The following is a 56,541-nucleotide window of genomic DNA, read 5'->3' as shown; positions in this document are numbered from 1 at the left end:
GTTCGGACAGCGCGCTTGCGCAATTTGCGTCCTTCAACGGCGGCAATATGGCGAAGGATCGCGACGGCCACCCTGTCTTCATGGCGCGATCGGCATGGGACGTCGGTTACCAGCAGGAAAAGCACCCCGACCTGAAATTTAGCGCGACAAAAGAACGGTAATTCCAGCCGTTAAATGGCGGCTGATCGCCAGACAGCGACACCAAAGGGTTCGATCTGGCGACCGCCGATTACGAATTCTGCGTCTTCGGATGCTGGAGCATGGGTAGATTCATCCGACAAGTTGAAGGCAAAGCTCAGATCGCCGCGGCGGCGTAAACGCAAGGTCGGCGGCAACGGCGTGACCGGAATATTCGCTTCGGCGCACAGCCGAACCAAAACGCTTTTCAGAAAAGCGTCATCGGTCAATGTCGCTATATAGGTGCTGCGGCCCGAACGAATGGCAGCAGGAGCACCATCTTCGTAGGTTGCCACGATTTCCGTATCGCCTGCTTCAATTGTTTCGCGCCAGCGACCGCTTTCGAAATGCTCGCCTTGATAATGAAGACCCCCGGTACAGTCCGGGCGCAATGTCTCTACTGCGATGACTTTTACAGGTACAAATTCCCGCAACGGGCCAGGCGGTAAACCGTCGCTAATGGAAAACTCCTGTGTCTTTGCGCCCGAACGCGGTCCGAAAAGAAGCAAGCCATCACTCGCCCGCAATGTCCCAACGGTTGTTTCATCCGGCATTGCAAGCGTCGGAGCGACGATCAACTTATATCCGTCCAGCGGCACATCGCCCGCAGGCAGGATATCCACATCCAGCCCCAAGGCCCGCAGCGCGCCATAATATTGGAACACAACCGCCGGATAACGATAACCCGCACCTTGCCGCTCGATATCGTCAACCCACGCCGAAGCGGGATCAACCAGCAACGCTACCGGCGCTTTTTCGGATACTGCCGACAGATCGCCCAGCAGTGCCATTTCACGCACAACCTGTTCAACTTCTGGCCATGCAGGTGCGCGCTGGTCATCGGGACGCAGCAATCCCGCATGCATCTGTTCCTGCGCAAAGGGCACCTGCCGCCAGCGAAAATAGGCCACGCAGGCCGCGCCATGGGCGAAGGCCTGCAACGTCCAATGCCGTATCATGCCGGGCGCCGGGCGTGGATTGTGGGGAGCCCAGTTTACCGGGCCAGGCTGTTGCTCCATCACCCACCAGGCCCCTTTGGAAAGCCCGCGCACCGAATCGAAATTCAACGCCGCCAAATCAGGGTGCCCCGTCCGCATGAAGGGCTGCCAATCCGAAGCCGGTGCCCTGGCCATCAACTGGTCTGAAAAGCCGAGCGGATAATTATCATAGCTTACAAAATCGAGACCGCGGGTCAGCCCGGCATTATCGACGCCGGTCGTTGCAGGCGGAATGATATTATGTGTGACCCATTGCCCCTCGCCTGCGTGCGCGCGGATAGCGGCAATCATGACGTCATGAAAGCGCACCACCTGATCCGATGCAAAGCGGCGAAAAGCGAGACGGTGTGCAGGATTTGTTTCGCATACCGTGAAGAATGGCAGCTCGATCTGGTCAAAGCTGTCATATTCCATCGACCAGAACACATTGCCCCAGGCGGCATTCAGTGCCTCGACTGTCCCGTAGCGTTCGGCGCACCATATCCGGAATGCATCACGCGCCGCCGGTGACGCGCTTTGCGTTGTATCATGGCAGCAGAGTTCATTATCGGTCTGCCATCCTGCGACATGGAGATGTGAGCCGTAACGCTGCGCCATCGCTGCGCTGATGCGTTCCGCCTGAACAAGATAGGTTTCGCTGGAAAAATCATAATGGCGGCGCGAACCGAAGTCACGGCGCTGGCCGGTGTGGGTATCTACCGGCAAAATGTCCGGATATTTTTCGCACAACCATTTGGGCGGTGTCGCCGTGGGTGTGCCCAGAACCACCTTCAGCCCGGCCTCTCCCAATGTGTCAATAGCGCGGTCCATCCATTCCCAAGTGAACTGGCCCTCGCTCTTTTCTAAACGGCCCCAGGCGAACTCACCGATGCGCACATAGGTGAGGCCCAGATCGCGCATCCGCTGCGCATCGCGAGCCCAGATCTGTTCGGGCCAATGTTCGGGATAATAGCAAACGCCTAACATGACGGTCTTGTTAATGGGCATCCCGTCAAGAGCAAGAGCTTCATGGACGCTTAATATCAAAAGCGATGGTCAGCCGCTCCCCCGCGTCAAAGGGAATGGTGCTGTGCCACATGGTGGACGGGAACAAAACCAGCCGCCCCGGGCGTGGCTCGACCGTTTGATAGGCTGGCAGTTCAAGCCCCAGTTCCGGCGGCGGCGTGCCCAGCGCGAAATGGCCAGACGGCGGTGGTCCCGGTTGGTCGGGTAAGGCAACATAAAAAGCCGAACTGATCCATCCGTTCACATGGCTGTGGCTGGCATGAAAGCCTTTACCCGTAAGTCGAACCGACCAGCTGCCGTCCAGCAGCATTGTGGAACGGTTGGCCCCCAGCAAAGGGTGCCGCGGATCAGGGGGGGGCAGCGCCTCCACAAAGCCGCGCACCGCATTCATGATCGTGCGACGTATGGCCTGCACCGCGGGATCGGGGTGAAAAAACAGCGGTCGGTCGGTTTGCGTGCCGCCGCGTACCGATTGCTCGGGATAGGGCGCCTGCAGGATATGCAAGCGGCGCAGCACATCCGCGAGATCAGAAACTTGCCTCGACGAAACGTCCAAATCAATGACAGACAAATAGGGCGGCGCACCATCCAGCCAGTGCGCCAGCGCATTGTCCGTCACGCGCCATATGAGCGACAGATAAGGCCAGAACATCGCGCCAACCGGCGTTCCGATATAACGGCGCGCGCATTCTTCTGCGGCACCCCAATGGCCCTTGCGCAGATGGTAACGCACCTTGCACAGATCCAGACCCGGATCGGCCAAGTTGGCAACATCGCCATAAGCAGCTTCGGCACCGGCCTCATCTCCCGACTCCGCCGCGAGATAGAAACGCGCGGAACGCAACGCGCTTTGTCCGGGATAGCGTAATTCTGCTTTGGCCAGAATCGACCTGACTTTATCCCAATCCTTTATCAAAGCGGCCTGATGGAACCAGGCGAGATGCAGCGAAAACGAACCATCCTGACGGGCGCAGGCGTCGGCGAAACTGCGGTCATAATTTGCAGCATCGCCCGCAGTAAGCCGGATGCGCGACAAGGTGCTATGCCCTTCCGACCAGACCGGCTGCCGCTGCAATTCGCGTTCGAGCAAGGCTTCGGCAGCGTCACGCTCCCCTTCCGATACCAAAGCCAACGCCTGATTGCGGCGAAGTTGCATATCTTCGGGATTCAGCGCCAGGGCGTGAGCAAAAAGGTCGGAGGACGGTCGCCAACTCTCATAATATAAAAGCGCGCGGACCGCTGCGATCTGGGGGTCATCAGGGGCCAGCCGCTGCGCATCGTCAATCGCCCCGATCGCGCTTTCGATATCCTGGTTCTGCCGCGCCTGACAGGCTGTCCGGAACAGCGCGGCGGCGTCCACGGTTTAGCTGCCTGCCTTGCAATGCTGGTCGATAAACTGCTGGTGGCTCGGCTGGCGCTCGGCTTCAAACTGCATCGCGCCTCGCAACTTGCCCAGCCATTCGCGTCCATCGATCCCGCGATAGTCGAACAGCGGATCGACTGCATCGGGAATATTGCCCTGTCCGATATGCACGGCGAGCCAACTGGGCGGGCCGAACAAATCCATGTCCCGTGCGATATGGCGGCCATAGCTTTTGAAATGGTCGATTTTGAACTGCAGCGTGTCGGGGATCTCCATATGCGCGCAATAGCGCCACAATTCACTGTCGTCGCGGGTGGTGAGTTTATAGTGCAGCACCAGAAAATCGCGGATGCGTTCAAATTCGGTCACCGCAATATGGTTGTATTCGTCGGCCAGCAGCGGGTTGAAGCCCTTGTCCGGAAACAGCGCCAAAAGTTTCGAAATGCCCGCTTGGATCAAATGTAGGCTGGTCGATTCGAGAGGCTCCATAAAGCCGCTCGACAGGCCGATAGCGATGACATTCTTGTTCCAGAATTTCTTCCGCCGACCCGTGGTAAAGCGCAAGCGGTTTGGCCCGGCGAGCGCCTCCCCATCCAGATTGCCGCGCAACGTTGCCTCAGCTTCTTCGTCCGATATAAACTGGCTGCAATAGACATAGCCATTGCCTGTCCGGTGCTGCAGCGGGATGCGCCATTGCCACCCGGCGGCGCGGGCGGTGGAACGGGTGTAGGGCGTAAACGCGCCACCCTTCGCACAAGGCATGGCGACGGCCCGGTCGCAGGGCAACCAATGCGACCAATCTTCGTAGCCCGTTTGTAAACTGCCCTCGATCAGAAGCCCGCGAAATCCGGAGCAGTCGATAAACAGATCGGCGGCAAAGACCTGGCCATCCTCCAGTTGAACCGTCTCGACAAATCCGCTTTCGCCATTTTGGGCGACTGAAGCGATTTTGCCTTCGACCCGTAAAACGCCACGCTCCTCGGAATAACGCCGCAGATGACGTGCGTAGAGCCCGGCGTCGAAATGATAGGCATAGTCAAAGGTCGACAGCACATTGCGCGGGTCTTGCCCGGGCCGCGTAAAGCGCCCTGCCCGCGCGAGTGCCCATGCCATGCAATGTTCGTCAAAGGCCGCCGTCTCTCCGGCCTCGCGCGCCTTCAGCCAATAATGGTGGAGTCCGACGATATCGAACGCCCGGCCATGTGGTCCGAAGGGGTGGAAATAGCGGTTGCCCAAATGGCCCCAGTCGACAAACTCGATCCCCAGCTTGAACGAGCCTTGGGTCGATTTGACGAACTCGCGTTCATCAATGCCGAGCATTTCGTTAAACGTGCGGATAGGCGGAATCGTGGCCTCACCTACACCGACGGTGCCGATATCGTCGGACTCGATCAGGGTGATCTTGCACCCCTGCCGCAGGCTGTTCGACAACGCGGCCGCCGTCATCCATCCGGCCGAACCGCCGCCGACAATTACAATCGATTCGATACGCTTGTCCGTCATCATTTCCCGTTACGCCCGCTACTTGTTTTTGCAACGAAAACGGGTCCGGAAGCTTGCGCCGCCGGACCCGCCTCTTATCCTGTCGAAGGTGTGACCCTTCGGTTTTGGTTTAGAAGCTGAAACGCACCGAACCGGTCAGCGTGCGGCCGATTACCGGTGTGCCGGTAATGCCGCCGCCAAAGGTTCCGTTGCCGTTACCGCGCGAGTCATAGGTGTTGAACAGGTTGTAGACATTGAGGCCCACTTCCAGATTTTCGAGCGGCATGACCTTCAAATTGGTGTTGAAGACCGTTTTGCCCGGATAGACCAACGCGCCGTCAAAAGTGCTCGACTGACCCACTGCGGTGACGCCGATGGTTGCAATTTCCATTACGTCATAATTGGCCGACAGCGAGTAGCTGAGGTCCGGAATGTTCAGCGCGCGGCCGAAATTGGCCGAGCCTGCCACTTGGGTCCCATTGCGGGTCGACGTGAACTTCTGCTTCGCCTTTGTGTAGGTTGCGTTGGCGATGAAGTTGAAACCGCCCAGACGCAGTGTGGCGAAGAATTCGGCACCCTGGGTCTTGAAGCTGTTGTCGATGACGCAACCGCCGCCGGGGCAGATACCGGTCGTGGTTGGTTCAAAGTCGCTACGCTTGAAATCGCCCTTCAACAGGGTGAACTCAACGGTGTAACGGCCATCACCCAAGTTGCCCCGGTTCTTCAAACCGATTTCATACTGGTTCACGAAGTCGACCGAAGGCGTAACGCCGTCGGTACAGGCCAGCGCGGTTGCCTGTGCACGGGTGCAGAGGCTGCCATCCGGGTTGAATTTTCCGCTGACGGTTTGACGATCGCTGTTGAAGCGGCCACCACGCGATGCACGACCGAAGATCGACAGATCAGGCGTTGCTTTCCACAAGGCACCTGCGGTCCAGCTCGTGTAGCTGCGGCTATAGTCAAGAACTTCGCGTGTGCCGTTGGCGGTCATCGTGGGGATGAGGATGCCATTGGAATTTACGTTGAACTCCGGGCCTCCGGCAATGGTGTAGCCCGATGCCTTGACCTTTTCAAAACGAACGCTGCCGTCCAGATTGAAGGTGTCATTGTCGAGCACCAACTGCGCATATGGCGCAGTGTTGGTGTAGGACAGATCATAATCACGTGCGCAGCAATTGCCCCAGTTATTGTTATAGCCAGAGATACCTTCTTGCGTGATCTGGTTGGCAGCTGCGGTCGATGTTGCGCTGTCAAACAGGTCAAGCTGCGAAGGGTTATTGCCGCTGAGTTCGCGCAGCGATTTGTTAACATGCCAGTCCATTGCGATGGTCTGGTCCATGTAGAAATAGCCGACACGCGCAGTCAGATCTGCAAAGCCCGTTTCAAATTTACCAGCGATGGTCAGATCGTTCACAAAGCTGCCCAGATCGCGGATATTCGTCTTCACATTCACGTTATTGTCGAGATAGGTGCCTGTGTAGAGCTGTCCGGCATTGGGTCCGCTCGCATAGCGGATTGCCTGCACGGTACGGCCATTGACGGTAGAACCCAGAACGCTAGCTGTTGTCGCGATCCCAAGGAAGGGCGATGCAAAGCCACCGCTCAGATCGGAATAGCGGGCGTTGTTGTCGACAGTGATATTGTCACTCAACTCATAGTGGAACGAGGCACCGATTGACTTCTGCTTGGTGGTGATCCCGTCCATTTTGACGCGCTCCAGCGTGCCCTGACGGTTATAGATCAGGAAGCTCTGATTATAGAGCGAGTAGTTGGTGTCCGTGCGGCCATCAAAGCCAGGGAAAGGACGCACATTGCTGACCTTGCCACCACTGATTGTCGCCAAGGCTGGTGCACCTGTGTAGTTGGGTTCTGCCGTATCGGCATATTTGAACAGCAGGCGGAAATAGCCTTTGCCATCGCCAAATTCCTTGGTGACATTCGCCTTTACCTGAATGCTGTCGCTAAGATTATAGCCAGCGTTGAGCGGGCCGCGACCGCGCTTGAAAGAACCACCAACATGGAAGTTCATGCTGTCGGTCAGTGCGCCGCCATAGCGGAAGTTCAACTGGGTTTCGCTGTAATCGATACCTTTTTTGAGCTCGACATAGCCGCCTTCTTCACGGCCATAATTGCTGATATAGTTGATAACAGCGCCTGGGGCCTGCGATGCAAAGGTCGTGGCAGAACCGCCACGTACAGCTTCGATGCTGGCGACCGACGGGTCAAAACGTGTCCAATAGTCGTTATTGCCGAACTGGATATCGCCGAACAGAACAACTGGCAGGCCGTCTTCCTGCAATTGCACGAAAGGAGCACCACCGGTAGCAACCGGCAGACCGCGCACCGCGATATTGGAGTTACCACCAGGGCCGGATGTTCCGGGCACCTGAATGCCGGGAATCAGTTTGAAGACTTCAGCTTCGGAGCTCGGCTGAAAATCCTGGATAAGCTGGGCGTCGATGCTGGTAACAGATACCGAGGTTTCGATCTTGGTCTGGTCACGGCCCGAGGCGGTCACCACAATTTCGTCAAGGCTGGAAACTTCTTCATCAGCAGCTGCGGCCTCATCCTGCGCAAATGCCGGAACGGCAACCAATGCCGTGCACAACGCGATCGCTGATGCATAACCATGCAAACGGGATATCTTCATATCATCCTCCCCTAAAAATCGTAAATGGGCGCTGTTTTACGCCTCCACTGCGCTTGATAGTGATTTGGAAATCGTTTGCAAGAATTTTTCGCAAACCTTTGCATAAAATTTTATCCGAGGCTTTTCTGTGGCATTATCGTCACAATTTTCCGGACTTTAGGCCGTTCAGGGGGTACCTAATTCGCTATCCTTCACTCGCATAACCGCAATTGCTGCGCATATCAGCAATGCACCCGCGAGTACCAGCGCATTGCGGGCATCGCCCCCGAGCCAAGGTTCATAATAGAAGGGGAAGGTCGCGGCGTTCAACAGCATGGGGATTACGATCATCATGTTGAAAATCCCCATATAGACCCCGGTCCGGCGTGGCGGAATGCAGCTGGCCAGCATGACATAGGGCGTTCCCATGATACTGCCCCAGCAGATGCCGACACCAATGGCGGCCGGGAACAACATAGATGTTTCGGTCATCTGGGGAATGGCCATCATACCAAGACCGCCTGCCACCAGCGCCACGGCATGCACCTTGCGTGCACCCATTTTCCGGATCAAAGGCATCATCACCAGCGCCGCCACAAAAGCCACGGCATTATAAAAGGCCGCCATTGTCCCGTTGGTCAGCACGGCGCTGCGGAAACCGTCGCTGACCGGTTCGCTGGTGTTGTAAACCGATCGGGCAATCGAATAGGTCACATAGGTCCAGTAAATGCCCATCGCATACCATTGGAACAGCATCATCACGCCCAGCTTGCGCATGGGCCGTGGCATTTCCATGATCGCCGAACCAATTTCCTTGAAGGTTGCAGAAGCAGTTTTTGGCTGTGCCGCAATCTCGGTCTTTTGGCTTTCCGTCAGAGGCAGCTCTGGTACGCGAATGACAGACCATAATATGGTGGAAAGCGACAGAACGGCTCCGATGGTAAAGACAACATAGACCGTATCGGGAATATTGTTGGCGCCAATGGCATCCTTGTTCATGCCAAACAGACCGACCAGCAGCGCTGGCGTTCCGAGCGCAAGACATTGGGCCAGCCCGGTAAAGGCACTCTGGGTTAAAAAGCCGACATTGTGCTGGTCTTCATTCAGACGGTCGCTGACATAGGCGCGATAAGGCTCCATCGTGATGTTATTGCCAGCGTCCAGGATCCAAAGCAGGCTCGCTGCCATCAATATGCTTTGCGACAGAGGCATGAACAGCAGGCCAAGCGAGCATAATATTGCACCGACAATGAAATAGGGCGTGCGTCGCCCCCATTTCGAATTTGTACGATCGCTCATTGCGCCAATGATAGGTTGCACGACCAATCCGGTAATCGGACCCGCCAGTTGCAGAATCGGCAGGGAAGCCTCGTCCGCGCCGAGATAGGAATAAATCGGCGCCATATTGCCCTGCTGCAGCCCAAAGCTGAATTGCAGGCCCAAGAAGCCTAGATTCATTTGCAGAATTTTGGACAAGGACAGATGTGGCTTGGTCGCCGGTTGTGACATTTTTCTCTCCTGTGCGGAACAATCCGCCACTCTCCTCATTATCTGCTAACGCTTGGGGAAAATATTGCAACAAACGATTGCATAACACGGGACTGTTATTTTCTTTCCTCTTGCCATGGGGGCAAATCGTCCTCAATATTAAAGGGGTCTGAACCCGGTATTAGGAGCAAAAATGGACGGTCAGGGGCGGGTTCGGAATATCACAGATTTGGCGCGTTTGGCCGGGGTCTCTCCCGGAACAGTTTCGCGCGCCTTGGCAGATTCCCACCTGATTGCCAAAAAGACCCGCGAGAAAATCCAGCAGCTCGCCCGCGAACATGACTTTCGGCCGAATGTCATGGCGCGCAACCTGCGGATCAAACGCGCTGGCGCCATCGGCGTACTGATTCCACTCGGCCATGAAACCGGGCAGCATATTTCCGACCCGTTCTTCATGACCATGCTGGGCCATCTGGCCGATGCGCTGACCGAGAGGGGGCATGATCTTCTTTTGTCACGCGTTATTCCGAAAGATCCGGACTGGCTGAACCGCGTTGTTGATTCCGGTCGTGTGGACGGCGTCATATTAATTGGCCAGTCGGACCAGATCGATGTCATCGAAAAAGTTGCCAGCCGCTATCTTCCTTTGGTCGCTTGGGGGGCAAATTTGCCGGGCAAGAATCACTGCTCTGTTGGCTCGGACAACCGAAAGGGTGGCGAAATCGCCGCACAGCATCTGATTGACCGGGGATGCCGCAATTTTGCATTCTTTGGCGATCCGGTCGCGCCCGAAATTGCCGAGCGGCTTGAAGGATGCCGCGCCGCTCTTTCGTCGGCAGGTCTGGGAGACAATCTCAGCATCTTGCCGGCCCATCTGACCGCCGAAACCGCGCACCCTGCCATCAGCAAATGGTTGGATGACACACAGTCGATCCCCAACGGCATCATCGCCGCATCCGACGTGATCGCGATGAGCGCGTTACGCGCGCTCGCCGAACATGGCGTTAAGGTGCCGGGTCAAGTTCATGTGGTGGGCTATGATGACTTGCCCTTTGCCAATCAGACGGTGCCAACACTTTCGACAGTGAAGCAGGACCTTGCCGCTGGTGCAGGACACCTCGTTGACCTGTTGTTCCGGCGCATTGCAGGTGAAGCGACGCGGTCAGTGGTGCTAAAGCCCGAATTGGTCATCCGTCAATCGAGCTAAGTGCTCTTAAATAGTCGACGTCAGAATATCCTGCGCCAGCGCCAATCCGCCGAGTAATCCGGCTTTGTCGCCAAGGCCGGGCGCCACGATAATGTCGGATGCCCTTCCGCGGAAATAACCCCCGCCCAATTTGTCGGCCTGCGCGCGAATCCGGTCGAGCAACGCAGGCGTTCCGGTCACGCCTCCGCCCAGGATGACACAGCCCGGCTCCATGATCGATTGGAGCGTCACCACCATGTGCGCCAAATACCAGGCGACGATATCATGCGCTTCGTGGTCGGATGGCAGTTCGGACAAGGACGCGCCCCACCGCGCCTTGATGGCGGGGCCACTGGCGAGACCTTCCAGGCAATCGCCGTGAAACGGGCAAATACCGGGAAATGCCGTATCCAGCGGGTGGCGGGGAACGCGGATATGGCCCATTTCGGGGTGGGATAGACCCTGAAGAGGCTTGCCATCGACAATGGCGCCGCCGCCAATACCGGTGCCGATCGTAATATAAACACTGGCAGGCTTTCCTTGCCCGGCGCCCCATCGGGACTCGGCAAGTGCCGCGCCGTTCACATCTGTGTCGAATCCAACAGGCAAGTCGAGAGCACGGCCGATCAATCCTGCAAAATCGGTGTTGCTCCACCCCTTTTTCGTTGTCGCGGTTATGTGCCCCCAGTCGGGTGCTTGACGATCCAGTTCCAGCGGACCGAAGCTTGCGATGCCGATTGCGGCTAGTGCGCCATGGCGGTCTTGCGCCGCGCGCAACCAATCGAGCGTTGCGCCGATTGTTTCCTGCGGTGTAGTCGTATCGAAGCGCGCGGTTTCGCGAATATCATCGGGGCCCGCTACTATGCCGGCCACAAATTTCGTTCCGCCGGCCTCGATACAGCCAAAAACGGTGCGACTCATGCGAGACCCAGAAGCTGTGTGGTATTCCCGTCGATAGCGATCTTTAACACAGGTGCGATAGTGCCCCCGAATTGGTCGCGCTGCAATCGGGGATCAGTAAAAATGTCGCGGCCTTCCAGTCCCCAATGGTCGATGAAGCTATATACTTCCAGCGTGTCCAGAACTTGCCAGCAATATGCCTGCCTTGGCTCGGCTTCAGGGTTCGCGATGACAAGACCTGTACCGTTCAGCGGTGTATAGGGTCCAGTCAGCGAAGGCGCGACCATGCCGTAAAGCCCGCTTGGCCCCTTGGGACCATCAGGGGCAAATACGGCGTTCTGCGAAGACCAGAAGAGATAATAGAGGCCGTCCTTCAGGACCAAATGCGGACGTTCCATTTCGTTGCAAACACCGTCGGCGGTAATGATAGGTGGCAACAGGCGGAATCCGTCCTCACCCATTGCGGAATGCGCCACCGCCAGTCCCACGACGCCATTATGGCTGGACTGTGAACCCGGTTGAGACCCGGTAAACAGGATATAGGCATTGCCATCGACTGGGTCGCAGAACCAATAAGGATCCCGGAAACCCTTGATATTTCCGGGTACGCCCTGGTCGACGGCTACATCGACATACAGGCTGCCATCATTAACAACGATGGGGCTTGCGGCGGACCAGTTGGAAATGGTCGGGCGGCTGCCCGAAAGGTTGAGTTGTCCTGTTGTCTGGAACAGCCGTTGTTCAAAACTGGGTGTGGGGTCGCTGCGACGGCCTGCTGCCGTGAAATAGGCTGTCACCTCGCCGGTTTCCGCATTGAAACGGGCCGAGCCGGACCATTCACGTGTTCCGGGATTCAGGTCATCTGGAAACAGGAGGCCGCAATCAACCCATGTCCGTCCTGTCCGGAAGAGCAGCCGCGTACGTGCAATGTCATGGCGCAGGCCGGGGTCTGGCAAACGGGGGGCCGACAACACCATCCAAAGCTCACCGCCCGTGATGTTCGCAACCGTGCCGTCGGCATTCTGCAGGGGCCACAGGTCCCACAAATCCTGATCCGGAACGACGGATACGACATCTTCTGAAGTGATGAAGGGTGCTTCGGGCAATGGATGCCTGGCGATATCCGCGACATGCTCCGCAGTCCATTGGGATGCCGGCCAGCCGCGATCATCGGAAATATAGTGCGCTGAAATCGACATTCGCTGCTCTTGCCCCTCTCTTCGGGCCTGTCCCTATAACGCCTGTCGGCAAATTACAACAATCGATTGCATTAATAAGGGTCAGCGAAATTTCCCAGCCATATTTGGCCTTTTTTGCCATGATATCGCCATGACTAATGCCTATCTGGAAGGCTACGATCCCCAATGCGAAACTTGCAATATGACTGACATGACCTTCTCCCCAGCCGAAGCGGCGCGCGAAACAGCGTCCGACATCGGCGTTGCCGCCCGTGCCGAGCGCCTGAAACGCGTGCCCGACGACAAGGCTATGCTGCGCGCGGTCGCTGAACTGACGCGCGATCTTGGGACCGCGAACCCGCGTATCTTCTGGTCGGATTTCCTGTTCTCAGCGTTTCTGGGTTATGCCGCGCTCGCCGTTGCCATAATGGCCGCCCCGCTTTGGTTGAAGCTCGTGGCCGCGGCCGTTTCGATACTCGCGCTCTACCGGGCGGGGGGCTTTATCCATGAAGTCACCCATATGAAGCATTCATCGGTGCCGGGTTTCCGTTTCGGCTTTAACGCTGTCATTGGCGTGCCGTTGCTGGTGCCGTCCTATATGTATGAGGGCATTCACAATCTGCACCATGCGCGCACCCGTTATGGAACCGATCAGGACCCTGAATATCTCCCGCTTGCGCTGATGAAGCCGTGGACCCTGCCGGTCTTCATCCTCGTATCGATCCTCGCGCCCTTCGCGCTGCTGTTCCGCAATGCCGTTTTGGCGCCCTTATCGCTGTTCATCCCGCCGCTGCGCAGGCTTGTGGTGGAACGTTACTCCGGCCTGGTCATCAACCCCGCCTTCCGCCGCCGTCCGGCCGAAGGCGAGGCGCGCCGTAACTGGATCTGGCAGGAAACCGCCGCCAGCCTCTGGTCGATTGCGCTGCTGACCGGTGTTTTCACCGGAATCATCCCGCTGAACGCGTTCCTGATCTTTTTGGCTATCGTATCGGCAGTCGCCGTGCTGAACCAGATTCGCACATTGGTCGCCCACCTGTGGGAAAATGATGGCGAACCGTTGAGCGTCACCGCGCAATTCCTCGACAGCGTCAATGTACCGCCGCCAGGGCTGTTGCCCGCATTGTGGGCGCCGGTTGGCCTGCGTTACCACGCGCTACACCACTTGCTGCCAAGCGTGCCCTATCATGCACTGGGCGAAGCACATCGCCGCCTCAGCGCTGAACTTGCGCCGGATTCCGCCTACCACAGCGCCAGTTACAAGGGCCTACCCGGCCTCGCCTATCGCCTGGCGAAAAGCACAATGGTGCGCGGGGCCTAAGCGGCCTTATTATTCGGAAGTCTTTGAAAAAACTGGAGCGGGCGAAGGGATTCGAACCCTCGACCCCAACCTTGGCAAGGTTGTGCTCTACCCCTGAGCTACGCCCGCTCTGGCGGTCGGGACATGTGATTGACCTAGTGGCCATCTCGATTCCCCGACAGGTGAGGCGCGCCGTTAGCATGGGGTATTTCCCCCCGCAACCCCCAATTACATGCTTTTTATGCAAACGGGTGATTGCCTGTCTTGTATAAGGCGTGACTTTGCGCACATAGGGCAGGTACGAATCCGCTTACAAAGCACGGAGAATGACTTTGGCAACGATGGGCCTGACCACCGAAGAGCAAAAAGCAGTCGAGCAATTCCGCGAACAGGTGGTGACGCCGTCGATGGACAAACTCGTCATATTGGATTTCTGGGCTGAATGGTGCGGCCCATGCAAGCAGCTGACGCCGGTGCTGGAAAAGGTTGCGGCCGATTATGCCGACCGTGGTGTCGTTCTGGCCAAGGTGAATGTGGACGAGAATAAATTCATAGCCGCGCAATTCCAGGTCCGGTCCATCCCCACCGTCTATGCCATTTACCAAGGTCAACCCATTGCTGACCTGACCCCGGCCCGGACCGAGCCGCAATTGGCCCAAATGCTGGACCAGATATTGGAAAAGCTGCCCATACAGGCGGGAGACGGGTCACCCGACCCTGCGGCGCAGATCACGCCCTTGCTGGACGCGGGCGAAGAATTGCTGGAACATGATGGCGCAGAGCAGGCCTATAACCTGTTTATCGACGCGCTCGCTATTGCGCCCGAACATCCCGGCGCCCTGTCCGGACTGATTCGCGCCTTGGCAGCGCTGGGCCGCGCGGATGAGGCGCAGGCCATTTATGACAGTCTGGACGAAACGCTGAAGGCGGACGCCGCCTTGGTACGGGCCAGCTCGGTTTTAAGCATCGCGGCAGCCGCCGTGGCACCGGACGAGCTCAACACACTCAAAGCCGCGGTCGAGGCTGCGCCGGACGATCATGCCAAGCGGATTGAGCTTGCCAACGCGCTGATGGCTGCTGGCCAGCGGGATGAAGCCGCCGACGCGTTGCTGCAAAGCATCGCAGCAGATCGTGCGTGGAATGATGGTGCGGCCAAAGCGCGGTTGCTCGAAATATTTGCGATGATCGGCCTGGAAGACCCCTGGGTTTCGGCGACACGCCGCAAATTGTCGGCCATTTTGTTCGGATGACCATTCGCCGCATCTCGATCTTTCCCCTCACCGGCGCGATTTTGTTTCCGGGCATGCAATTGCCTTTGCATATCTTCGAGCAACGCTACCGCGATTTAGTCGGCGATTCGCTCGCACGCGACCGGATGATCGGCATGGTCCAACCAAAGGGACAGGGTAATGGTTCCGCATTGTTCGAAGTTGGTTGCCTGGGCCGGATCGGCGATGTGGAAGCAATGGAAGACGGCCGTTACAACATCATATTGGAGGGGCTGCAGCGCTTTACGATCCGCAAGGAGCTCGACGTCAGCACCAGTTTCCGCCAAGTCGAAGCGGACCTATGGGAAGAAGACGAGGCATCCGACGCACTGTCGATTGCCGAACGTGCGTCGCTTGAAATCGAGTCCCGCCGCTTTGCCGACATTCAAGGCTATGCCGTGGATTGGGGCGCGGTCGGACAACTGGATGATTATTCACTGGTCAACGCCATCGCCCAGATAGCGCCATTCGATTATGCGGCCAAGCAAGCCTTGCTAGAGGCACGCGGCTTATCGGCGCGAGCCGATTTGATCGTTCAGTTGATGCAGTTTTTCGGTCGGCACGATGGTTCGGACGACCGCGTTACCTTGCAATAGCATTCGATCAAATCCGCTTACAAAAAGCTTTCGCGCAAACCATCAATCACAAATTGTGCGGCCAACGCACCCAACAATACGCCGAGCAGCCGGGTAATAACGGCCTCCGCCTTGGCACCCAGCACCCGCATCAGCGGACCCGCCGCGAGCAGCGCCAACAGCGTTAGAAGCAGAACAGCCGCAAGAGCAGCCAGAATGATCCCGGCCCGATCCAGACCGTCATTCTGCGCCATCAGAAGCATGACCGACGCGATTGACCCCGGCCCCGCAATCATCGGCATAGCCATGGGGAAGACGGATACATCTTCGATCTCGGGCGTATCGATGATTTTCTGTGCCCGTTCTTCGCGGCGTTCCGTGCGCTTTTCGAACACCATGTCGATGGCGATCAGGAACAGCATGATGCCGCCGGCGATACGAAAACTGTTGAGTTCGATATGTAGCGCCGCAAGCAATTCTTCGCCGAAAAGCGCAAATACCAGTAATATTAGCGACGCTACAAATATGGCGCGAAACGCCATATTGCGGCGTTGTGCCGCATTCGCCCCCTTGGTCAGGCTGGCATAAATCGGCGCGCAACCCGGTGGGTCAATGACGACGAAAAATGTGATGAAGGCGGAAAGGAACAGGTCAGTCATTTAGATGCCGCGACCTGATCCAAAATCACGGTTTCGGACATTTGCCCGTTCCACAATTTCACCTCGACCGTGCGGCTGCCATCAGGTTGTACGACCCATGTGTAGCTCAGCGATTGGTCGCGCGAAAACCCGCTTTTCATTTGCGCACCTTCGGCAGGGGCGGTTAGCAGCGCGGGGGCGCGGCCCTTGCAGCTTGCTACCTTTGTCTCGATCATTTCCTTGGGCACGCGCGGTGTCGACAGCGCATCGCCATGGTCAACCACCCATTTCCATTCGCCGTCGCCACGTTCATTCTTCTGAATGAACTGCCATATGGTTGTGAAATAACCGAATGTGCCATTGGGCCGCTGCCATGCGCCAGTTGTTGCTCCGGTTTTGCCATCACATGACATGAATGCCTTATGCGCCTGCCATTTGACCGCAGCGGGCGGGTCTGCGCGGCCTTTAAGCCAGGCCTGCGCCAAATTGGGCTCCGGGTCGAACATTACGGCATCCTTCGCCGCTGTTTCGCGAAAGGCGGTCCACTGCCCCTTTTCCTGTGCCAGTCGGGCAAAGGCTATTTCAGCCGAGATGATCGCGCTCGGATTGGCGATGCGCGGTTCGAACCCGGCCGGTGCGCGCGGTCCCCCGACACAGGCCGAAAGAACCAACAGGGCTGCGCCAACTAGGCCAATCCGCATCATCGCATCAAAATCCCTTTGGCCGTGGCAGGTCGGCACGGCGATATGCCGCCACCAGTGTATTGCGTAACAAACAGGCGATTGTCATGGGGCCAACCCCTCCCGGCACCGGTGTGATGGCGGCAGAATGCACCGCCGCCTCGGCAAAGGCAACATCGCCGACCAGACGACCTTTGGTTTCGCCTTCGGCTGGCGCGAGCCGGTTGATTCCAACATCGATGACGACCGCTCCGTCCTTGATCCAGTCGCCTTTCACCATTTCCGCACGGCCAACAGCTGCTACGATGATATCGGCACGGCGCACGACATCAGCCAGATCCTGTGTCCGGCTGTGCGCGATCGTGACGGTGCAATTTTCGGCCAGCAATAGTTGCGCCATCGGCTTGCCTACAATGTTGGAACGACCAATCACTACGGCATTTTTGCCTGACAAATCGCCCAACCGGTCCTTGAGAAGCATCAGACAGCCCAAAGGCGTGCAGGGAACAAAGGCATCTTCGCCCACGGCAAGCCGTCCGGCGTTGACGACGTGGAAACCGTCCACATCCTTGGCTGGATCAAGCTCGGCAATCACGGCCTTGTCGTCCATATGCGAGGGCAAAGGCAATTGAACGAGGATGCCATCAACCTGTTCATCGGCGTTGAGCCGTTCGACCAAAGCAATCAGGTCGGCCTGTGCGGTATCTTCGGGCAGGCGATATTCGAAACTGGCCATTCCAGCTTCAATCGTCGCCTTTTTCTTGGAGCCTACATAGACCTGGCTTGCGGGATCGTCGCCGACCAGCACAACGGCCAGCCCGGGCTTGCGACCGCTATGTGCCACGAAGTCCAGCACAGATGCCGCAATACGTCCGCGCAGATCTGCCGCGAATGCCTTGCCATCAATGATATTATCGGTGCTCACATGCCCGCCGAAGCAATGTCATTGGCCAGACCCATCAACAGCATTTGCAGGATGCGTAAACCGATCAGCAGCACCATGGGAGAAAAGTCGATCATACCGGTATCCGGCATAATCTTGCGGATCGGTTTTAGAAACGGATCCAATATCATGTTCAGGGCATGCCAGATCGAGGATACGAAATTGTTCGACAGGCTAACCACATTGAAAGCGATCAGAAGGCTAAGGATGAATTGAACAATGACGACGGTCGACAAGATCGTCATCAAATAACCAATGATCGAAATAAGCGCGAGAAGCATGGGTTTCTCCGATAGAAGACAGATAGGTGCGATTAGCCGAGGCGGCGCGCTGTATCAATCACCTAAAACACTATTTGTGGATCAGCGTACCCGCACCCTTGTCCGTGAACATTTCAATTAGCATCGCATGGCTTGCACGTCCGTCCAAAATAACGGCGGCGTCTACTCCTGCCTCCACTGCATTAACGCAAGTTTCGATTTTGGGGATCATCCCGCCGCTGATCGTGCCATCGGCCTGCAGTGCAGCAATGGCTTCGGGGTCGAGATCGGTTAGCAAGTCGCCTGCTTTGTTCAATACGCCGGCAACGTCTGTCAACAGGAACAGGCGCGAAGCCCCCAAAGCGCTTGCCACAGCACCCGCCATGGTATCTGCGTTGATATTATAGGTGTGGCCATCTTCGCCTACGCCGATCGGGGCGATGACGGGGATCATTCCGGCGCCGCTGATTGTGTCGATAACACTGCGATCGACCTTCTCTGGTTCGCCCACAAATCCCAGATCGATATTGCGTTCAATATTGCTGTCGGGGTCTTTCTGCGTCCGCTGCACTTTGGTTGCGGTTACAAACCCGCCATCCTTGCCGGAGATTCCCAAAGCCCGGCCACCGGCGGCATTAATCCAGCCGACCAGTTCCTTGTTGATCGCGCCCGAAAGAACCATTTCGGCGACCTTGGCGGTTTCTGCATCGGTGACCCGCAGGCCATCCACAAATTCGCTTTCGACCCCCAATTTCTTGAGCATTGCGCCGATTTGCGGGCCGCCGCCATGCACAACGACCGGATTGATACCGACCGCCTTCAGCAAGACGACATCCGATGCAAAATCGCGTGCCAAAGCCGCATCGCCCATCGCATGGCCGCCATATTTCACGACGAAGGTCTTACCCGCATAACGCTGCAGATAGGGAAGGGCTTCGGTAAGCGTTTCCGCCTTGGCGAGATTGATAGGGTCGATGCTCATCGTCAGGCCGCCGCATCCAGTTTGCGGCCGATACGCACTACAAGCGCAATGACCAATGGAACCATCACCGCCGACAGGACGATTTTGGCGATCATTTGACCCATCATGAGTTCGGCAATGGGGCGGACTCCATAGAAGGAGACAGTGATGAAGATCAACGTGTCGACAATTTGCGAAAGCGCCGCTGCAATGAAGCCGCGTATCGCGAGGAACCGCCCCGATGTCCCTTTCAGCCGCGCAAACAACCAGACATTCAGGGATACCGAAACGCCATAGGCCAAAATGCCTGCCGCCATCATGCGGCCGCTTTGGCCGACGATGATGGGGAAGGCTTCCTTCGCGGGTTCGTACATGCCGGCATCGGTCGGCAGTTGCAGCACGAAATAGGATAGGCCAATCGCGATAAACAGCGGAACGAAACCATAGCGGACCAGCCGATCGGCAATGTCCCGCCCGTGCAATTCGGCAATGGCGCTCGATACCGCGATCAGTGTCAGGAAGGGAAAGATCCCGGCTTCGACAGCCAGGGGACCAATTGCCACCTGCTTTGCCCCCAGAAACCCACCCAAGGGAACCATGCCGCCGTAAAAGATCGCAAATACAAAGAGCGAGCGCGGAATGGCACTCAGAGAAGTGCCCGATGTGGTCTGTTCAGTCATGGACACTGACTAGCGTCTAATTTTATTGGCGCAAGACCGAGGTTGACGCTAGGTGGAGTGTAAAGTGCTCGGGGTCGGGAGTTTTTCATGCAAATTTTGTTAAGCCTTGCAGGCATGGTTGTGATTTTGGCGATTGCGGTTGCGCTTTCGTCGAACCGCCGCGCCATCAAGTTTCGCGTCGTCGGTGCCGCCTTTGCGTTGCAGGCTAGCCTGGCTGCGCTGGTGCTCTATGTGCCGTGGGGCAAGACGGTGCTGGAAGTCATGTCGAACGGTGTGTCCAATCTTCTGGGCTATGCGGCAGCGGGAACCAACTTCATCTTCGGCCCGCTGGCATCACCCGAAATTGGCGGAAACAGTTTTGCGATTGCGGCCTTGCCCGTCATCATCTTCTTCGCGTCGCTGATCTCGATCCTCTATTATCTGGGCCTGATGCAATATGTGATCCGCTGGATTGGCGGTGGCTTGCAGAAGGTAACGGGTATTTCCAAAGTCGAAAGCCTGTGCGCCGCCGCCAACATCTTTGTCGGCCAGTCGGAATCGCCGCTTGTGATCCGTCCCTATCTGGCCAGCCTAAAGCCCGAGCAGCTATTTTGCGTGATGACAGTCGGTATGGCCGGAGTCGCAGGCACCATATTGGCGGCTTATGCATCCATGGGCATTCGCATCGACTATTTACTGGCCGCCGCTTTCATGTCGGCACCGGGCGGCATCTTGATGGCCAAGCTGATGATGCCCGACGTGCCGCCCATGCCGGTCAGCGAAGGCGACCCTGCCCTTGCCAATCCGCACCCGGATGAAGAGCCCGTAATCCTTGCCGACGATGGGGAAGAAAAACCTGCCAACATCATCATGGCCGCGGCCCAAGGCGCGCAGACCGGGGTCAAGCTGGCCGTTGCCGTTGGTGCGATGGTGCTCGCCTTTGTCGCGCTCGTCGCACTCGCCAATGGCATTTTGGGAGGAATCGGCGGGTTGTTTGGCCAGCCCGATCTCAGCTTCCAGCAGATTGTCGGTTATGTCTTTGCGCCGGTCATGTTTTTGCTGGGCGTTCCATGGGGCGAGGCTTTGCAAGCCGGCGGGCTGTTCGGAACCAAGATCGTCCTCAACGAATTTGTCGCTTTCATTGATCTGGGTGCCCTGAAGACCTTGTCGCCGGCCACGGTCGGGATCGTGACGTTCGCCTTGTGCGGTTTCTCCAACTTCTCGTCGATTGCCATCCAGATGGCCGTGACAGGTGGACTGGCGCCCAACCAGCGTCCCGTCATCGCAAAGCTGGGCCTCAAAGCATTGGCGGCCGGATCCCTGTCCAACCTGATGAGCGCGGCATTGGCGGGACTGTTCCTCAGTTTGGGCTAGGGCTAAATCACTCCTCACCCGCCGCGCGCTTGAGCTCATAAAGCAAGTCAAGCGCGGCCCGGGGACTCAGGGAATCGATGTCGAGGCCGTTCAGCTTGTCCCTCAAAACATCTACCCTAGCTTCAGCCAAGTTAAGAGCGGCGCTAAAAAGTGGCAAATCATCAAGGCCAGCTGCCAATCCACCTGTCTCAGCCCGACCCTTCTCAAGCTTACTGAGCACCGTTTGAGCCCGAGCGATGACCGACGGCGGCAGTCCCGCCAATTTCGCAACGGCAATGCCATAACTGCGATCAGCAGGACCTTCTGCAAGTTCGTGCAGCAAAACAAGATCGCCTTTATATTCCTTCGCCCGAACGTGGTGGAGCGAAAGCGCATCCAAACTTTCCGCCAATCGAATCAGTTCATGATAATGGGTAGCAAAAAGGCAACGACAGCGGTTTTTTTCGTGAATGCCTTCGACAACGGCCCAAGCGATGGCGAGGCCGTCGTAGGTAGAAGTGCCGCGTCCAACTTCGTCCAATATCACAAAGCTGCGCGGCGTTGCCTGTGCCAAAATGGCTGCCGTTTCGACCATTTCGACCATGAAAGTTGACCTGCCCCGGGCCAGATTGTCGGACGCCCCGACGCGGCTAAACAGCCGATCGACGAGTCCCAACCGGGCTACTGACGCAGGAACATAGCTACCCGCCTGCGCAAGCAGGACGATTAGCGCATTTTGCCGCAGGAATGTTGATTTACCGCCCATATTAGGGCCGCTAACGAGCCAAAGCCTACGGTCCGGAGTAAGGGTGCAATCATTCGCGATAAATCGGTCACCCGATTTGGAAAGCGCGCTTTCCACAACCGGATGTCGGCCGCCATCGATATGTAGTTCCGGTGAATCTGAAAAAGTCGGACGACACCAACCGCCTTCGACGGCACGTTCCGCGAGTGCAGCAGCAACGTCGATTCGAGCTAACGCTTCGGCGCTCGCAGATATCGCGTCACGGCGATCAAGTACATAGACTATCAACTCTTCCAGATGGGCCGCTTCTGCCGCAACCGCATGACCGCTAGCCTGAGTGATGCGAACTGCTTCTTCATGTAGTTCGGGTGAATTGAAACGCACTGCGCCCGCCATTGTCTGACGGTGAGTGAATCCGCTTCCGGGCGCCAGAAGTGCATCGCCATATTTAGCCGGAACCTCGACGAAATAACCCAATACCGCATTGTGTCGGATCTTGAGCGCCGAAATTCCGGTCAAAGCACGGTAGCGCGCTTCCATTTGGGCGATGGCATGCCGGCCATCACGCCCGGCAAGGCGCAGGGAATCAAGCGCTGCGTCATAGCCTTCGGCGATGTAGCCTCCCTGCCCCGTGTCGGTGGGCGGGGCGGCGACCAGCGCGCGGGTGAACAGATCCACCATCGCCCCGTGCCCGTCAAGCGAGGGTAGCAACTGGTCAAGCAACAGAGGCCGATCATCCGCATTGCCAAGTCTTTCGCGCAAGGTGCGAGCACCGTTTAAACCGTCGCGAATTTGTCCGACGTCCCGCGGACTTCCTCGTCCCGCGACCACGCGGCCAAGAGCACGGGCGATATCAGGCAGTTGGCGAAGTGCCATGCGGATAGCGTCGCGCAACAGTGGGGCATCGTGGAACCATTGTACCAATGAAAGGCGCGCGTCGATTCGTGCTTTGTCCATCAAGGGAGCGGCCAAATCCGTCGCCAACTGTCTCGCCCCTGCGCCGGTAATTGTCCGGTCCACTTCCGCAAGCAAAGAGCCCGCACGACCGCCTTTAGTACCACTGTTAACTTCCAGACTGTCGCGGGTAGCCTGATCGATTAACAGGTGGTCATGTACTTCACGGTGCAAAGGCAGTTTCAAGAACGGCATAGTACCTTGGCCAACATGACCAAGATAGGCGAGCAATCCCCCCGCCGCAGACAGCTCAGCGCGAGTCAAGGCGCCAATAGTTTCTAACGTCGAGAGCATGAAAAGCTGCTTCAGACTCTGCTCGCCGGCGAGACTATCAAATTCTGCGTTCGGTCGCTGGATCGCTCCCAATGGCGCGCCTATAAATCCATCTGTGACTATAATCTCGCTGGCGGCTAGCCGTGCCAATTCGGCTTCGAGCGCACCGTGAGGCACATTAACCAGTTCAAAGTGGCCTGTTGATATATCAGCCGCGGCGATGCCGACGGAATCACCGATCGCCGACACTGCCACAAGCATGTTGGATGCCCAACTATCAAGCAAGCTGTCCTCGGTCAGCGTACCAGCGGTGACAAAGCGGATGATGTCTCGGGCAACAAGTGTTTTGGACCCGCCACGTGCACGTGCTTCCTCCGGGCTTTCGGTCTGCTCCGCAATGGCGACTCGATGCCCAGCCTTTATGAGCCGCGCCAGGTAGCCTTCAGCGGCATGCACCGGAACGCCGCACATCGGAATCGGGTTGCCATCATGCTCCCCACGCGATGTGAGCGCAATATCAAGTGTTGCCGAAGCTACGCGAGCGTCGTCGAAAAAAAGTTCGAAAAAATCCCCCATCCGGTAGAAGAGCAGGCAATCGCCCGCTTTCGCCTTCAGACCCAGATATTGCACCATCATCGGTGTCGGTTTGTTATCGCCCGCCATATAGCTGCGTTAGCGAAGGCAAGACTATGGGGCAATGCTTGCTCTAACGTCGCCAGCAGGTTAGGGGCAGTGTAAGTCGACAATAAAGGGTCAGGGCCAAAAAAATGAGTGAAAGCGATGTCCAGTTCACCGCGCAAGAGGCCCTAGATTTCCATTCACAAGGACGTCCGGGCAAAATAGAAATCATCGCCACCAAACCCATGGCGACACAGCGCGACCTGAGCCTTGCCTATTCGCCTGGCGTCGCGGTTCCTGTCCAAGCGATCTATGACGATCCAGCCACTGCCTATGACTATACCGCCAAGGGAAATCTTGTTGCGGTTATTTCAAACGGCACTGCGATACTGGGAATGGGTAATTTGGGGGCTCTCGCATCCAAACCCGTGATGGAGGGCAAGGCGGTCCTATTCAAACGTTTTGCCGACGTGGATTCCATTGATATTGAAGTTAAGACCGAAGATGTTGACCGCTTCATTGACGCGGTCGAACTACTTGAGCCGACTTTTGGCGGGATCAACCTCGAAGACATTGCAGCGCCATCCTGCTTCATTATTGAACAGACTTTGCGTGAGCGCATGAACATACCTGTATTCCATGATGACCAGCATGGTACCGCAATTATTGCGGCGGCAGGCCTGATCAACGCATGCGAACTGACGGGTCGCTCACTAAAAGACGTCAAAGTCGTGTGCAACGGCGCAGGCGCAGCAGCTATTGCTTGCACCGAACTGATTAAGGCGATGGGCGTCCCGCACGACAATGTCATCATGTGCGATCGCACCGGTGTGATTTATCAGGGCCGGGCCGAAGGCATGGACCAGTGGAAGTCGGCACATGCTGCGAAGACAAGCACCCGCACGCTGGCTGAGGCTATTGTCGGTGCGGATGTATTCTTGGGCTTATCGGCGGCTAACGCGCTCAGTGCGGATATGGTACGGTCGATGTCAGGCCAACCGATCATCTTTGCAATGGCAAATCCCGATCCGGAAATTTCGCCACCCGTAGCGCGCGCGGCGCGCGCAGATGCAATCATCGCAACCGGCCGTTCGGATTTTCCCAATCAAGTAAATAATGTCCTCTGCTTTCCTTTCCTTTTCCGCGGCGCGCTAGATGTCCGCGCGACGACCATCAACGAACCAATGAAAATTGCCGCTGCAAATGCACTGGCGCAACTCGCCCGTGAAACTGTGCCTGAGGAGGTTGCCGCCGCCTATGGCGGTATGTCGCACAAATTTGGCCGCGACTATATCATTCCCTCTCCATTTGATCCGCGCCTGATGGAAATCGTCGCCTCCGCTGTTGCCAAGGCCGCGATGGAATCGGGTGTAGCGCAAAAGCCGATAACGGATATCGCAGCCTATCGCGCCCAGCTGCGCGCCCGCTTGAACCCGACCAATTCGGTGTTGACCCAAGTATATGAAGCCGCACGAGCTAAACCACGCCGTGTCATATTTGCGGAAGCTGAAGAGGATGTCGTCTTGCGCGCAGCAGTCCAATTCAAGCAAGATGGCTATGGCGTGCCGGTCCTTGTCGGGCGCGACGCGCGCGTGAAGGATATGCTGCGCGAACTTGGCACTGACCCGGAAGATTATGAGATCCACAATAGTGCGCAAAGTCCGCTAGTGGAAAAGATGGTCGACCGCCTGTATAACCGGCTGCAACGGCGAGGTTATTTGCGGCGTGATATCCAGCGCATGGTAAACCGGGACCGCAATATATTTGGCGCATTGTTGTTACAGATGGATCAGGCCGACGCCATGATTACCGGCGTCACGCGGACCTTCGGCCAGACGTTACGCGAACTACGCCGTGTGCTTGACCCCAAAAAGGGTGAGATATCCTTTGGTATTCACGTGATGGTCGGAAAGACCCATACTGTTTTCATTGCAGATACCACTGTAAACGAACGACCCTCTGCGGAAGAATTGGCGCATATTGCCGAGAAGACCGCCGCCGTCGCCCGGCGAATGGGCCATGTACCGCGTGTGGCGTTCCTGTCCTTTTCGACTTTCGGCAATCCGCACGGAACATGGCTAAACAATATCCGTGATGCGGTTGCAATGCTCGATGCTCGGCGTCCGGACTTTGAATATGAAGGTGACATGCCACCTGACGTGGCTCTTAATCCCGCACTGATGAAAAATTACCCCTTCTGTCGCTTGTCCGGGCCAGCAAATGTTCTAGTGATGCCTGGCTTGCAATCCGCCAATCTGTCGGCAAAGCTGCTCCGCGAATTAGGCGGTGATCAGGTGATAGGGCCCATGTTGATCGGAATGGAAAAGCAAGTGCAGGTCGCCACGATGGCGTCAAGTACAAGCGATCTGGTCACACTGGCGGTATTGGCAGCGGCGGCAGTTACGGAATAACCCGTATTTCTCGTCGCTAAATTCCTACTTAATTGGGGCTGTTGGGCGTACTACCCTGACCAGTGCCAGCACCAACGGACCCGATGTTTCCAAAAATATCTTCGAAGAAGCTCTTATTGCGACCTAAGGTGGGTGTCTTGTCGCCTTCGGGGCTGATCTTGGAGATCAATTCCTTACCGGTCTGCGTTACGGAGGCAACGTTCCCCGCTGAATCAAACCGGACTTTCAACACATATTGCTCAGTCGCGGCAGGCTGGGCAAAAGCTAGTTGCCGTGTGTCGCGCGCGTAATAATACCAGTCATTTTTGTCAAACTGACCAACAAATGTCGGACGTCCCAACGACGCTTGCACCGAATCTTTGTTATCCACTCCCGGCTGGACAGAGGACAGAAGGGTCTGGTCACCGATATAGCCTTGATGCGCACGCAGGCGTGTACAGCCCGACGACATTACCAACGCGGTAACAAGGGTGCCCAAAACCATAATTTGCGACTTGCGCATATACTTCTCCGCTTTTCACGAAACTAAGGCGTTGCCATTGCATCGTTGGCCAGCAATATCAATATGCAATGCCAGATGAATGCTGGGTGAGTGCAATGGGAACGAACGCGGATGACTTTTTGGAAAAATATCTGGAGATCTACTCAGGCCGATCCCAAAGTGCTGGTTATTCCACTCTATAACCAGATCGTGGCCAAGGCTCGCGAGCCACACTGGTACGAAACGGGTCAGGTACCCGATAGCATTGATGGCCGGTTTGATATGATTGCAACGCTGTTTTCGCTGGTTTTGTTAAGGTTGGAAAAAGAGCCTTCGCAGGCAGGAAATATGGCGCGCCTGACAGAGGTTCTGGTGGACGATATGGACGGGCAACTGCGCGAAGTAGGTGTCGGCGACATGATCGTGGGTAAGCATATCGGTAAGATAATGGGTTCAGTTGGCGGTAAAATCACAGCTTTCCGGGATGCGCTGGCCTGTAAGGATAAATTGGACGATGCAATTGCGCGCAACCTATATCGCGGCGAAGCGGTAAACATCTCAGCAGCGGTGCATGTGAGGCAGGGTCTGTTGACAATCGACCAGGCACTCTCAGAGATCGCTCCAAACGATCTAGCCGCAGGAAAAGCTCTATGGTGACTCTGAGCGAATTCAGCCACGAACTGAAAATATCGGAACTGGGAGGGAAGATGCGCAGCATCCATCTTTCCGCAGATGCATCTCAACGTGCAGCCTTGGCCAAACGGTTCGACCTTGCCGCACTGGACCGACTGGACGCCGATTTGACAATGACCACCGAGAGATCGGATATATTCGCAACGGGCGAGCTTAACGCCGTTCTGGCGCAGACTTGCGTTGCCACCGGTGAACCTGTACCAGTCACAGTAAGCGAGGCTGTAACTATCCGCTTCATTCCCGAACCGCGTATAAACGAAGAAGCCGAGTTCGAACTCGCCGAAGAAGATTGCGATGTTATGTTCCACGATGGCCAGCTGATTGATCTAGGTGAAGCTGTTGCCCAATCATTGGGACTTGCGCTTGATCCCTATCCACGCAGCCCCAATGCCGATGCGCTTTTGAAGTCGGCAGGTGTAAAGGGGGAAGATGAAGCAGGTCCTTTCGGCGTACTCGCCTCGTTAAAGGAAAAGCTAGAAAAAAAATGATGCGCGATGTTTGATACGCAACTGCGTTTGCTGGTTGATCGGCCACTGAACTTCGTGGCTGTTCGCGTGGCCCGCGTTGGACCGTCAGCAGATTGCCTGACTCTTTCCGGCGCGATGGTGGCAATAGGCGCAGCGGCGGCAGTTGCCGGTGGATATATGCCTCTAGCTCTCGCCCTTATTGTGGCAAGCAGGGTTTTTGACGGACTGGACGGCGCAGTCGCTAGGATTAATGGGCCAACCGCATGGGGAGGCTATCTCGACAGTATCGCGGATTATGTGTTTTACGTATCAATCCCTGTCGCCTTTGGTCTCGCGGATCCTGACAATCTTCTGCCAGCACTGCTACTTGTCGCAAGCTTTACAATCACGGCGGTTAGCTTCCTTGCGTTTGCTGCTATCGCGGCACTTCGGGTACAGGATAAGAACGATAACCTGCCAAAAGCTTTTATCTATTCGACCGGTTTGATGGAGGGAGGCGAGACGATCGGTTTTTTCGTGCTCTTTTGTGTGTTTCCGTCCGCATTTCCGGCCCTCGCCTTTACGTTCGCAGCATTGTGCCTACTAACGGTTATGCAACGCGTTTGGCTTGCCTCCAAACAGTTTGCTTAACTTCAAAAACCGATCTTAATTTTATCCCCGCTGCCACCGAAACCAGCGCTCAGCCCATTTAAGCAACCCTATCGGCTTTCTGGCCAAACCAAATTGGCCGGCAGCATATTTTGTCGCCTCGGACCAAGTGGGATAAGGATGGATAGTCGCCAAAATCTTACGAAGACCCATCTTGTGCTTCATGGCGAAGGTGATTTCCGTCAAGATTTCGCCAGCATGTTCACCGACTACCGTGGCTCCTAATATTCGGTCGCTACCCTTGGCGGTCAAAATCTTAACGAAGCCACAACGCTCACCCTCGGCAATAGCACGGTCAAGATCATCAAGATCATAACGGGTCACTTCGAAAGCCACGCCTTTCTGAAACGCCTCCGCCTCCGTCAATCCCACGGAAGCAAGTTCGGGTTCGGTGTATGTGACCCGCGGTAGAACGCGGTAGTCGGCTTGGTACTTCTTGAACGGGCGGGCGAGCGCATTAACGCTGGCATACCAGGCTTCGTGGGATCCGCCGTGGGTTAACTGCTGCTTGCCCGCGACGTCACCCGCACAGAGGATATGCGGGATGTTGGTGCGCAGGAAGCCGTCAACGGGTAATTTGCCGTCAGCGACCAAACCCAATTCTTCAAGACCAAATCCGGCAATACGTGGTTTACGGCCAACGGCGATAATCACATCTTCAAAAGCAAGCCGTCGCTCGCCTTCTGGCCCTTCAACCATGAGACATTTATTAGTTTCGAAACGGACTGCTTTGTGTCCGGTCAATATCTCTACTCCATCCGAGTGCAGGCGTGCAGTAACAAGTGCGGCAGCGGCAGGGTCTTCCTTAAGCAACAGCCGTTCGGCCATTTCTACTATGGTGACTTGCGCGCCTATCCTCTGAAAGGATTGCGCCAATTCGCAACCGATGGGGCCGCCACCTAAAATGACTAGACGTTCGGGCGGTGCCGGACGCTTTGCAAATTCTTCCCATAAGGTTTCGCTTGTGAGGTAACCGCTATTTTCGACACCGGGCAGAGGAGGGATTAGCGGCGCTGCGCCAGTAGCGATGATGAATGATTGCGCCGTCAGTCGGCTATTCCCATCAATTTCCACAGTCCAAGGATCGATGAAACGGGCATAGCCCTGTACGCATTCGACTCCGAGTCCAGTAAAGCGTTCTACACTGTCATGTGGTTCGATTGCAGCAATGACCTCTCGAATCCGCTGCATGACAGCTTGGAAGTCCACAGTCGGAGCGGACGTTTTTATGCCAAAACGCGCGGCTTCTGAAACGAGATGCGCTACTCGTGCGCTTTTAATAAGTGCCTTGGACGGTACGCATCCGGTGTTGAGGCAATCACCACCCATTTGATGGGCCTCAATCAGTGTGACTTTTGCCTGCACCATTGCGGCGATATAAGCCGAAACCAAACCTGCAGATCCGGCACCTATGACAATTAGATTGCGGTCAAAACGCTTGGGCTTTGTAGCTCTATTGACCACGGCGACTGTTCACAACTGCTAACAAACCTCTGGCTGCCCATGGGAACAGCGCCAACAACACAAAAGATCCGATTAACGTCGGCGACAGAAGACCGGCTGTTGATTCAACCTGGCTAATCTGCGTACCGGCATTGACGTAAACAATAGTTCCAGCAAGCATCCCCAATTGGCTTACCCAGAAAAAAGTCCAGGTCCGGATTCTGGTAAGACCCATCAATAGATTGATTACGAAAAAGGGGAAAACCGGAATCAGGCGGAGGGTAAACAGATAAAAGGCACCGTCTTTAGCCAAGCCATCGTCGATGGCCTTTAGCCTTTCTCCAAATTTCGACTGCACCCAATCCCGTAAAACATAGCGCGACCCCAAAAAGGCGAGAGTCGCGCCGATCGTCGACGCGAATGATACAACAACTATTCCGATCACGAGACCGAAGAGTGCTCCTGCAATCAGTGTCATGATCGCAGCACCGGGAATGGAAAGTCCGGTTATGGTGACGTAAGTCAGGAAAAAACCGGCGATAAAGATAAGGGGATGAGCATTTTTCGCAGCGAGAATTTCAGCCTGTTGCGCTTTGAAATTTTCGAGGCTGAGATACTGGCCTAAATCAAAGACAAAATATGAAACCAGCGCTGAGACAGCAAAAAGAACTAACAGAGCTTTTTTCATAATCGTCCCCGTTCGTTCAAACAGCTGCCTCCGTCACCCTACGCCGATCTTAGAATGGCACGTCGTCGTCAAGATCATTGTCAAAGTCTCCGCCGCCAAAGCCTGACGACCCACCGCTCCAGTTGCCGCCACCTTGACCGCTGCTACCGCTGCCTTGTCCACCTCCCGACGAACCACCCGACCAACCGTCATTGCCGCTGCCTCCGGATCCACCACGTGCGCTATCCAGCATCACAAGCTTCCCGTCGAAACCAGCTACCGAAATCTCGGTTGTGTAACGATCGTTACCCGATTGATCTTGCCATTTGCGGGTGCGCAATTGGCCTTCGATATAAACCTTGCTGCCTTTCTTCAAAAAGCGTTCGGCAACGCCGACCAGCCCGTCGCTCTGTAAGACGACGCTGTGCCATTCGGTCCGTTCTTTTTTTTCACCGGTGGTGCGGTCTTTCCAGTCTTCGGATGTAGCGATGCGCAAATTACAAATGCGCCCACCATTTTGAAAGGATTTCACTTCCGGGTCGGCCCCCAGATTGCCTACGATTATTACTTTGTTGACGCTGCCCGCCATGTTCCTGCCCTTTGATTTTCGAATTGATATTGGTGTCGCTATAAGCCGAAGGACACTGCTGTCCAATAGGTTATACCCGCCGCCGCATAAGCGAGAGCAAAAAGATAGACGACCATGAATATGGGCCATTTCCAGCCATTGGTTTCGCGCCGGGTGACGGCAATTGTGGAAATACATTGTGGCGCGAAAATAAACCACGCCAGAAAGGCCAAGGCAGTGGCAAGCGACCACTTTGCAGCCAATTGCGGGCCGAGACTCATTGCGGCCTGCTCCTCATCTTCGGCATCAATAGCATAGGCTGTGCCGAGCGCAGAAACCGCGACTTCGCGAGCAGCCATGGCTGGAATCAAGGCAAGTGCAATATCATGATTAAAGCCGATCGGACGGATAATTGGCTCAATACCATCGGCGATACGGCCCGCAATTGAATATTCCACTTGGCTTTGCGTGCTATTCACAGGCACTTTGGGAAAACTCAACAGCGCCCATAATATGACCGTCGCCACAAAAATAATCGTTCCGGCACGGCGAAGGAAAACCCAAGCGCGTTGCCATAGACCGAGAGCAATGTCGCTTGGCCGCGGCAATTGATAGCGCGGCATCTCGATCAGGAAACTGCTGCTGCGGCTTTGAGTAACGAATCGCTGAATCACCGCTGCGGCCAACATGGCGCCGACGATCCCAAACAGATAAAGCGCAAACAGTACCAGACCCTGCATACCAATGCCTGGGCCAATATTCTGTGCGGGAATAAAAGCGCCGATAATCAGCGTATAAACCGGCAGGCGCGCCGAACACGTCATCAATGGAGCGATCAAAATCGTCGCTAAACGCTCTTTTTGATCCATGATGCTGCGAGTCGCCATGATGCCCGGAATTGCGCAGGCAAAGGAGGATAGTAACGGAATAAAGCTGTGCCCCGACAGACCGACAGCAGCCATCATTCGATCCATGACGAAAGCGGCGCGGGTCATGTAACCGGTCGCCTCCAACAACAATATGAAGAGGAACAATATCAGGATCTGCGGCAAGAACACGACAACAGAACCCACTCCTGCAATAACGCCGTCAGTCAGGAAAGACCGCAGTATGCCATTAGGCATTTGCGCGTTGATCGTTTCAGTTAATGCGGAGAATCCGCTTTCGATCCAACCAATAGGCGCTTCGGACCAGCCATACACCGCCTGAAACATGACAAACAACAACGCCAACAAAATCGCAACTCCACCCACGGGGTGAAGCAGTATGGCATCCAATCGCTTCGTCCATTGCCTCCCCTGAGTTTCACTGATGATTGCGCGCTTTGCTATTCGGTGCGCACGGTCGGTGATTTGTTTGCGATTTTCCGGCGCATCGACTTCATCAGGACGAGATTGTGAAAGCACTTCACTCAGCATGCTCAGCAACCGTTCCAGCCCGCGCTTGCGAACTGCAACGGTCGACACTACAGGAACGCCGAGTTCGTCCGCCAAAACGGTTGGGTCAATTTCCAACCCGTCTCGTTCGGCAAGGTCCACCATGTTAAGCGCGATGACGACCGGTAGCCCCTGCCCGATTAATTCGATAGCAAAGCGCAAATGATTGTCCAGATTGCCAGCATCTACGACTATCACGAGCGCATCAGGGCGACGTTGACCTGCGAATTTACCTAGTACGACATCGCGCGTCACCGCCTCGTCTAAGCTGTCAGGTTGCAAGCTATAGGCACCGGGTAAGTCAAGCAATTCGACCGGACGTCCATCGGGCAATGCTGTGCGACCCGATTTTCTCTCTACGGTCACACCAGGATAGTTAGCAATTTTCTGCCGCGCACCGGTTAACGCGTTGAAAAGCGAGCTTTTGCCGCTATTCGGGTTACCGACCAGCGCAACTAGCGGTACCGTTCCACTCACTTAGATAACTCGCAGAAAATGGCCGAGGCGACTTTCCGACGCATCGCAATCCGCATACGCCCAACGCGTACGGCGATAGGGTCACGCCAAAGCAGTATACCCTTATGTAGGGCCTCAACTTCCACGCCTTCCTCTAACCCGAGCGAACGCAGCCGATGGCCTTCGCTTTCTGGGATCGCAGCCCAATCTATGGTGCGAACCCGTGCTTGGCTGTTGAGGGGGAGATCGTCTAATTGCACCAGTGACATTTGCAACCGATTCGCAATAACATCAAGTGCTATTCGTTTTTACGCAGGATAGCGAAGGCGTCCAATGAAGCGTGAAAGGCTTGGGGCGTATTCCTTACGCGCGCGTGCCTGCGCCTTCACCTTTTCAAACTGCATCACATTTTCGATCCGCCGGTCAAGAAAGGCGCGGGTATCGATAAAATCAGGACTCTCGTCATTAACAAAGACGCTGATTGTGCTTCCATATACGGCCGAGAGTGTTGCACGTTTGGTATAATGGTTGAAATCGCTGGCCGTATCCCCCGCCATGCGCCACATCCGGTCGGCGGAACGCCAGCCAACTTTCGTACCGCGGACAATATTCTGAGGCATTGCCATAATTGCCATTGCACGGCGCAGGGCTTCACGGTCAGGATTCATAATCTCTAGCCGGGTCGCCAGCAATATAGTGATGCGATCTCTTATCTTCAGCGCATTTAACCTACTCGCTGTCAGGCGGCGGGCAAGTTCTTGATCAATCGAATCGATCCATGCGTCCACCATCCTCATGGCATTGCCATTAAATGCCAATGCTGCGACATCGGGTTCGATTTCCAGTTCAACCGCAGCCGAGTCCACTGCGGCGTAGCTCCAACCGTCAAAGGCCGCATTGCGTGCAATAAGTGGCGCGAGCGCGGCGCGGATTTCGTCAAGAGTCGGATCGGTCGGAAGCTTTTGGTCGGTCATCCCGAAAATGTAGGCGCAAGATGCCATCATTAAAAGAGCTATTGCTTCCGCACGAGCACCAGCGCGATCATGACAAGAAAGCTGCCTGTAAAATCAAGCAGCGTCAGAGCTTCTCCAAATGCCAACCAACCAGCAGCAGCGGACAAGGCCGGTTGCAATAGCAGCGCTAGCCCGATGACAAGTGGACTGAAATGCGGAAGGGCATAGGTCAAGCAACCCTGCCCAACAAACTGCGAAGTAAAGGCAAGTAACAGCACCGGCCACCAGATCGATGGAACCACCTGTTCGCCTGTATAAAGAGATGCCGGAAGCAAGACCGCCGCTGCAACAGTACTGGCCATCGCCAGAGCGCCCCAACTTTCGGTAGTTTCGCGAACACGCATCATCATTAAAAGATACACCGTGTATGTCAGGCCCGCGCCAAGACAGAGCAGGTCCCCGGCAAAGTGTTCCGGCGAGAGTTCTAGACTTTGACCCATCAAAAGTGCCGCGCCAACAAACGCCAGGACCACCGACGCGATCTGCCAAATTCCCGGCATTTTACGCGCAACTACTACTCCGTAAATCACCAGCAGCATGCTGGCGCAATTGGCAAACAGAGTCGCGTTACCCAGCTTTGTTTGAAAAATGCCGATATGCCAGGCAATGATATCTATCCCGAAAAATACCCCTGCTGTGAGAATGAAAACAAATGTCTTCATAGGGACTGACTTTAGGCGAAATCCGAATCGATAGCCCACCAGAAACAGGAAAGGTGTAGCCAAAGCCAGCCGCCAGAATCCTGTAGCAATCGGTCCGCTATCGGCATAGCGCACAAGCAGGGGACCAAAAGCAATCGCGATATTCCCAGCAATCAACGCCAGAAAAGCCAAAGCCTTGGGGCTTTGCTGAAGGAAAATATTTGTCGGCATAAACCCCCGTTGCAATTTGCAACGCTTATCCGCATCTTGGCTGCAAACCAAAGCCTTAATGACAGGAAGATTTATGACTGCAACTTTGTTCGACCCCATTCAGCTTGGCGCAATCAGCGCAAAGAACCGCGTGATCATGTCGCCTTTGACCCGGGGACGCAGCACGACTGGCCATGTACCCATGTCCGATCTGAAAGCCGAATATTATAGTCAGCGCGCAAGCGCAGGCCTGATCATCGCGGAGGCGACGGGCATTTCGCAAGAGGGTCTAGGCTGGCCATCCGCACCGGGGGTTTGGAACGATACGCAAGTTGCTGCGTGGCAGCCGGTAACGGAAGCCGTGCACGAAGCCGGCGGACAAATCATCTTGCAATTGTGGCATATGGGGCGTCTCGTGCATCCCGATTTTCTGGGCGGCGCCCAACCCGTATCGGCATCGGCGACAACGGCCCCTGGAGATGCTCATACCGCCGAAGGGAAAAAGCCGTATACCGAAGCACGAGCGCTTGAAACGTCTGAGATTCCACGCATTATAGAAGACTATGTCAACGCTGCGAAAAACGCGATTGCGGCTGGATTCGACGGTATACAAATCCACGCCGCTAATGGCTATTTGATTGATCAGTTCCTGCGCGATAATGCCAATTTCCGGACCGATCAATATGGAGGTTCGATCGAAAATCGTATCCGCTTGCTCCGCGAAGTAACGCAGGCAGTAGTCAATGCTATAGGGGCCGACCGCACATCTGTCCGCCTGTCGCCGAATGGCGAAACGCAAGGTGTAGACGACAGCAACCCCATACCGCTGTTCACGGCTGCCGCCGCTGCATTGCAGAATATAGGTATCGCGTTCCTTGAACTGCGAGAAGTGAAGTCCTACGGTAATTTTGGTCGAACAGACGTACCTCGTGTTTCGCCGCAAATTCGTGAGGTGTTTAAGGGTCCGCTCGTTCTGAACCAAGAATATACAAAAGAACTGGCCGATGCGGATCTTACCTCTGGCCTTGCAGACGCGATTAGCTTTGGCCGTCCTTACATCAGCAACCCGGATCTTGTGGAACGGCTACGGGTCGGTGCCGAACTGACGCCCGACAACTATAAGACATGGTATACCCCAAGCGCCGAAGGCTATACAGATTATCCATTCCTCGAAAGAACCGACGCGTAAAAGACATGATTGAGGCGGGGCTGGGTCTTTATGCGATATCTATCCCCGCCGCTTTGCTGATCCTGTTTTCGGTAGCTGAATGGCTGTGGCCACGCAGTAAAAGGGCGTTGCCGCGAAAGTATCGCTGGCTCACCCATATGCTATTTTTCCTCACCAACGCGGCTTTAGGTCGGTTGCTTGCCTTATTTGTTGTCGTAGCCAGTGCCGCAGCATGGGCAGACAGTTACAGCTTCGGCTTGCTCCACCAAACCCATTGGCCGTTATCGTTGGAGGCGGGGCTCGCATTTATTCTGCTTGATCTCGCGGTATGGGTGCAACATCGGGCGATGCATCGGCTCCCCGTCTTATGGCGGATCCACAAGGTCCACCATAGCGACCGCGATCTGGATACCACGACCGCGCTGCGTTTTCACCCTTTCGAGCTTTTGACTTCCACCATTTTTAAATCGGCTTGCGTCACCTTGCTGGGAGTTCCCGTGCTGGTGGCGCTTGCGTTTGAGCTATGGCTGAATTGCAATGCTCTCTTCAACCACAGCAATATTCGCCTGCCGCGTTCCATGGATCGAGTCTTGCGGATGATCTTGGTCACGCCGGATATGCATCTGGTGCACCACAGTACGGATCGTAGCGAACAGAACTACAATTACGGCTTTGCCTTGACGTGGTGGGATAGACTGTTTGGCACCTATGTCTATGAATCCGCCATGGGTCGTGATCAACAAACTATCGGCCTGGAAGAGATGGCCGACGATCGACCAGCCCATTTCTTTTGGAGTATGAAGCTGCCTTTGACGTAGCGTCATTGCGGCCTTTACATGGAGCACTTGACGGACCCAGAAATCCGGAGCAATTTTTAACGCAGGAGTGGGGGAAACATGCCAAAAAAACGTACCATTATTCTGGGAGCTGTCGCGGTCGGTGCCATCGGTGTCGGATTAACTTATGGCTGGCGCCATTGGCAGGAAAAGTCGATCCTCGACGATTCCCACATTGCACAGATCGCATCTGACAAGGAAGTTACTTCCGGACCAGCCATGAAGCTTCTGTGGGGCGACACCCATTTACATACATCAAATTCCATTGATGCCTTTGGTTTTGGTGTAAAGCTAGGGCCTGAAGAAGCGTTGCGGTTTGCGCGAGGAGAGGAAATCACCTCGACCTGGGGCCTGAAGGCAAAATTGGAACGCCCGCTTGATTTTCTTGTCATCGCTGATCACTCAGGCGGGCTTGGCGCAACCAAGGCGCTGTATGATGCACCGAGCTTTCTTATTCGCGATCCGGTGTTACGCCGCTGGCATGATGAGATGCACAAGGGACCCGAAGGCATGCAACGGGTCACTGCGGAATTGATCGACAGGGTAGGCCGTAACGACCTACCAAAATCACTGACCGATCCAGAAAAGCAGCGCAAAACCTCGACAAACATTTGGACAGGGCACAGTAGCCTGATAGAGCGTTATAATGAGCCGGGGAAATTCACCGCCTTCATGGGCTTTGAATATACGTTGATGCCCGGCGGTAACAATCTGCACCGTGTGGTCATGTTCCGGGACGGCAAAAGCCGCACCGATCAAGTACTCCCTTACGACCCGGGACAAGGCGATTCACCCGTCAGCCAGCTGTGGGACTATATGGACAATTATGAAAAGCGGACGGGTGGTAAAGTGCTCGCAATTCCGCATAACAGCAACCTGTCCAACGGTTTGATGTTCGAACTTGTCGGTCCGGGTGGTGGACCAATGACTGCCGAATATGCCCGTCGTCGCGCTGCGCGTGAACCTGTCGTTGAAATTACCCAGATCAAAGGTGACAGCGAAGCGCATCCATTCCTGTCTCCAAATGACGAATTTGCAGGCTATGGCACTGCAGGCTGGCAGTTAGGTAATTTGACCATGCAGGCTGCCAAAAAGCCACAGGATTTTGCGGGGGAGTATATTCGCGAAGCGCTGAAGCGAGGGCTGTCTATTGAAGCAAAGACGGGTGCGAACCCTTACAAGTTCGGTGTTATTGGTTCCACAGATAGTCACACCGCACTCGCCACCGCAGATGAAAATAACTTTTTCGGTAAACATTCAGGCGGCGAGCCCAATGGCAAACGGGCATCTGAACCACAAAATCTAGGTACCCGTGAAGGTCGCTTTGGATGGCATTATCTCGCTGGAGGATATGCAGCCGTGTGGGCAACAGCAAACACAAGAGCGGCGATATTCGATGCTATGATGCGGAAGGAAATTTACGCGACCACCGGGCCACGTATGACGGTCCGTTTCTTTGGCGGTTGGGATTTCAAGTCCGATGATTTGACCGGGAACTGGGTGATGGCCGGGTATAAACGCGGCGTGCCTATGGGTAGTGACCTTAAGCCTGGTAAGGGAGCGCCAAGTTTCATTATCTCTGCGCTGAAAGATCCGATCGGCGCCAATCTCGACCGCGTTCAGGTCGTAAAAGGTTGGGTGGATGCATCCGGCCAGATGCAGGAGAAAGTTTTCGATGTGGTTTGGGGTGACGCCGACAAAAGGCAGCGGAGTGCCAATGGTAAGATTCCGGCGGTAGGAGACACAGTCAATATCGCGAAGGCAAGTTACAGCAACAGCATAGGCGATCCCGAGTTACAGGCGGTATGGAGCGATCCAGAATTCAACGCGAGCCAAAAAGCTTTCTACTATCTACGCATTCTCGAAATCCCAACCCCGCGATGGGTTCTATTTGACGCCATCCGATACGGCGCAAAGCTATTGCCCGGCACCGAGTTGAAGTCGCAGGAAAGGGCCTATTCGTCGCCGATCTGGTACAACCCGACCAAGGCAAGCTGAGTATATACGGTCGTGAGATAGCATACACTTACTCTGCCTCGATCTCCGCTAAAATGGGGTCAGGGTCCGCAACACCCATCAAACGACGCATAGCCAAGCGGGCTAGGCGTTGGGTTTCAGTCTTTCGCCGCGCCGCTGCGAGCGGAACGAGTGCAGCGGGGCGAGCGATTTCGGCGTCATAAGCGTCGGCGATGATAACGCCTGCCCGTTCAGGCATGAATGTCTCCCCGTGCAACGGTCCGATATCGAACCCGGCCGGGACAGCCCAGAAAAAGCGATCGCAAAACTCAAGATACTCTGGCCATTTCTGGTCACCCAGCAAATCGCTACGGGCACATTTTATCTCGACCAGGATAATTTCGCCCTTCGCATTGATGCCCATCAGATCTGCGCGCCGGTTGTTACGTAACGACACCTCCGGTTGGACCATGATCTGGTTACGCAAAAACAGGCGTGACACGCCACGCGCAACAGCGGCAGCGGCTGCTAAAGGAAGTGGGAATGGTTTCAGATTAGCGACATCAGCCATAGCCGACTCTATAGAACGTAAGTAGAACAAAATAAAGGCCCCATTTCGGGGCCTTCATCTCCTAACCAGTTTCTGCCATATTCAACGGTAGAAAATATGATTGTCAATCGATCCGAGCCGGGTCAGCCGCCAACCCGGCGAAACGTGGCGGGCATGAAAGAAAAGCGCGCCTTCAACAGGGCTTTTCCAACTGTTGTTAAGGGCAATTCGGCTTATCGCTACAGCATTGCTCCAATGCGCACTGCCCGTTGCGATAGGTGGCATACCGCCGCCGCGTACGAACGAAAATTGGCTCTTCTGATACACCACACCACACAGGGTGGTAGGAAAGCGCCCTGACTTAGCGCGAGCGATAACAACACGTGCAACGGCTAGCTGGCCAGCGAGCGATTCGCCTTTGGATTCAAAATAGACGGCTCCAGCGAGGCAGCGCACTTCGCTATCGAGCGGTTCGCTAACGTCCTGCATCCGAACCAGTTCGGACAGCGAAGATGCGGCAACACTCTCTTCGCGAACGTCATCTACATATTCTGAGCGGGAGTCGGTGTTGACGGGTTGACCGCTACCTGGAATGAAAATGATATCACCATTTTCCGCAAGCCTTGTCGTCACTTCACCTGATTTCAGGCGTTCGACATTTTGCTTATCTGCTGTGATCTGCGCAGCATCGACTACGATGGCGGATGCGCTAAGCGCTGTGCTTTGGTCATTCCCAAAAGCAAAACCGGCATCGGCGGTTAGAACGGCGGATGCCAGCGTACAAGAAATGGCCACCACGGAGGCAGCCCGAACCATTTTCAACATTAATCGTACATTAGTGCGGCGGCACCAGCAGATGAGCCTCTAATCTTATGTTCTGGCTCTTCGTTTGTTGCATCCGACTCGCGTGTTTGTCTGGTCACCCCATTTGTGTCCCGCGTGACAACCTTCGCTACTCGTTGCGCGCCCATCTATTGTGCATTGCAGCGCAGTCAAGAGTCGGCGGCCAAAAGTCCGTCCAACCGTTCTTTCGACGCGACGTCCAGTTCGAGAACCCACAAATCAGGATCGCGTTTAATGCGTGATTTCCAATATTTTGTAGGTTCTGTCTCATCGCCCCCTATCGCTTGTGTCACCTGATGCCAGGAGAAGGAACCGTCAAGTTCGGGGTAACGTTCGTAAATTACGGGATTGCGACCTTTAATCTGCCCGACAAGCAGGATAGCACCCGATAGTTGGTCGCCTTTGCGCAGTACGGCAGCAAATCCGCCTTCGGCCTCGGCGAGTTTTTGAAGCGCCGAAACGCGAAACTGGCTGGTGAGCCTAGCAGAACTCAAGCGGCGTTGCGCTCTTCAGACAAGGTCAGCAACGCGAACATTGCGCCCGCATCTGCTGCGCCACGCAGCTGCGTGCGGAATTTTTCGTCCCGGAACAGACGCGATACCTCGGCAAGAGCCCGCAAATGCGATGCACCATCTTGTGCCGGCGAGATTAGTGCGCAAACCAAGTCTACAGGCTCGTCGTCGACGGCGTCGTAGTCTACAGGCTTTGCCAGACGGGCAAAGACAGCTACCGGCACGTCAATACCCGACACTTTACAATGAGGAATCGCCGTACCACCACCAAAACCGGTGGGGCCTAAACGCTCGCGCTCAATAAGGCCGTCAAGAACGGCGCTTGGGTCGAGCAAATAATTTTCGGCAGCGAGGGTCGAAAGGCGTGCGAGAAGGTCGGATTTGCCCGCGCAAACCAGATTCGCAACGACAGCTCCCTCAACGAGCCTTGTAGAAATTCGAATCATATCTTGTTCAATTGCACCCGGTCGGGAACCGGGGAGCAAACCCCAAATATCTGAATATGTTTACATATATGTCGTGATGCTGGCCGAATTCTAAGGTGCCGATTTTGGTTCAACCCACCCGATCGTGCCGTCTTCGCGGCGGTAAACCATATTATGGCGACCAGTGCCAGTGTTTTTAAACAGCAAAGCAGGCGTGTTGCGTAAATCCATGAGCATGACGGCGTCTGAGACGGTGGATTCTGGAATATCGACACTCATCTCTGCGACGATCACGGGCGCTTCGGGTGGCGGGACGTCTTCAGAGAAGTCGCCACCGTCAAAAACGGTATAAGCGGCCTCTTCCTCGCGCAGAGCGTGCGCCGACTGTGCATGGCGGTCCTGTAGACGGCGCATGTAACGGCGAAGTTGTTTTTCAATCCGGTCTGCTGCTTGATCAAGCGCTACATGTGCATCCTGCGCTTCGCCTCGGCCTTTTAGAACAAGACCTTGCATCACATGCATTACAATGTCGCTGGTAAAGCGTTCATGTGGTCCACGGCCAAAAGTGGCATGCGACGACAGCGCTTTCGAAAAATATTTGTTAGCGATCGCGCCGAGGCGCTTTTCGACATGGCTCTGCAGTGCTTCACCGGTTTCGACCTGATGTCCTGAAACCCTGATATCCATTGCCTGTCTCCTTTTCTAAAGTGCCGACTCGGATTCGAGCCAAAGCGCGTCTTTGATTTTAGCGATAAATTCACTGTGTAGCGCCAATTCTTGGGGTGTAGCGCTATGTGGACGAGCTTCACGATATGGACGGACTCGCACCAAATGGCGGGTACCACCATCGTCCGATCCGGCTACGGCCGCCCTGTCGTCCACCAAACCAAGACCGATTTGCCGGCCGCCCGTCAGCTCAATATAAAGTTGCGCAAGCAATTCAGCATCAAGCAGGGCGCCATGTTTGACACGGTGGCTGCGGTCAATGCCATAGCGCGAGCATAATGCATCGAGCGAGAGCTTCGCGCCCGGATGCTTCGCGCGTGCGAGTGCTACCGTATCGATCATCCGATCAAGCGAAATCGGGTCAAGCCCACACAATTGAAGTTCCGCATTGAGAAATCCAAAGTCAAAGCTGGCATTATGCGCGACAAGCGGACTGTCGCCCAGAAACGTCAGTAATTCTTCGGCCTTATGCGCAAAGAGCGGCTTATCTGACAGGAAGCGATCCGATAGGCCGTGCACCTGTTCGGCAGCTGCAGGCATCGGTCGCAGCGGATTGAAATAGGCGTGGTAGGTTTCACCGGTCATCACCCGGCTAACCATTTCGATGCACCCTATCTCCACCATCCGATCCCCGGTAAGGGGATCAAAGCCGGTCGTTTCGGTATCGAAAATTATCTCTCGCATTCTGTGTTGAATGTGAGCCTGTTTTAAGGGTTATGCAAGACCCGCACGCAGCTTTTTGACAAGTTCGTGGACATTAAGTCGTGTTTCAACCAGCGACTGGCCGGTTTCAATTACAAAATCAGCCCGAGCACGCTTGTCTGCATCATTCGTTTGCAATGTGACAATATGGTCGAATTTTTCCTCTGTCATTCCAGGCCGTGCCAGCACCCTTTTCCGCTGGACTGTATAAGGCGAAGAAACCACGACAATAGTGTCGACCCCTCTATACCCGCCCTTTTCGAACAAAAGAGGTATATCGAACAATACTATATCCGCATCAGCGTGGTCGCGCAAAAAGACAGATCGCTGCTTTGCTACCGCAGGATGAACAATAGATTCCAATTTTGCCAGCTTGTCCCGATCTCCGAACACCGCCGCGCCTAACGCCTTTCGGTCTACACCGTGCGGGCCGGTTGTGCCGGGAAACGCTGTCTCGATTTCAGGTACCAATGCCCCACCCTCTTTTTGCAATTCGTGTACCACAGCGTCCGCATCAAATACCGGAATCCCTTCATCGGCGAACATCGCTGCGACGGTCGATTTGCCCATACCGATAGACCCAGTTAGTCCGATAATGCGGGGCCTGTTCATCTCAGCAGCAACTCTCGCAATGCATTTTCCTCATCGTCTGGTGGAGCGACGCCGAAAAACAGTTCAAAAGCAATTGCCGCTTGACCCACCAGCATCTCGAGCCCGTCGACTACCTCTAACTCCCGCGCCCGCGCCTGTTTAAGCAATGCAGTTTCAATAGGTGCGTAGACCAAGTCGTAAACGACCGCATGTTCGGGTAATGGCGTAAGATCGATTTCAAGTAGCTCCTGCCCTTTCATGCCTAAAGGACTTGCGTTCACCAATAACGCCGAATCGGGCAGCCGTGCGGTGAGCGGCAACACCCGCCCCTTCAGACCGAAATGCGAGAGTAATCCTGCCGCTTTAAGACCATTGCGTGCGAACAAAACAACTTCGCCGATATCCGCCTGCCCCAATGCGAACAGCACTGCCCGCGACGCCCCGCCAGCGCCGATCACTACTGCGGTCTCCCCCGCAAGTGGAAGGTCAGCAATAGGGCCATAAAAGCCGCCTGCATCAGTATTCGTCCCGACCAAGATACCATTTGCACCTCGAAAAACGGTGTTGATCGCGCCGATTGAGCTCCGTACATCGCCCAGATCTGTGACATGATCGAGCGCTGCAATCTTATGCGGAATAGTCACATTGCATCCACGCCATTCAGGGTCGGCGGCACGCTCACGGAAATAGTCATCCAAATGCTCTGGCAAGATATCTCGTGCTTGATATTCGCCAACAAGCCCTAGTTGGTTCAACCAGAACCGATGAATGAGTGGTGATTTGGAATGCGATATCGGATGCCCGATGACTTCGGCATAATTGGTCATGACGGCAAAAGACCCCTTAGCCTTAAATAGTCAAGCACCGGCAGCAGCGGTAAGCCGATGATGGTGAACTGACTGCCGCTTACACTTTTGAACAATTGTGCGCCTTCAGCCTCTATACGATAACAACCAACACAATGGCGGATATCTTCCCAAAAGTTCGAGACATATTGTTCGATGAACGTCTCACTCAAATATCGCACTGTCATCTGAGCACTATCGACAACTCGCCAAACCGGCTCACCCGCTTCGCATATGACTGCCGCGCTTATTAAGCGGTGATTGTTGTCCGACAACTGTGCCAAATGTACGCGGGCGTCAGAGGGACTGTCGGGTTTATCCAAAATCTTCCCATCGGCGGTAACTACAATCTGGTCACAACCCAATACCAATGCTGTTGGATATTTGCGCGAAACCTTCCGCGCTTTGACTTCGGCGAGCGCGTCGGCAATATCGCGAGGCTTGGCATTGTTGGCTATTAGCGAGCCCTTGATACTAGACTCATCAACCAGTGCAGGCACCGCTTCCAGTGAAACGCCTGCTCCCCGAAGCATGGCCACCCTCCCGGCGCTTTGAGACGCCAAAATCAGCGTCACGACATTTGGACCTGATGCAATTCGCGTTCGTTAAAAAGGTTAATGATCGCCGCTGCTGTTTCTTCAATCGAGCGCCGAGTTACATCAAGAACCGGCCAGCCGTTGTCCGCAAACATCCGCCGAGCATGAGCGACCTCTGCCTTGACCTTTTCTTCGTCGACATAATCTGTATCGGGAGACTGGTTCAGTGACAGAAGACGATTACGCCGGACCTGAACCAGTCGTTCAGCGCTTGTCACTAGTCCGATGACCATCGGATGTTTCAACGTAAAGAGAATAGGTGGCGGCGGTGATTCCGGGACGATAGGAATATTCGCCGTCTTGTACCCACGGTTTGCTAGATAGATGCTGGTCGGTGTTTTGGACGTCCGTGATACACCGGCTAATACAATGTCTGCTTCTTCCCAATTTTGAGCGTTGATCCCATCGTCATGCGCTATGGTGAACTGGATTGCGTCTACACGTGCAAAATAGGCGGCATCCATCGCATGTTGCCGACCGGGCCTTGCCTTTGCTTCTTGCCCCAACATGTTAGACAACGCATCGCTAACGGCATCGAGGGCAGCAACTGCTGGCAAACCCAAGGCGCGGCATCTGTTTTCCAATTTGCGCCGTGTGTCGCGGTTAACCAAGGTGAATAAAACCAGCCCCGGATTGGCCGCTACATCAACCATGATACGGTCCAAATGGCTTTCAGAACGCACCATTGGCCAGAAATGTTTGACCACATTTTCAACACCGTCAAACTGAGCTAGCGCAGCTTTAGCGATATTCTCTAGGGTCTCGCCTGTGGAATCCGACAGTAGGTGGAGGTGAAAACGATCCATGAGCATAGTCTTGTTGGCAGGCTGGGGATAAATCAAGGGACAAAGTTTTCACCTCTCCAACTTCCCCATTGTCAGGCTTTTACCTTTCGATTCGGTAACAGCCTTTCCACAGGAGCAATTTATCATCCACAGGCTGTTAATAACGTGGATGAAAATTGCGAATCCAAGATTCTGCTTTGCTTACTTCCGGTCAAGTTGTTGGCAATATCCGCAAAAGCTTTTAAGGCTGGGTATATCAACAGCACATCATCTTTCATCATCCTTATATAATAATATATTTGATTGGATTCCTTGCCCCAATGACAGCGCCTAGCCCAAAAAAACTGCTCAACGTCCTTAGGGGCGATCAGGAAGCAATTCCTCCAATGTGGCTCATGCGCCAAGCTGGGCGTTATTTGCCTGAATATCGTGAATTACGGGCGCAAAAAGGCGGTTTTCTTGAACTTGCTTATGACAGTGAAGCGGCTACCGAAATCACAATTCAGCCAATCCGCCGTTTCGGCTTTGACGCAGCGATACTCTTTTCGGACATTCTGGTCATCCCGCACGCCATGGGGCAGGATTTATGGTTCGAAACTGGCGAAGGTCCGCGCTTAGCTCCGCGGTTGGCGCAATCAGCGCTAGAGGATTTCATACCTGCACCCGAACGTTTGCGGCCAGTGCTTGACACTGTACGCAAGGTTTCAGCTGTCCTACCCCCGGAGACGACATTTCTGGGCTTTGCAGGTAGTCCCTGGACGGTGGCGACCTACATGGTGCATGGGCAGGGAAGCAAAGATCAATCCGAAGCGCGGCGCATGGCACATGCAGAACCCGAACGCTTTGGTGCACTTATCGAGGCGATTATTTCTGCTACCGTTGACTATCTGGCTGGACAGATTGAAGCAGGCGTCGATGCGGTGCAATTATTTGATAGTTGGGCTGGATCTCTGTCACCTGTACAATTTGAAAAATGGGTCATTGCACCTAATGCCGAAATCGTTCGTCGATTAAAGGCCCGCCACCCTGACGCGCCTATCATCGGATTTCCGAAAGGTGCTGGTGGAAAGCTTGCGGCGTATGCTGATGGTACCGGTGTTGATGCGCTTGGTCTGGATGAAACCGTAGATCCGCACTGGGCCAACCGTGAATTACCAAAAGACCTACCCGTACAGGGCAATCTTGACCCGTTGGCGCTAATTGCAGGAGGCTCCGATTTGATTAGTGCGGTTGAAAATATCCTGTCTGCTTTTGCCGATCGCCCCCATGTCTTTAATCTGGGCCACGGAATTTTACCCGACACGCCTATTGAACATGTGGAAAAGCTGCTTACTCTCGTCCGCAAGGGATAAACGGGGACAGCCGCCATCATGACGGATATCATCGCAATGCTCTATTTCTGGCTAAAGTCCGCGCACATCATCTTCGTCATATTCTGGATGGCCGGGTTATTCATGATTCCGCGTTTTTTCGTTTACCATCAGGAAAGCCTCGAAGGTTCTGACGAAGCCGCTAAATGGGTGGAGCGCGAGGCAAAGCTGATCAAGATCATTCTAAATCCCTCGATCATTGTTGTCTGGGTCGTTGGCCTGCTTCTCGCTTGGCAAATCGGGTCGTTGGCTGATGGCTGGTTCCACGCAAAACTGCTTTTCGTCCTTGTCTTGTCGGCTTATCATGGTTGGGCTGTGGGATACGCGAGGAAATTGGCACGAGGCGAACGAAAGCTAACCGGAAAACAATTGCGATTGTTCAACGAAGTACCCGGAATTGGGGCAGCAGTTATCGTTATATTGGTAGTGGCAAAACCATTTTGATTAATCGGCGTAGGTTGAGATAACGCAAGTTGGTTGACCTTTTTTGCTATCCGCATTATCCATCCGATCAAGCCCGTCCTGGGCGTGAGGCACGAACTCTTTTAACAACGTGCCATTCAAACTTCCTTTTTTACCGGTTGTCTTTTTTGAAACCGGTTTCTTAACAGGGCCGCAGGTCCATTTGCCAAACGGGCAAGCATGCCCATCAATGGAATTTTCTATGCATTTGAAAGAGCTGAAAAGCAAAAATCCCGCCGATCTTGTGTCTATGGCCGAAGAATTGGGGGTCGAGGGCGCGTCGACCTTGCGCAAGCAAGACTTGATGTTTGCCATCTTGAAAGAATTGGCTGAAGATGGTGAACAGATCATGGGACTTGGCACTATTGAAGTGCTGCCCGACAGTTTTGGATTTCTTCGTTCACCCGAAGCCAACTATCTCGCCGGCCCTGACGATATTTATGTGTCTCCCAATATGGTACGTCAGTTCGGTTTGCGAACCGGTGACACGGTGGAAGGCGAAATTCGCGCGCCGAAAGACGGCGAGCGTTATTTTGCGCTGACCAAGGTGATGAAGATCAACTTTGACGATCCCGATGCAGTACGGCACCGCGTCAATTTCGATAACCTTACGCCGCTTTATCCTGACGAAAAACTGACGCTCGATTCCCTTGATCCCACGGTTAAGGACAAGTCGGCACGCGTTATCGACATCGTCAGCCCGCAGGGTAAAGGCCAGAGAGCGCTGATTGTTGCACCGCCGCGCACCGGTAAAACTGTGTTGTTACAAAATATCGCTCGAGCCATCACCGATAACCATCCAGAAGTATTCTTGATCGTTTTGCTGATTGATGAACGACCAGAAGAAGTGACGGACATGCAACGTTCGGTTAAGGGCGAAGTTGTTTCCTCCACTTTTGACGAGCCGGCAACACGGCACGTTCAAGTTGCCGAAATGGTCATTGAGAAGGCTAAACGTCTCGTCGAGCATAAACATGATGTTGTCATCCTGCTCGACTCCATCACTCGTCTTGGCCGAGCCTATAATACAGTTGTGCCGAGCTCCGGAAAGGTGCTGACGGGAGGTGTTGATGCGAACGCACTGCAGCGGCCCAAGCGCTTTTTCGGTGCCGCACGGAACATCGAAGAAGGCGGTTCGTTGTCGATCATCGCCACTGCGCTGATCGACACTGGTAGCCGCATGGACGAGGTTATTTTTGAAGAGTTCAAGGGTACGGGTAACTCGGAAATCGTGCTCGACCGTAAGGTTTCGGATAAGCGGATATTCCCGTCTCTCGACGTCGGAAAGTCCGGCACTCGTAAGGAAGAATTGCTGGTCGAAGAAGGCAAGCTCAAGAAAATGTGGGTGCTTCGCCGCATTCTCATGCAGATGGGTACCGTCGATGCGATGGAGTTCCTGCTTGATAAGATGAAGGATTCGAAGACTAACGAAGATTTCTTCGATTCGATGAACCAGTAAAACAGAAGGCCGGATAGAATGTTTGAATTTCTGATTGCCACCGCTGGCGCCGCGACGACTTTGGGTGGTCCAGCTGACATTTGGGCTGCGATAGTCAAAGACTTTTCGAACATCGGCGAACCCGCTGCTTTTGCCGCCTTTATACAGGTACTTTTAATCGACCTAGTTCTTGCCGGCGATAATGCGATCGTTGTCGGTGCGCTCGCGGCAGGACTACCTGCAGACCAACGGAAAAAGGTCATCCTGATTGGTGTATTGGCCGCACTCGTTTTGCGGATCATTTTTGCACTGATGGTCACATGGCTTCTTGGGATTGTCGGACTGGTTCTTGCTGGCGGTTTACTGCTGCTGTGGGTTGCATGGCGCATGTACCGCGATATTGCAGGTCATGCAGGTGAATCGACGGGGTCACCAGAAATCTCAGGTGACGAACACTCCGGCCTTAAATCTACCAAAACCTTTGCCGGTGCAGCGTGGGGCGTTGCAGTTGCCGACGTCTCAATGAGCCTCGATAATGTGCTCGCAGTTGCTGGTGCGGCCCGTGAACATCCCGGAATTCTGATCGTAGGACTTGTTTTTGCAGTTGCCTTGATGGGTGTCGCAGCCAACATTATTGCTCAATATATCGAGCGGTATCGCTGGATTGCCTGGGTCGGCTTGGTCGTGATCGTTTATGTCGCGGGCAAAATGATCTGGGAAGGTTGGCATGAGGTGCAACCCCATGTCCTAGCAATTACAGGAATGTAAGAATTGAGGGCCCCTTGTTGGAGCCCTTTTTCTTTTTAAATTAGATGTATGGTAAAGAAAGCTGCCGTTCACGAATCCGCTAAAGTCGTGCCAGCATCATCTCAACGTTCGCCCATCTCGGCAGCAAAGCCATAGTCGAGACCGGCATAATCGTATGACGTCACTTTTGGATGACTATCCAGTCCGGCATGGATCTTCGCGTACCCCGCAATACCTGCGCGAATGGCTTGGATAACTGCCTCAGTATCCCTGACCCCATAATTGGGGTCATATTGGCTGTAACAACCGGATGCCTATTGCGACTCAGCCTCCACATCGGGGTTTAGCTGTGCGCTTGGAGCAAAGCGCCAGCATAGGTCGGCGCGATGGCTAGATAGCCGTCGATAGCAAGTTTATCGTATTTTTGCCGAATCCCTTGATTTACGCCGACGATCTCTGGGATTACGACTATTGCGGCTGCCGGTGTAGCTATATAGGCATCAAACAAGGCATCCTCGTCCAATGCGTTGATCTTCACTATATCACCCATAAACTGTCCTTTGCTCGGCAATTGCTTGATTCGGCTTTGGCTCTATAGTGACGTCTGTTCGAGGGAAAAGGAAGGAGGGCAAGGGCCCATGAAGATGAATATAGAGATAGATTGCTCGCCCGAAGAAGCGCGCGCTCTGCTGGGTTTACCCGATGTGACTGAAGCCAATGAAGCCTATGTGCAGAACATCACGAAGTTGATGAATGGCGCAGGCGGGATTGAGCAATTGCAGGAATTGGGCAAGCAAATCGCACCGATGGGGCAGATGGGCCTTCAACTGTTTCAGCAGCTGATTGAGACAGGAGCAAAAGCTGCCTTTTCCGGTGTTACGCCGAAAGACAAGAAATAACCCCAAAATATGCCCGCCGCTGACACGATTTTTGCGCTGTCGAGTGGCGCACCGCCGGCGGCTATTGCGGTGATGCGGATTAGTGGTCCCGATTCTGTTAACTCGGCTGAAGCTTTGGCGGGGTCTGCCCTGGCGGCGCGGCGGGCTTCTTTGCGGACTTTGCGGGATGCTTCGGGCGAGGTGTTGGATCGGGCGCTGGTGTTGGTTTTCCCCGGGCCTGATAGCGCGACGGGGGAGGATCTGGTTGAATTGCACCTGCATGGCGGACGGGCGGTGGTGCGCGCCGTGTCTGCTGCGCTTGCAGCGCTGCCAGGACTGAGGCCCGCAGAGGCCGGGGAGTTTACCCGGCGGGCTTTCTTGAATGGCCGGATGGACCTGAATGAAGCCGAGGGGCTGGCCGATCTGCTATCTGCCGAAACCGAATGGCAACGCCGGGCCGCGGGCGCGATGATGGGCGGGGCCTTTTCCCGCCGGATTGAGCAATGGCGGCAGGAGGTGCTCGTCCTGTCCGCGCTGACCGAAGCGGAACTTGATTTCTCCGATGAAGGAGATGTCGAGACGCAAAATAATGACAAAATATCAGAAGGTTGCAAGAGACTTCATGACGCCATCCGGACTCTGGTAGAGGCCCCGGGGGTCGAGAAATTGCGCGACGGTTTGCGTGTTGTGCTCGGCGGCCCACCCAATAGCGGCAAGTCGACACTGCTCAACGCCCTCGTGGCCCGTGACGCGGCCATTGTGTCCGACATTGCCGGCACCACGCGCGATGTGATTGAGGTACCGGTATCGATCGGCGGCATAGCCTTCCTGTTTTTGGACACAGCGGGCCTGCGCGATGCGACCGACGACCGGATCGAGGCGATCGGGATTGAACGCACCCGGGCCGCGATGGATAGCGCCGACATCCTGTTATGGCTGGGGGAGGAGGGCACAGGACCAGCCCACCCGCATTTGGTGGAGATCGCAGCCAAAGCCGACGATCCCACGCATGCCCGCAAAGGACCTGATGCGGTTACCGTATCCGCAAAGACCGAAGAGGGAATGGCCCAGCTGGTTACCACCCTGACCGACATCGCCAAGGGGCTTTTGCCCCCGCCGGATCAGTTCGCGATCAATGCCCGTCAGCGCGATCTGCTGGCCCAATGCGCGTCCGCACTGACCCAGGCTGCGGAGGCCGACGACTGGCTGATCACCGCCGAACATCTCCGTCAGGCACGACTCGCTTTGGATGCGCTGACAGGGCGGGCGCACACTGAAGATCTGCTGGATACGCTTTTTGGCCGATTCTGCGTCGGAAAATAATCTGTTTCACGTGAAACACCCCCAACCACTTTGACCCCGCCGCCGCGCTGCGCTATGCGCGCGCCATGCGCAGTGATGTGGACATATTGGTTATTGGCGGAGGCCATGCAGGCACCGAAGCCGCGGCGGTTGCGGCGCGGATGGGTGCGCGTGTTGCTCTGGTCAATTTCGACAAGACAACCATTGGCGCCATGTCGTGCAACCCTGCCATCGGTGGTCTGGGCAAGGGGCATCTGGTGCGCGAAGTGGACGCCTTTGACGGCTTGATCGCCCGCGCTGCCGACGATGCGGCGATTCATTACCGGATGCTCAACGCCTCCAAGGGGGCGGCAGTGCAGGGGCCGCGTATTCAGGCCGATCGCGCTTTGTTCAAAGCGTCCATCCAGCGTCAGTTGGCCTCTTTACCGAATTTAACGATCGTCGAAGGTGAGGCCGCCGGGCTTCGTTTCGCACCGGACAACGCCCAGCGCGTTGTCGGTGTGGACCTGGCAGATGGCAGCAGCATAGGCTGTTCCGCCGTCATATTGGCGACCGGAACCTTTCTGGGTGGAAAATTATTCCGTGGGGAAGAGCGTCTGGAAGGTGGCCGGATAGGCGAATCCTCGGCGCTCAAACTGGCAGACCAGATTCGCGGCGCTGGGTTACCCATGGCCCGCCTGAAAACCGGCACGCCGCCACGTCTGGATGGCCGGACCATAAATTGGGCACAATTGGATGTGCAGCCGTCCGATGATGGGTCGTGGACCATGTCACCGCTCACAACGCGCCGCCATATCCCGCAGCTTTTTTGCGCCGTCAGCCGTACCAATAGTGAAACCCATGATATCATTCGCAGCGGCTTGGATCGTTCGCCGCTTTTCGGTGGCGACATTGCGGGGCAGGGACCGCGTTACTGCCCCTCCATCGAAGACAAGATCTTCCGCTTTGGGGATCGCGACGGACATCAGGTATTTCTGGAGCCTGAAGGCCTGGACAGTTTCCTGATCTATCCCAACGGCATTTCCACGTCCTTGCCGACCGATATCCAGATGGCGATGGTCCGGTCCATGGCCGGTCTGGAGCAGTGCGAAATTGTCGTTCCAGGCTATGCGGTAGAATATGACCATATCGACCCCCGTGCGCTGGATAGCAGCCTTGCGGTCCGGGGCTTTGAAGGCCTCTACTGTGCCGGACAAATCAACGGCACAACGGGTTATGAAGAGGCCGCTGCCCAAGGTCTGATCGCTGGTATGGGTGCTGCGTCCCGTCTCTTGGGCCGTGAAATGCCTGCACTGGACAGATCGAACAGCTATCTGGCTGTCATGGTGGACGACCTGATCCTGCAGGGCGTTACAGAGCCATACCGGATGCTGACCGCACGCGCCGAATATCGTTTGCGGCTTCGCGCCGACAATGCAACCACACGGTTGACGCCTTTGGCCTTGCAATCGGGATGTGTAGGCGAAGAACGTGCGCTGTGGTTTAACCAGCGCTTGTGGGAGAAACAGGCCCTGGAAGCTGATTTCGCACAGCAATTTTCGGCCGACCAATTGCTCCGTCATGGTCTGGATGTGAAGCGCGATGCAGGCCGGATGTCGCTCTATGAATGGCTCCGTTTTCCTTCAGTGACCGTCCGACACCTTCTGTCTGTTTCACGTGAAACAGCTTGGGAAGGGGATGCGACCTTGCTGGATGAAATCGAGCAAGACGGGCGTTATGCTCCCTATATCGACCGGCAAGAAAATGAAATTCGCGATATTGCCGCAAATGAAAAGGTCCTTCTTCCTGAGTGGATTGACTATCGCGCCATTGCGGGTCTCTCGAACGAAATGGTCGAACGACTGGATGCAGCTCGACCGGAAAATCTGGCGGCGGCGGCACGGGTCCGCGGGGTCACTCCGGCGGCGCTGGTTGCGATCATGGTCCATGCAAAGCGGGCACAGCAGATCAGCGACGTCGCCGCATGACCGAAGCCGAAGCCCGTCACTGGCTGGAAGAGCATTTCACTGTTTCACGTGAAACATGGGAGAAGCTAGAAGCCTTTATCGCCTTTTTGAAGCGCGAGGCGGAGAGTCAGAACCTGATCTCCGCATCAACTCTGGATCATATCTGGGATCGCCATATTGTCGACAGTGCGCAGCTTTTGCGCTTCTGTCCCGACGGCTCCCAGGCATGGATAGACCTTGGTTCCGGGGCAGGTTTTCCGGGGTTGGTCGTTGCGCTGCTTAGCTCGCATCGGGTGACTTTGGTGGAATCGCGTGGAAGGCGGATCGAATATCTCCAGCGCGCCATTGCCTTGCTTGATCTGGAATCGCAGGTTACCGTTGCGGGCATGCCGTTGGAGCGTGTTGAAACTGCCCCATATTCGGTCATCAGTGCGCGGGCCTTTGCTCCATTGGACAAGTTGTTCGATCTTGCCGCACGATTTTCCACAAATAAGACGTTATGGCTGTTACCAAAGGGCCGGAATGCGGCTAAGGAATGGGACGGGGTTAAATCGGTCTGGGAAGGGGAATTCCGGATCGAGTCGAGTGTGACCGATGCCGAAGCCGGCATATTGGTCGGGCATTTGACAGGAAAAGACGAAAAACACACCGCTGCGGCGGCAAAGAGGCATCAGAGACGATGATTCGAATTGCTATAGCGAACCAGAAAGGCGGCGTGGGCAAGACCACGACCGCGATCAATCTTGCCACGGCTCTGGCGGCAAGTGGCTGGCGCTGTGTGCTGGTCGATCTCGACCCGCAGGGAAATGCCTCAACGGGTCTCGGGCTGAAGCAGGCCGAGCGTGTGCATAGCAGCTATGATCTTCTTCTGGGGGACGCGTCGTTGAAAGACGCCGCCATTCCAACGATGATTCCCAATCTGGATATTGTCCCCGCGACCGTTGATTTGTCGGGCGCGGAAATCGAATTGGTGGAATATGAAGACCGGACCGGACGGCTGAAGGCGGCCTTCGACAAGTCGGATACGCATTGGGACATCTGCCTGATCGATTGTCCACCGTCGCTGGGCCTGCTCACGATCAATTCTCTCGTCGCGGTGGATTCGATATTGGTACCCCTGCAGTGCGAATTCTTCGCATTGGAAGGATTAAGCCAATTATTACAAACAGTTGAGCGAATACAGAAGCGCTTCAACCCCAATTTGGCAATTATGGGCGTGGCGCTGACCATGTATGACCGCCGGAACAGGCTCACCGACCAGGTGGCCGATGATGTCCGCAGTTGTCTGGGCGCTCTGGTGTTCGAAACTGTGATTCCGCGCAATGTCCGCTTGTCCGAGGCGCCCAGCCATGGCTTGCCCGCCTTGGTCTATGACCATCGCTGCTCGGGATCCGAAGCCTATATGAATTTGGCGCGCGAACTGATCGGGCGCATGCCGACACGGGAATTGGCTGCATGACTCCGGACGAATCGGTCGAAAAGACACCGCTGCGTAAGAAAATGGGTTTGGGTCGGGGCCTCGACGCGCTGTTGGGTGAAGCCATTCGCGGGGAATCCTCCAGCGCGCCGGCACCTGCGGCCGAGAATCTGGCTACACAGGGTGTGGCATTGATTGCTGTTGCAAGCATTCGGCCCAATCCCGAACAGCCCCGTCGTCATTTTGCCGAAGAAAAGCTCGAAGAGCTTGCGGCAAGCATCCGCCGCCACGGTATTATCCAGCCGATCGTGGTGCGGCCCTTGGACGATGGATACCAGATTGTTGCAGGGGAACGCCGTTGGCGCGCGGCACAGCGGGCCCAGATTCACGAAGTACCCGCAATTGTGCGCAATTTCGACGATGCCGAAACATTGGAAATTGCGCTTCTCGAGAATATCCAGCGGCAGGACCTCAATCCGATCGAAGAAGCCGAAGCGTACCGCAAACTGACCGAATTGTTCGGGCATAGCGCCGCTGCTCTGGCTGATCTGGTGCACAAATCGCGCAGCCATGTCGCCAACATGATGCGGTTACTCGATCTGCCCGCACCGATTCGCGACCTGGTGATCGAGGAAAAGCTGTCCATGGGGCATGCCCGGGCCTTGCTGGGCAGCGATGATGCCGTGCGGCTGGCGATGGTGGTGATCAAGCAGGGCCTTTCGGTCCGCGCCACTGAAGCGCTCGTCAAAAAGGGCCGCGCTCCGCAAGGGCAGGGTGGTTCGTCTCGCGTGTCTGCCGGATCGGACAATGCCGATATCCATGCGGTTGAGACGCATCTGGGTGATTTGCTCGGCCTGAAGGTCAAGATCAACCAGCGCAACGCCACCGGGGCGGGGTCGGTGACATTCGAATATGGCAGTCTCGACCAGCTCGATATGTTGTGCCAGCGGCTAACCGGCGAAAAATTCTGAGAATTTCCGGTCGGGGCGCTAAGGCTCCGATCGACTCTTCCTGCAAAATTTACATCTTTCGTGCTCGCCGCTTTGCGGGGCTATTGCTGTTTTCAGCTTTCGAAAATGGCTCTCTTCTGCGGGTTTCGCCGACTATGGGTGCCTGATACGCATCTGAAATGGTAAGCTTCTATTAACCATGACATGCAGCAAAGCCTTATGATTCGATGTGCATAAGCGACACTTGAATGCAGTGGGGCATTCTAATCTGCTTATGTCACAAAAGGACCAGTATATGTTGAACAAGTCGAAAATCGCCCTTGCTGGCGCAATCGCAGCTGCCGCTTTGGTTTCGACCGGCGCCAATGCCGCAACCCAGACCGCTACGGCTGAAGTTGATATCCTCGCTGCTGTGCAGCTCGCCCAGAATGACGGCCTTGACCTTGGCGTCGTTGCTTCGAGCGCTGCCGCTGGCACCGTTACCTTGCCAACCACATCGAACACCCGCACCTGCTCGGCAGGCGTGACCTGCGTCGGCACCGCCCTGCGCGGCCGCTTCACCGTTTCGGGCGCGACTTCGGGCTATGTCGTAGGCGTTACCGTTCCTGCTTCGACCACGCTGTCTTCGGGTGCCAACTCGATGACGCTGACGCTGAACCCTTCGATCACATCGTTCACCTCGACCGGTGCGGCTGAAGTTTTCTACGTTGGTGGCACGCTGGCCGTTGGTGC

At 55.4% G+C, this 56,541-nt stretch carries 57 protein-coding genes and 1 tRNA gene (2 of these 58 only partly in view); 24 read left to right on the top strand and 34 right to left on the bottom strand.

Features of this window, described 5'->3' with window-relative positions; all coding sequences use genetic code 11:
- Nucleotides 1-161 carry the end of a peptide chain release factor 3 gene (locus EUU25_RS12935; protein ID WP_158901593.1) on the top strand. It extends 1,402 nt beyond the left edge of the window, so 161 of the gene's 1,563 nt are visible here — the last part of the coding sequence; its start codon lies off the left edge, out of view; the stop codon is at nt 159-161.
- Between the two features lie 9 nt (nt 162-170).
- Here the strand turns inward: EUU25_RS12935 and EUU25_RS12930 are convergent, their stop codons facing one another.
- The 5 genes from EUU25_RS12930 to EUU25_RS12910 form a co-directional block, all read right to left on the bottom strand.
- A complete protein-coding gene (locus EUU25_RS12930; RefSeq protein ID WP_158903408.1) occupies nt 171-2,141 on the bottom strand; it encodes a beta-galactosidase in 1,971 nt (656 codons plus the stop codon).
- A gap of 40 nt (nt 2,142-2,181) precedes the next feature.
- On the bottom strand, nt 2,182-3,540 hold the full coding sequence (locus EUU25_RS12925) for a putative 2OG-Fe(II) oxygenase (RefSeq protein ID WP_158901591.1): 1,359 nt from the start codon (nt 3,538-3,540) through the stop codon (nt 2,182-2,184).
- A 3-nt stretch (nt 3,541-3,543) separates the two neighbouring features.
- Nucleotides 3,544-5,049 carry a tryptophan halogenase family protein gene (locus EUU25_RS12920; RefSeq protein WP_158901589.1) on the bottom strand — a complete coding sequence of 502 codons (1,506 nt, stop codon included), beginning with the start codon at nt 5,047-5,049 and terminating at the stop codon, nt 3,544-3,546.
- Between the two features lie 106 nt (nt 5,050-5,155).
- Nucleotides 5,156-7,675, bottom strand: a complete 2,520-nt coding sequence (locus tag EUU25_RS12915; protein ID WP_158901587.1) for a TonB-dependent receptor — start codon at nt 7,673-7,675, stop codon at nt 5,156-5,158.
- A gap of 165 nt (nt 7,676-7,840) precedes the next feature.
- Nucleotides 7,841-9,163, bottom strand: coding sequence for an MFS transporter (locus tag EUU25_RS12910; protein WP_158901585.1), 1,323 nt, complete (start codon nt 9,161-9,163; stop codon nt 7,841-7,843).
- A gap of 172 nt (nt 9,164-9,335) precedes the next feature.
- On the opposite strand from EUU25_RS12910, the gene EUU25_RS12905 reads away from it, so the two are divergent.
- The gene (locus EUU25_RS12905) at nt 9,336-10,349 is read left to right on the top strand and encodes a LacI family DNA-binding transcriptional regulator (RefSeq protein WP_158901583.1); all 1,014 of its coding nucleotides are present in this window, start codon (nt 9,336-9,338) and stop codon (nt 10,347-10,349) included.
- A gap of 6 nt (nt 10,350-10,355) precedes the next feature.
- Here the strand turns inward: EUU25_RS12905 and EUU25_RS12900 are convergent, their stop codons facing one another.
- Together EUU25_RS12900 and EUU25_RS12895 are read right to left on the bottom strand one after the other, a co-directional pair.
- A complete protein-coding gene (locus tag EUU25_RS12900; protein WP_158901581.1) occupies nt 10,356-11,249 on the bottom strand; it encodes an ROK family protein in 894 nt (297 codons plus the stop codon).
- Complete coding sequence (locus EUU25_RS12895; RefSeq protein ID WP_158901579.1) at nt 11,246-12,427, bottom strand: glycoside hydrolase family 68 protein; 1,182 nt, start codon at nt 12,425-12,427, stop codon at nt 11,246-11,248. The genes EUU25_RS12900 and EUU25_RS12895 overlap by 4 nt, the downstream gene beginning before the upstream one ends.
- A gap of 181 nt (nt 12,428-12,608) precedes the next feature.
- Here EUU25_RS12895 and EUU25_RS12890 point away from each other — a divergent pair, with 181 nt between their 5' ends.
- Nucleotides 12,609-13,724, top strand: coding sequence for a fatty acid desaturase family protein (locus tag EUU25_RS12890; RefSeq protein WP_425505183.1), 1,116 nt, complete (start codon nt 12,609-12,611; stop codon nt 13,722-13,724).
- Between the two features lie 33 nt (nt 13,725-13,757).
- Here the strand turns inward: EUU25_RS12890 and EUU25_RS12885 are convergent.
- Nucleotides 13,758-13,832 (bottom strand) — tRNA-Gly (locus tag EUU25_RS12885).
- Nucleotides 13,833-14,029: 197 nt separating this feature from the next.
- Between EUU25_RS12885 and EUU25_RS12880 the strand changes: the two genes are divergently transcribed.
- On the top strand, nt 14,030-14,953 hold the full coding sequence (locus EUU25_RS12880) for a tetratricopeptide repeat protein (protein WP_246162728.1): 924 nt from the start codon (nt 14,030-14,032) through the stop codon (nt 14,951-14,953).
- The gene (locus EUU25_RS12875; protein ID WP_158901578.1) at nt 14,950-15,567 is read left to right on the top strand and encodes an LON peptidase substrate-binding domain-containing protein; all 618 of its coding nucleotides are present in this window, start codon (nt 14,950-14,952) and stop codon (nt 15,565-15,567) included. Before EUU25_RS12880 ends, EUU25_RS12875 begins: the two co-directional genes overlap by 4 nt.
- Nucleotides 15,568-15,584: 17 nt before the next feature.
- Here EUU25_RS12875 and EUU25_RS12870 read toward each other — a convergent pair whose 3' ends face one another.
- The 6 genes from EUU25_RS12870 to EUU25_RS12845 form a co-directional block, all read right to left on the bottom strand.
- On the bottom strand, nt 15,585-16,205 hold the full coding sequence (locus EUU25_RS12870; RefSeq protein ID WP_158901576.1) for a MarC family protein: 621 nt from the start codon (nt 16,203-16,205) through the stop codon (nt 15,585-15,587).
- Nucleotides 16,202-16,888, bottom strand: a complete 687-nt coding sequence (locus tag EUU25_RS12865; RefSeq protein ID WP_246162726.1) for a Cif family virulence factor — start codon at nt 16,886-16,888, stop codon at nt 16,202-16,204. Before EUU25_RS12865 ends, EUU25_RS12870 begins: the two co-directional genes overlap by 4 nt.
- A gap of 4 nt (nt 16,889-16,892) precedes the next feature.
- Nucleotides 16,893-17,789 (bottom strand): bifunctional methylenetetrahydrofolate dehydrogenase/methenyltetrahydrofolate cyclohydrolase FolD, encoded by an 897-nt coding sequence (folD, locus tag EUU25_RS12860; RefSeq protein WP_158901574.1) that lies wholly within the window; start codon nt 17,787-17,789, stop codon nt 16,893-16,895.
- Nucleotides 17,786-18,088 carry a YggT family protein gene (locus EUU25_RS12855; RefSeq protein ID WP_158901572.1) on the bottom strand — a complete coding sequence of 101 codons (303 nt, stop codon included), beginning with the start codon at nt 18,086-18,088 and terminating at the stop codon, nt 17,786-17,788. Before EUU25_RS12855 ends, folD begins: the two co-directional genes overlap by 4 nt.
- Nucleotides 18,089-18,158: 70 nt before the next feature.
- Entirely contained in the window at nt 18,159-19,049 is an 891-nt protein-coding gene (argB, locus tag EUU25_RS12850) for an acetylglutamate kinase (protein WP_158901570.1), read from the bottom strand.
- Between the two features lie 2 nt (nt 19,050-19,051).
- The gene (locus tag EUU25_RS12845; RefSeq protein WP_158901568.1) at nt 19,052-19,708 is read right to left on the bottom strand and encodes a queuosine precursor transporter; all 657 of its coding nucleotides are present in this window, start codon (nt 19,706-19,708) and stop codon (nt 19,052-19,054) included.
- Nucleotides 19,709-19,795: 87 nt separating this feature from the next.
- On the opposite strand from EUU25_RS12845, the gene EUU25_RS12840 reads away from it, so the two are divergent.
- Nucleotides 19,796-21,061, top strand: coding sequence for a NupC/NupG family nucleoside CNT transporter (locus EUU25_RS12840; protein ID WP_158901566.1), 1,266 nt, complete (start codon nt 19,796-19,798; stop codon nt 21,059-21,061).
- Between the two features lie 7 nt (nt 21,062-21,068).
- Here EUU25_RS12840 and mutS read toward each other — a convergent pair whose 3' ends face one another.
- Nucleotides 21,069-23,675: a DNA mismatch repair protein MutS gene (gene mutS, locus EUU25_RS12835; RefSeq protein ID WP_246162724.1), complete on the bottom strand. Its 2,607-nt coding sequence runs from the start codon at nt 23,673-23,675 to the stop codon at nt 21,069-21,071.
- A gap of 104 nt (nt 23,676-23,779) precedes the next feature.
- Between mutS and EUU25_RS12830 the strand changes: the two genes are divergently transcribed.
- Nucleotides 23,780-26,041, top strand: a complete 2,262-nt coding sequence (locus tag EUU25_RS12830; RefSeq protein ID WP_158901564.1) for an NADP-dependent malic enzyme — start codon at nt 23,780-23,782, stop codon at nt 26,039-26,041.
- Between the two features lie 28 nt (nt 26,042-26,069).
- Here EUU25_RS12830 and EUU25_RS12825 read toward each other — a convergent pair whose 3' ends face one another.
- Nucleotides 26,070-26,543 carry an outer membrane protein assembly factor BamE gene (locus EUU25_RS12825; protein WP_158901562.1) on the bottom strand — a complete coding sequence of 158 codons (474 nt, stop codon included), beginning with the start codon at nt 26,541-26,543 and terminating at the stop codon, nt 26,070-26,072.
- A 111-nt stretch (nt 26,544-26,654) separates the two neighbouring features.
- Here EUU25_RS12825 and EUU25_RS12820 point away from each other — a divergent pair, with 111 nt between their 5' ends.
- The 3 genes from EUU25_RS12820 to EUU25_RS12810 are packed head-to-tail and all read left to right on the top strand — an operon-like array spanning nt 26,655 to nt 28,312.
- Entirely contained in the window at nt 26,655-27,179 is a 525-nt protein-coding gene (locus EUU25_RS12820) for a ubiquinol-cytochrome C chaperone family protein (RefSeq protein ID WP_158901560.1), read from the top strand.
- Nucleotides 27,173-27,703 (top strand): YceD family protein, encoded by a 531-nt coding sequence (locus EUU25_RS12815; RefSeq protein WP_158901558.1) that lies wholly within the window; start codon nt 27,173-27,175, stop codon nt 27,701-27,703. Before EUU25_RS12820 ends, EUU25_RS12815 begins: the two co-directional genes overlap by 7 nt.
- A gap of 6 nt (nt 27,704-27,709) precedes the next feature.
- A complete protein-coding gene (locus tag EUU25_RS12810; RefSeq protein WP_158901556.1) occupies nt 27,710-28,312 on the top strand; it encodes a CDP-alcohol phosphatidyltransferase family protein in 603 nt (200 codons plus the stop codon).
- Nucleotides 28,313-28,333: 21 nt separating this feature from the next.
- On the opposite strand, the gene EUU25_RS12805 is transcribed toward EUU25_RS12810, so the two are convergent.
- The 7 genes from EUU25_RS12805 to EUU25_RS12780 are packed head-to-tail and all read right to left on the bottom strand — an operon-like array spanning nt 28,334 to nt 34,884.
- Complete coding sequence (locus EUU25_RS12805; protein WP_246162722.1) at nt 28,334-29,794, bottom strand: dihydrolipoyl dehydrogenase family protein; 1,461 nt, start codon at nt 29,792-29,794, stop codon at nt 28,334-28,336.
- Nucleotides 29,784-30,461, bottom strand: a complete 678-nt coding sequence (locus EUU25_RS16580; protein WP_246162720.1) for a TVP38/TMEM64 family protein — start codon at nt 30,459-30,461, stop codon at nt 29,784-29,786. Before EUU25_RS16580 ends, EUU25_RS12805 begins: the two co-directional genes overlap by 11 nt.
- Before the next feature lie 49 nt (nt 30,462-30,510).
- Entirely contained in the window at nt 30,511-31,029 is a 519-nt protein-coding gene (ssb, locus tag EUU25_RS12800) for a single-stranded DNA-binding protein (RefSeq protein WP_158901554.1), read from the bottom strand.
- Between the two features lie 38 nt (nt 31,030-31,067).
- The gene (feoB, locus tag EUU25_RS12795) at nt 31,068-32,921 is read right to left on the bottom strand and encodes a ferrous iron transporter B (protein ID WP_158901552.1); all 1,854 of its coding nucleotides are present in this window, start codon (nt 32,919-32,921) and stop codon (nt 31,068-31,070) included.
- Nucleotides 32,918-33,169 (bottom strand): FeoA family protein, encoded by a 252-nt coding sequence (locus EUU25_RS12790; protein ID WP_343032366.1) that lies wholly within the window; start codon nt 33,167-33,169, stop codon nt 32,918-32,920. The genes feoB and EUU25_RS12790 overlap by 4 nt, the downstream gene beginning before the upstream one ends.
- Before the next feature lie 39 nt (nt 33,170-33,208).
- Nucleotides 33,209-33,904, bottom strand: a complete 696-nt coding sequence (locus EUU25_RS12785; RefSeq protein ID WP_246162718.1) for a COQ9 family protein — start codon at nt 33,902-33,904, stop codon at nt 33,209-33,211.
- An 8-nt stretch (nt 33,905-33,912) separates the two neighbouring features.
- Complete coding sequence (locus tag EUU25_RS12780) at nt 33,913-34,884, bottom strand: DMT family transporter (protein ID WP_246162717.1); 972 nt, start codon at nt 34,882-34,884, stop codon at nt 33,913-33,915.
- Here EUU25_RS12780 and EUU25_RS12775 point away from each other — a divergent pair.
- The 3 genes from EUU25_RS12775 to EUU25_RS12765 all read left to right on the top strand — a co-directional run bounded on the left by EUU25_RS12775 (nt 34,859) and on the right by EUU25_RS12765 (nt 38,766).
- Entirely contained in the window at nt 34,859-35,953 is a 1,095-nt protein-coding gene (locus EUU25_RS12775) for an alkene reductase (RefSeq protein ID WP_158901548.1), read from the top strand. The two genes, EUU25_RS12780 and EUU25_RS12775, sit on opposite strands and share 26 nt — an antisense overlap.
- Nucleotides 35,954-35,958: 5 nt before the next feature.
- Entirely contained in the window at nt 35,959-36,750 is a 792-nt protein-coding gene (locus tag EUU25_RS12770; protein WP_158901546.1) for a sterol desaturase family protein, read from the top strand.
- Nucleotides 36,751-36,828: 78 nt separating this feature from the next.
- Nucleotides 36,829-38,766: a DUF3604 domain-containing protein gene (locus tag EUU25_RS12765; protein WP_158901544.1), complete on the top strand. Its 1,938-nt coding sequence runs from the start codon at nt 36,829-36,831 to the stop codon at nt 38,764-38,766.
- Between the two features lie 28 nt (nt 38,767-38,794).
- Here EUU25_RS12765 and EUU25_RS12760 read toward each other — a convergent pair whose 3' ends face one another.
- The 10 genes from EUU25_RS12760 to EUU25_RS12715 all read right to left on the bottom strand — a co-directional run bounded on the left by EUU25_RS12760 (nt 38,795) and on the right by EUU25_RS12715 (nt 45,320).
- Nucleotides 38,795-39,295 carry an MmcB family DNA repair protein gene (locus tag EUU25_RS12760; protein ID WP_158901542.1) on the bottom strand — a complete coding sequence of 167 codons (501 nt, stop codon included), beginning with the start codon at nt 39,293-39,295 and terminating at the stop codon, nt 38,795-38,797.
- A gap of 81 nt (nt 39,296-39,376) precedes the next feature.
- Nucleotides 39,377-40,099: a cell wall hydrolase gene (locus EUU25_RS12755; RefSeq protein ID WP_158901540.1), complete on the bottom strand. Its 723-nt coding sequence runs from the start codon at nt 40,097-40,099 to the stop codon at nt 39,377-39,379.
- Nucleotides 40,100-40,266: 167 nt separating this feature from the next.
- Nucleotides 40,267-40,611, bottom strand: a complete 345-nt coding sequence (locus EUU25_RS12750; RefSeq protein WP_158901538.1) for a DUF1491 family protein — start codon at nt 40,609-40,611, stop codon at nt 40,267-40,269.
- A complete protein-coding gene (locus tag EUU25_RS12745) occupies nt 40,608-41,075 on the bottom strand; it encodes a PTS sugar transporter subunit IIA (RefSeq protein ID WP_158901536.1) in 468 nt (155 codons plus the stop codon). Before EUU25_RS12745 ends, EUU25_RS12750 begins: the two co-directional genes overlap by 4 nt.
- A gap of 90 nt (nt 41,076-41,165) precedes the next feature.
- Entirely contained in the window at nt 41,166-41,741 is a 576-nt protein-coding gene (gene hpf / locus EUU25_RS12740; protein WP_158901534.1) for a ribosome hibernation-promoting factor, HPF/YfiA family, read from the bottom strand.
- Nucleotides 41,742-41,756: 15 nt separating this feature from the next.
- Nucleotides 41,757-42,464, bottom strand: coding sequence for a DNA polymerase III subunit epsilon (gene dnaQ / locus EUU25_RS12735; RefSeq protein WP_158901532.1), 708 nt, complete (start codon nt 42,462-42,464; stop codon nt 41,757-41,759).
- 30 nt (nt 42,465-42,494) lie between these two features.
- Complete coding sequence (coaE, locus tag EUU25_RS12730) at nt 42,495-43,094, bottom strand: dephospho-CoA kinase (protein ID WP_158901530.1); 600 nt, start codon at nt 43,092-43,094, stop codon at nt 42,495-42,497.
- Nucleotides 43,091-43,900 (bottom strand): shikimate dehydrogenase family protein, encoded by an 810-nt coding sequence (locus EUU25_RS12725; RefSeq protein WP_158901528.1) that lies wholly within the window; start codon nt 43,898-43,900, stop codon nt 43,091-43,093. Before EUU25_RS12725 ends, coaE begins: the two co-directional genes overlap by 4 nt.
- Complete coding sequence (locus EUU25_RS12720; RefSeq protein ID WP_158901526.1) at nt 43,897-44,493, bottom strand: Maf family protein; 597 nt, start codon at nt 44,491-44,493, stop codon at nt 43,897-43,899. Before EUU25_RS12720 ends, EUU25_RS12725 begins: the two co-directional genes overlap by 4 nt.
- A complete protein-coding gene (locus tag EUU25_RS12715) occupies nt 44,490-45,320 on the bottom strand; it encodes a pyruvate, water dikinase regulatory protein (RefSeq protein WP_158901524.1) in 831 nt (276 codons plus the stop codon). The genes EUU25_RS12720 and EUU25_RS12715 overlap by 4 nt, the downstream gene beginning before the upstream one ends.
- Nucleotides 45,321-45,619: 299 nt before the next feature.
- Between EUU25_RS12715 and hemE the strand changes: the two genes are divergently transcribed.
- The 4 genes from hemE (at nt 45,620) to EUU25_RS12695 (ending at nt 49,337) form a co-directional block, all read left to right on the top strand.
- On the top strand, nt 45,620-46,651 hold the full coding sequence (hemE, locus tag EUU25_RS12710) for a uroporphyrinogen decarboxylase (RefSeq protein ID WP_158901522.1): 1,032 nt from the start codon (nt 45,620-45,622) through the stop codon (nt 46,649-46,651).
- An 18-nt stretch (nt 46,652-46,669) separates the two neighbouring features.
- Entirely contained in the window at nt 46,670-47,113 is a 444-nt protein-coding gene (locus EUU25_RS12705) for a CopD family protein (protein ID WP_246162716.1), read from the top strand.
- Nucleotides 47,114-47,333: 220 nt separating this feature from the next.
- Nucleotides 47,334-48,590: a transcription termination factor Rho gene (rho, locus tag EUU25_RS12700; RefSeq protein WP_158901520.1), complete on the top strand. Its 1,257-nt coding sequence runs from the start codon at nt 47,334-47,336 to the stop codon at nt 48,588-48,590.
- Nucleotides 48,591-48,608: 18 nt separating this feature from the next.
- The gene (locus EUU25_RS12695) at nt 48,609-49,337 is read left to right on the top strand and encodes a YjbE family putative metal transport protein (protein WP_158901518.1); all 729 of its coding nucleotides are present in this window, start codon (nt 48,609-48,611) and stop codon (nt 49,335-49,337) included.
- A gap of 322 nt (nt 49,338-49,659) precedes the next feature.
- Here EUU25_RS12695 and EUU25_RS16670 read toward each other — a convergent pair whose 3' ends face one another.
- On the bottom strand, nt 49,660-49,866 hold the full coding sequence (locus EUU25_RS16670; protein ID WP_343032365.1) for a dienelactone hydrolase family protein: 207 nt from the start codon (nt 49,864-49,866) through the stop codon (nt 49,660-49,662).
- A gap of 88 nt (nt 49,867-49,954) precedes the next feature.
- Here EUU25_RS16670 and EUU25_RS12685 point away from each other — a divergent pair, with 88 nt between their 5' ends.
- The 7 genes from EUU25_RS12685 to EUU25_RS12655 form a co-directional block, all read left to right on the top strand.
- Nucleotides 49,955-50,215: a DUF6489 family protein gene (locus EUU25_RS12685; RefSeq protein ID WP_187351273.1), complete on the top strand. Its 261-nt coding sequence runs from the start codon at nt 49,955-49,957 to the stop codon at nt 50,213-50,215.
- A gap of 9 nt (nt 50,216-50,224) precedes the next feature.
- Nucleotides 50,225-51,517: a tRNA uridine-5-carboxymethylaminomethyl(34) synthesis GTPase MnmE gene (gene mnmE / locus EUU25_RS12680; RefSeq protein WP_158901516.1), complete on the top strand. Its 1,293-nt coding sequence runs from the start codon at nt 50,225-50,227 to the stop codon at nt 51,515-51,517.
- Between the two features lie 65 nt (nt 51,518-51,582).
- Nucleotides 51,583-53,463, top strand: coding sequence for a tRNA uridine-5-carboxymethylaminomethyl(34) synthesis enzyme MnmG (mnmG, locus tag EUU25_RS12675; RefSeq protein ID WP_158901514.1), 1,881 nt, complete (start codon nt 51,583-51,585; stop codon nt 53,461-53,463).
- Entirely contained in the window at nt 53,460-54,125 is a 666-nt protein-coding gene (gene rsmG / locus EUU25_RS12670; protein ID WP_158901512.1) for a 16S rRNA (guanine(527)-N(7))-methyltransferase RsmG, read from the top strand. The genes mnmG and rsmG overlap by 4 nt, the downstream gene beginning before the upstream one ends.
- On the top strand, nt 54,122-54,901 hold the full coding sequence (locus tag EUU25_RS12665; RefSeq protein WP_158901510.1) for a ParA family protein: 780 nt from the start codon (nt 54,122-54,124) through the stop codon (nt 54,899-54,901). The genes rsmG and EUU25_RS12665 overlap by 4 nt, the downstream gene beginning before the upstream one ends.
- On the top strand, nt 54,898-55,830 hold the full coding sequence (locus tag EUU25_RS12660) for a ParB/RepB/Spo0J family partition protein (protein WP_158901508.1): 933 nt from the start codon (nt 54,898-54,900) through the stop codon (nt 55,828-55,830). The genes EUU25_RS12665 and EUU25_RS12660 overlap by 4 nt, the downstream gene beginning before the upstream one ends.
- Nucleotides 55,831-56,104: 274 nt before the next feature.
- Nucleotides 56,105-56,541, top strand: partial view of a DUF4402 domain-containing protein gene (locus tag EUU25_RS12655; RefSeq protein WP_158901506.1) — the 5' portion only. It continues 58 nt past the right edge of the window; the window shows 437 of its 495 coding nt (coding positions 1-437); the start codon lies at nt 56,105-56,107; its stop codon lies off the right edge, out of view.

This window comes from Sphingorhabdus lacus, from assembly GCF_009768975.1.
In the GTDB taxonomy this organism is placed as follows: Bacteria; Pseudomonadota; Alphaproteobacteria; order Sphingomonadales; family Sphingomonadaceae; genus Sphingorhabdus_B; species Sphingorhabdus_B lacus.
Note: the sequence above shows the minus strand (reverse complement) of the source record. Positions and strands in the feature narration are given on the sequence as shown.

Bases quoted from the DNA above. Each gene is read 5' to 3' on its own strand.
- EUU25_RS12930 (WP_158903408.1), bottom strand. From the start codon at position 2,141: ATGTTAGGCGTTTGCTATTATCCCGAACATTGGCCCGAACAGATCTGG.
- EUU25_RS12920 (WP_158901589.1), bottom strand. From the start codon at position 5,049: ATGATGACGGACAAGCGTATCGAATCGATTGTAATTGTCGGCGGCGGT.
- EUU25_RS12915 (WP_158901587.1), bottom strand. From the start codon at position 7,675: ATGAAGATATCCCGTTTGCATGGTTATGCATCAGCGATCGCGTTGTGC.
- EUU25_RS12910 (WP_158901585.1), bottom strand. From the start codon at position 9,163: ATGTCACAACCGGCGACCAAGCCACATCTGTCCTTGTCCAAAATTCTG.
- EUU25_RS12905 (WP_158901583.1), top strand. From the start codon at position 9,336: ATGGACGGTCAGGGGCGGGTTCGGAATATCACAGATTTGGCGCGTTTG.
- EUU25_RS12900 (WP_158901581.1), bottom strand. From the start codon at position 11,249: ATGAGTCGCACCGTTTTTGGCTGTATCGAGGCCGGCGGAACGAAATTT.
- EUU25_RS12895 (WP_158901579.1), bottom strand. From the start codon at position 12,427: ATGTCGATTTCAGCGCACTATATTTCCGATGATCGCGGCTGGCCGGCA.
- EUU25_RS12890 (WP_425505183.1), top strand. From the start codon at position 12,609: ATGACTGACATGACCTTCTCCCCAGCCGAAGCGGCGCGCGAAACAGCG.
- EUU25_RS12880 (WP_246162728.1), top strand. From the start codon at position 14,030: ATGACTTTGGCAACGATGGGCCTGACCACCGAAGAGCAAAAAGCAGTC.
- EUU25_RS12875 (WP_158901578.1), top strand. From the start codon at position 14,950: ATGACCATTCGCCGCATCTCGATCTTTCCCCTCACCGGCGCGATTTTG.
- EUU25_RS12870 (WP_158901576.1), bottom strand. From the start codon at position 16,205: ATGACTGACCTGTTCCTTTCCGCCTTCATCACATTTTTCGTCGTCATT.
- EUU25_RS12865 (WP_246162726.1), bottom strand. From the start codon at position 16,888: ATGATGCGGATTGGCCTAGTTGGCGCAGCCCTGTTGGTTCTTTCGGCC.
- EUU25_RS12855 (WP_158901572.1), bottom strand. From the start codon at position 18,088: ATGCTTCTCGCGCTTATTTCGATCATTGGTTATTTGATGACGATCTTG.
- argB (WP_158901570.1), bottom strand. From the start codon at position 19,049: ATGAGCATCGACCCTATCAATCTCGCCAAGGCGGAAACGCTTACCGAA.
- EUU25_RS12845 (WP_158901568.1), bottom strand. From the start codon at position 19,708: ATGACTGAACAGACCACATCGGGCACTTCTCTGAGTGCCATTCCGCGC.
- EUU25_RS12840 (WP_158901566.1), top strand. From the start codon at position 19,796: ATGCAAATTTTGTTAAGCCTTGCAGGCATGGTTGTGATTTTGGCGATT.
- mutS (WP_246162724.1), bottom strand. From the start codon at position 23,675: ATGGCGGGCGATAACAAACCGACACCGATGATGGTGCAATATCTGGGT.
- EUU25_RS12830 (WP_158901564.1), top strand. From the start codon at position 23,780: ATGAGTGAAAGCGATGTCCAGTTCACCGCGCAAGAGGCCCTAGATTTC.
- EUU25_RS12825 (WP_158901562.1), bottom strand. From the start codon at position 26,543: ATGCGCAAGTCGCAAATTATGGTTTTGGGCACCCTTGTTACCGCGTTG.
- EUU25_RS12820 (WP_158901560.1), top strand. From the start codon at position 26,655: ATGACTTTTTGGAAAAATATCTGGAGATCTACTCAGGCCGATCCCAAA.
- EUU25_RS12815 (WP_158901558.1), top strand. From the start codon at position 27,173: ATGGTGACTCTGAGCGAATTCAGCCACGAACTGAAAATATCGGAACTG.
- EUU25_RS12810 (WP_158901556.1), top strand. From the start codon at position 27,710: ATGTTTGATACGCAACTGCGTTTGCTGGTTGATCGGCCACTGAACTTC.
- EUU25_RS16580 (WP_246162720.1), bottom strand. From the start codon at position 30,461: ATGAAAAAAGCTCTGTTAGTTCTTTTTGCTGTCTCAGCGCTGGTTTCA.
- ssb (WP_158901554.1), bottom strand. From the start codon at position 31,029: ATGGCGGGCAGCGTCAACAAAGTAATAATCGTAGGCAATCTGGGGGCC.
- EUU25_RS12790 (WP_343032366.1), bottom strand. From the start codon at position 33,169: ATGTCACTGGTGCAATTAGACGATCTCCCCCTCAACAGCCAAGCACGG.
- EUU25_RS12785 (WP_246162718.1), bottom strand. From the start codon at position 33,904: ATGATGGCATCTTGCGCCTACATTTTCGGGATGACCGACCAAAAGCTT.
- EUU25_RS12775 (WP_158901548.1), top strand. From the start codon at position 34,859: ATGACTGCAACTTTGTTCGACCCCATTCAGCTTGGCGCAATCAGCGCA.
- EUU25_RS12780 (WP_246162717.1), bottom strand. From the start codon at position 34,884: ATGGGGTCGAACAAAGTTGCAGTCATAAATCTTCCTGTCATTAAGGCT.
- EUU25_RS12770 (WP_158901546.1), top strand. From the start codon at position 35,959: ATGATTGAGGCGGGGCTGGGTCTTTATGCGATATCTATCCCCGCCGCT.
- EUU25_RS12765 (WP_158901544.1), top strand. From the start codon at position 36,829: ATGCCAAAAAAACGTACCATTATTCTGGGAGCTGTCGCGGTCGGTGCC.
- EUU25_RS12760 (WP_158901542.1), bottom strand. From the start codon at position 39,295: ATGGCTGATGTCGCTAATCTGAAACCATTCCCACTTCCTTTAGCAGCC.
- EUU25_RS12755 (WP_158901540.1), bottom strand. From the start codon at position 40,099: ATGTTGAAAATGGTTCGGGCTGCCTCCGTGGTGGCCATTTCTTGTACG.
- EUU25_RS12745 (WP_158901536.1), bottom strand. From the start codon at position 41,075: ATGATTCGAATTTCTACAAGGCTCGTTGAGGGAGCTGTCGTTGCGAAT.
- hpf (WP_158901534.1), bottom strand. From the start codon at position 41,741: ATGGATATCAGGGTTTCAGGACATCAGGTCGAAACCGGTGAAGCACTG.
- dnaQ (WP_158901532.1), bottom strand. From the start codon at position 42,464: ATGCGAGAGATAATTTTCGATACCGAAACGACCGGCTTTGATCCCCTT.
- coaE (WP_158901530.1), bottom strand. From the start codon at position 43,094: ATGAACAGGCCCCGCATTATCGGACTAACTGGGTCTATCGGTATGGGC.
- EUU25_RS12725 (WP_158901528.1), bottom strand. From the start codon at position 43,900: ATGACCAATTATGCCGAAGTCATCGGGCATCCGATATCGCATTCCAAA.
- EUU25_RS12715 (WP_158901524.1), bottom strand. From the start codon at position 45,320: ATGGATCGTTTTCACCTCCACCTACTGTCGGATTCCACAGGCGAGACC.
- hemE (WP_158901522.1), top strand. From the start codon at position 45,620: ATGACAGCGCCTAGCCCAAAAAAACTGCTCAACGTCCTTAGGGGCGAT.
- EUU25_RS12705 (WP_246162716.1), top strand. From the start codon at position 46,670: ATGACGGATATCATCGCAATGCTCTATTTCTGGCTAAAGTCCGCGCAC.
- rho (WP_158901520.1), top strand. From the start codon at position 47,334: ATGCATTTGAAAGAGCTGAAAAGCAAAAATCCCGCCGATCTTGTGTCT.
- EUU25_RS12695 (WP_158901518.1), top strand. From the start codon at position 48,609: ATGTTTGAATTTCTGATTGCCACCGCTGGCGCCGCGACGACTTTGGGT.
- EUU25_RS16670 (WP_343032365.1), bottom strand. From the start codon at position 49,866: ATGGGTGATATAGTGAAGATCAACGCATTGGACGAGGATGCCTTGTTT.
- EUU25_RS12685 (WP_187351273.1), top strand. From the start codon at position 49,955: ATGAAGATGAATATAGAGATAGATTGCTCGCCCGAAGAAGCGCGCGCT.
- mnmE (WP_158901516.1), top strand. From the start codon at position 50,225: ATGCCCGCCGCTGACACGATTTTTGCGCTGTCGAGTGGCGCACCGCCG.
- mnmG (WP_158901514.1), top strand. From the start codon at position 51,583: ATGCGCAGTGATGTGGACATATTGGTTATTGGCGGAGGCCATGCAGGC.
- rsmG (WP_158901512.1), top strand. From the start codon at position 53,460: ATGACCGAAGCCGAAGCCCGTCACTGGCTGGAAGAGCATTTCACTGTT.
- EUU25_RS12665 (WP_158901510.1), top strand. From the start codon at position 54,122: ATGATTCGAATTGCTATAGCGAACCAGAAAGGCGGCGTGGGCAAGACC.
- EUU25_RS12660 (WP_158901508.1), top strand. From the start codon at position 54,898: ATGACTCCGGACGAATCGGTCGAAAAGACACCGCTGCGTAAGAAAATG.